Consider the following 54,878-nt stretch of genomic DNA (forward strand, 5'->3'; position numbering starts at 1 on the left):
CGGCCCCTGCCCGCAGCTCACCGACGGCTGGTTCTGCGACGGCGACGTCCAGGCCACCATCACCACCACCCGCGACGAACCACCCACCATGGCCTGCCTGCGCTGCCACCACACCTGGCGCGCCGAGCAGTGGCTCCGCGCTGGCAAGCTCATCGCCAACCGCCGCGACGAGATCGGCTGGCGCCCACCCGCTCGCACCCGAGCCGGAGCCGACACGTGAGCGACTGGTGGCCCGTCGCCGACGCCGCCCAGTTCGTCGAGGTGTCCCGGCGAACCATCTCCCGGTGGGTCCACGACGGCCGCATCACCCACCGCGACCGCAACGGCGTCACCCTCGTCGACCTCGACGAGCTCGCCCAGCTCGTCGACCACCGCGGCGACGGCGGCCGTCTCCCGAGGACACCGCGAGCGAGCCGGACTTGACAACTCACCGTAGTGACCGGATCCTGCCGTCATCCGTGGTCGTGTGTCTCCGACCGGAACCCGTCGCTCATCGAGCAGGCGCAGAACTGTCCGAAGATAGTTCGAATTAGTTCGAGATAGTTCTGCGGGGTGAACTGATGCCCAGACGCGGCAAAGGCGTACCGAAGCCCGGCGGCAAGAAAGACAAGCGATTCAAGGGCCGAGGGCAGAAACCCGGCCCGAAGAAGAAGACCTGATGGTCAGCGCCCGAGGCGGGAAGTACGGGTACGTCGTACGTAGCCGCCAGAACGTGTACCGGGCCTTGCGCCGGCAGGGCAAGTCCAAGCGCATCGCAGCCATGATCGCCAACCGGGGCGACACCTTCGCCGAGCGCAGCGCCATGGCACGCAAGGCGGCACGCACCCGCAAGCGCCGCGGCCGCAAGCGCTGATGCCCCGCGCACCCAAGCGGTGCGCACGCTGCACCGTCCAGGTCGTCGGCGTCACCTACTGCCCGAGCTGCACCCAGGCACGGCAGTGGGAAGGCGCCGGGCACGGCGCACCCCGCGTCGTCACCGCCCTGCACGCCCGCGTCGTCGCCGAGGAGCCTGTGTGCGCGTGCGGGGCACCGAGCACCGAGGCCGGCCACATCGTCGCCCGCGCTCTCGGCGGCCGCGACGTCCGCGAGAACCTCCGCGGGCAGTGCACACGCTGCAACCGCGAACAGATCATCACCGACAGAATCGCGGCGCAATTCTCGGCGCCGCTCACATTCGAATGATCAATTGGGGGTGGGGACCCCCTCCCCCGGCCAACAGGAATACCGGCCGGCTCTGCGAATTTTTGTCCCTACGGTTCAGCACGTCGCGCCCGGGCGGGCCCCGCGCCGACGTGATCTCCAACTCTCGGCGCCGGGCGCGCCGGGGAGGAGCGCTCCACCATGCCGGCGCACAAGAAGGACGAGACGACCAGGCGACGCGCGAACGTCGCCGCGACGCGCACCCAGCTCGGGCACGCTGAGGCCGCGGGCCGGCCGAGGCTGCCGCAGTTCGCGCCGGGCAAGACGCGCTGGCATCCGCAGGCGCTGCGGTGGTGGGCCGAGCTGTGGGACTCGCCGATGGCGTCGCAGTACCTGCGCATGGACGTGCGCGGGCTGCTGCGCCTCGCGGTCCTCGAGCACGACTACTGGTCGGCAGTGGACTCGCGGACCAGGCTGGCGGTCGAGGCGCAGATCGAACGGGCGCAGCGCGACTACGGCCTCACGCCGTACGACCGCCGCCGTCTGGAATGGTCGGTGACGACGGCGTCGCCGGTACGCCCGATCTCGACGGCGCCGTCCCGTGCGGCCGCCGAGGCGGCGCCGGAGCCCCCGCCGCGGGCCGACCCGCGGACCGCTCTGCACGCCCTGTCCTGACCTGTGGCTGTCCTGCTGGTCCCGCCGGCGGACCCGGAGCCGTGGCCGACGCTGGGCCCGCAGGTGTGCGACCTGATCGAGGCGCGCTGCGTGTTCGGGCCGGGGTCGCTGAAGGGGCAGCCGGCGGTGCTCGCCGACGAGGTCCGGGCGCTGATCTACCGGGCCTACGAGCTGCACCCGCGCTCGTCGCCGCGAGCGGGTCGTCGCCGGTTCTCCCGGTTCGGCTACTCGGCGCGGAAGGGCTCGGCGAAGACCGAGGTGCTGGCGTGGCTGGCGTTCGCCGAGTTGCACGCCGAGGGCCCGGTTCGGTTCGCCGGGTGGGACGCCGCGGGGCAGCCGGTGGGCCGCCCTGTCACCGACCCGTACATCCCGCTGCTGGCCTACGCCCGCGAGCAGGTCGAGGAGCTCGCGTTCGGGGCGTTGTTCCTGATGGTCACCGAGGGCCCAGACGCCGACCTGTTCGACGCCGGCCTGGAGCGCATCCAGCGCCTCGACGCCCGCGGTCGGGCGGACGGGAAGGCGGTCCCGCTGTCCGGGTCGCCGAACGCCCGTGACGGCGCGCGCACCACGTTCCAGGGGTTCGACGAGCCGCACCGCCTGACGCTGCCGTCGCACCGCGACGCGCACGAGACGATGCTCGCGAACATCCCGAAGCGGCCCCTCGAGCAGCCGTGGTCGGCGTACGTGACGACGGCGGGCCAGCCTGGGCAGCACTCGATCGCCGAGGACCTGCACGGCGAGGCGCAGGCCATCGCGGGCGGCGACGTCGCCCGGCCGCGGCTGTTCTACTTCCACCGCGAGGCCGGCCTCGACAACGACCTGTCGACTCACGAGGGTCGGGTCGCCGCCGTGGCGGAGGCCTCGGCGCCGCACGTGGCCGCGTTCTCCGACCTCGACGAGATCGCCGAGCAGTGGGAGCGCCCGGGCGCGGACCTGCAGTACCTCGAGCGGGTGTGGCTGAACCGGTGGACCCAAGCCGCGGCGCAGGCGTTCAGCCCCGGCCGGTTCGCCGACCTGATCCGCCCCGGCTACCGCATCCCGCCGGGGTCGCTGGTGACCGCCGGGTTCGACGGGGCACGGTTCCGCGACGCCGCGGGCCTGGTCCTCACCGAGGTTTCCACCGGGCATCAGCAGCTGTGGTGGCGCGCTGAGGAACGCGGCCAGCTCGAGGGCTACGAGGTGGACCCGGGCGAGGCCACCGAGGCACTGGCCGCGGCGATGGAGCGCTTCACGGTGTGGCGGCTCTACGGGGACCCGCCGCACTTCGTGGAGACGATGGGCGAGTGGGCGGGCCGCTGGCCCGACCAGGTCGAGGAGTGGTGGACCAACCGTCGCCGGCCGATGGCCGAGGCGGTGCGGGCCTACCGCGAGGCGATCGAGGCGGCGCAGCTGTCCCACGACGGCGACGCCGACTTCGCCCGGCACGTCGGCAACGCCGGGAAGCGGCTGACGAACCTGCGCGACGAGGACACCGGCGAGTGGCTGTGGATCCTCGGGAAGCTGCACCCGGACCGGAAGTTCGACTTCGCGATGGCCGCGGTCCTGTCGTGGCGGGCCCGGCTCGATGCGCTGCGTCAGGGCGCGACGGTGCCCGACGAGACGTTCGTGCCGGTCCGCATCCGCTGACGAGGAGGTGACGCGCGTGCCGCTGGGCGAGGTCGACACCCCGGAGTCTGCTGCCTGGTGGATGCGCGAGCTCTCCGAGGAGCTCCTCGAGCGACGGCACCGCATCGAGCCGCTGTGGCAGCGGTACTGCGGGAACCCGCCGCTGCCCGAGCTCGGGAACCCGGGGGCGACGAAGAACCGCCGCGACGTGTGGCGGGCGTTCCAGCGCAAGGCCCGGACGAACTACGCCGAGCTGATCGTCGCCGCCCCCCTCGAGCGGCTCACCCCGCTCGGGTTCCGCACCTCGGCGGCCGGCACCGGCGAGACCGCGGACATCGACGCCCGGGCGCTGCGGTGGTGGCAGGCCAACGAGATGCCGATCCGCTCCGGCGACATCATCGAGTGGATGCTCGTCATGGGCACCGCCTACGGCATCGTCGGCCCACCCGACCCGGACGACGACCAGCATCCCGACGTGCCGGTGATGACCGCCGAGGACCCCCGATTCGTGATCACCCGCCATGACTCGGTGCGCTCCTCGCGGGTGCGGGCGGCGCTGAAGCTGTTCTACGACGACGAGGTCCGCCGCGACGTCGCGTTCCTGTACCTGCCCGGGCGGGTGCTGCGCATCGAGCGCGACGGCCGCGAGGGCACCAGCGAGCTCGGGCGCCGCCGGTTCCGGTTCGACGCCCGCTCGTGGGACGTCGTCGACGAGCAGGCCCTGCCCGACGGCATGTCGCGCACAGTGCCGGTGGTGCGATTCGAGAACCGCCGCGGACTCGGCGAGTTCGAGGCCCACCTCGACCACCTCGACCGCATCAACCACATGCTGCTGCAGCGGATCGTGATCGCGACCCTGCAGGCGTTCCGGCAGCGCGCGGTGAAGGGCGTCCCGAAGAACGACCCGAAGACCGGGGAACCGATCGACTACTCGGACGTGTTCACCAACGACCCGGCGGCGCTGTGGCTGCTGCCGGCCACGGCGGACATGTGGGAGTCCGGGCAGGTCGACCTCACCCCGATCCTCACCTCGGTCCGCGACGACGTCCGCGACCTCGCCGCGGTGACCCGCCGCCCGGTGCAGCACTTCATCCCCGACCAGGCCAACCAGTCCGCGGAGGGCGCCTCGGCGTCGCGGGAGTCCCTGGTCTACCTCGCCGAGGACCGGCAGGTCCGCGCCGGCGCCGGGTTCGCCGCGATGCAGGCCCTCGGGTTCCGCTACGTCGCCGACGCGCAGCGCTCCGACCCGCTGACCATCGAGACGCTGTGGCGCCCCCTGGAGCGGTTCTCGCTGACCGAGCGCGCCAGCGCCGCGGTGCAGGCGCAGACCGCCGGGGTGCCGTGGGAGGCCCGCATGCGGGACTTCCTGCAGTACGAGCCCGAGCAGATCGAGGTTCTCCGTGCAGAGCGCGCAGAGGACCTGTTCTACGCGGCGCCCGCCGCCACCGACCCGCAGCGCGGCGTCCCGACCGCCGCCGCCACGGCCCCCGCGGTCGAGCAGCCGCGGACCGCGAACACCGACCCGGCGACCCCACCCGCAGCCGCACAGGCCGCGCGGTGACTGCCCCCGCCCCGCAGCTCCTCGCCGCCGGCGCCGCAACCGCAACCGCGGCTGATGTCGCCGCCAGCCTGGCGGCGCGCCCGACGCTGACGCTGCTGCAGGGAGGGCTCGCCGCCTCCGCCCTCGTCGACCGGCAGGCCAGCGCCCGCGACCGCATCGCCGCCGGCACGCTGACGCTGATCTCCCGGCAGTGGGACACCGTGCTCGACCCCCGCGACCCCGAGGTCATCGACACCGTCTCGCGCGGCGTGCTCACCCTGATCCAGGGCGGCCAATCCGCCACGGCCAACGTCACCGCCGCCTACCTGCGCAGCGTCCTCACGCAGATCACCAGCCGCCACGTCGCCTACGCAGCGGCCGGCGCCGCGGCCGGTGTCGTCCTTCAGGCCACGCTCCGCGGCATCCAGAACCCCGAGCAGGCGTACTGGCGCCCGTTCGAGCAGTGGCGCTACCTGCGCTCCACCGGCGTCCCCGACGACGTCGCGAAGGAGCGGGCCCGTCGTCGGCTGCTCATCATGGCCGACACCGACCTGACGATGGCCATGCGCGAAGGCGCCCGGCAGACCCTCGAGGACGTCGAGGAGGTCACCGGCTACCGGCGAGTGATCCACCCCGAGGAGTCCCGCGGCGGGACCTGCGGGCTCTGCCTCGCCGCCTCGGACCGCGTCTACCACCGCGGTGACCTGCTCCCGATCCACGCCCGCTGCTGCTGCGAGGTCATGCCCCGCACCCGCAGCCACGACCCCGGCCACGAGCTCAACCAGGACGACCTCGCCCGGCTCTACACCGCCGCGGGCGACTCCACCGCCGGACCCGACCTGAAGAAAGTCCAGGTCCGCGACCACGGCGAGCTCGGGCCCGTGCTCACCCCCGCGGGCCAGTCGATCGCGCCGCCGCAGGCGGCCTGACCCCTCCAGCTGCTCGCCGGCCCCTCGGCGAGAGCACGACCCGCGGCCGGGCGCCGCGGTCCCTCGACGAGTCCGGGAGGCTCGCGCATGCAGCACCTGACCACCACCCGTCGCCGCGACCCGCGATCGGTCGAGATCGCCCGCCTGGCGCGCGCGGTCAACGCCACCATGACCGCCCCGGGCGCTTCGACCGGCACCGGCCAGACCGGGACCGACTCGTCGTCGGGTTCCGGCTCCTCGAGCACCGGCACCGGGCAGCAGCAGAGCGCCGGCCAGCAGCAGCCGTCGGTCGGCTCGACGAGCAGCACCGGTCAGCAGCACGCCGGCCAGGGCCAGCAGCAGGGCACCGGCGACGGCGGCCAGCACGGCGCCGCGCAGGGGCAGCAGACGTGGCGGATGGAGGACCTGCCCGAGGGCGCCCGGTCCTACATCCAGGGTCTGCGCGACGAGGCCGCGTCGCACCGCACCCGCGGGAACACCGCGGAGACCCAGTGGCAGGCCGCGCAGCAGGCGGTCGCCGAGGCGTTCGGGCTGCGCGAGCGCCCCACGCCCGAGCAGCTCGGCGAGCAGCTGCGCGCCGCGCAGGCCCAGACCCGCCAGGCGCAGGTCGAGAACGCCGTCATGCGCGCCGCGCCGAGCCACGGGGCCGACCCGGCCGCACTGCTCGACTCCCGGGCGTTCCTCGAGCGCACCGCCGCGCTCGACCCCACCGCGCAGGGCTTCGCCGACCAGGTGTCGGCCGCCGTACGCGACGAGGTCACCCGCAACCCGCGGCTGCGCGCGCAGGCCGCCGACACCGGGCAGCAGGCCCGCGGCGGCCGCGGGATGGGGCAGGGCGCCACCGGCAGCGGCGGCACCCGCAACGGCGGCATGCGCGCCGGGCGCGACCTCTACGCCGAGCGGCACGGCCGCCGCGAGCAGCACTCCAGCACCAGCACCTGATCCCCGAGGAGGGGCGCACCATGGACTACTCGCTCAAGACCGAGAGGTACGGCGTGGACGACCAGTCCTGGCTGGCCTCGCGGCACGGCGTGGGCAACGGGCAGTCGATCACGCTCGACGTCTCCGCGTTCACCAAGAGCGTGCACTACCCCGATGGGTACGTGCGCTCCGGGACGCCGCTCGGCCGCATCACCGCGACCGGCAAGTACGGCCCGTACGCCATCCCCACCAGCGAGGTCCAGACGGTGACCATCACCGGCTCGCCGACCGGTGGCACCTTCACGCTGACCTTCTCCGGGCAGACCACGGCCGCGATCGCCTACAACGCGACGGCCGCCGTTGTGCAGGCCGCGCTCGAGGCGCTGTCCAACGTCGACCCGGGCGACGTCGCCGTCGCGGGCGGCCCCGGCCCCGGCGCGCCGTGGACGGTCACGTTCGCCGGTCAGTACCGCGGCGAGAACGTCACGCAGATGACGGCGAGCTCGTCGCTGACCGGCGGCTCCTCTCCCGCGATCGCCGTTACCACCGGCACCGGCGGCGGCAGCGCCACCGGCTCCGACGGCACCGAGGCCTTCGCGGGCCTGCTGCAGTACCCGGTCAGCGTCCCCGATGACCTGACCCACGATGTCGCCGCGGTGCTGTTCTGGCACGGCCGCGTCGTCGAGTCCAAGCTCCCCGTCCCCGTCGACGACGCCGCCATCGCGTCCGTCGCCGGCCGGATCGTCTTCAGCTGAGAGGGGTGAGGTAACCCATGGAGATCTACGACGAGTACGTCACCCCGACCGAGCTCTCGGGCTACGCGAGGGCGAGGGCCGACGACCTGGCCGAGAACCAGTTCACGCTCTCGCGGTGGCTGCCCAACCAGACCATCCCCGACCTGACCTACCGGTTCAACCGGGGCCCGGTCGGGCTGCTCGACGTCGCGGACTACCGCGCCTACGGCGGCGAGCCGACGTTCGGTCGCCGCGAGGGCATCACCCGCGTCGAGGGCAGCCTGCCCCCGCTCGGGCACCAGATGCTGCTCGGCGAGTACGACCAGCTGCTCGTGCGCAACGCCGAGCCCGAGGTCCGTGACCTGCTGCTGCGGGACTCCGCCGCCGTCGCCGAGCGGATCGGCCGCCGCGTCGAGGTCGCCCGTGGCAACGCCCTGGTCAACGGCTCGGTCACCATCGCCGAGAACGGCCAGTACGCCACGGTCGACTTCAACCGCAGCCCGAACCACACGGTCGTCGCCGCCGTCGCCTGGTCGGATGCCTCCAACGGCGTGCCGCTGGACAACATGGAGGCCTGGACCGAGACCTACCTCGACACGAACGGCGTCCGCCCCGCGGTCGCGCTGATGTCGACCAAGACCGCCCGGCTCGCGCGACGCAGCAACCAGGTGCAGCGCGCCATCTACGGCGAGGACTTCGCCGACCGCCGGGTCAGCCTCGGCGACCTCAACGAGCTGCTCGCCGACGACGAGATGCCGCAGGTCGTCACCTACGACGCGACCGCCGCCGGCCGCCGGATCATTCCCGAGGGCAAGGTCATCCTGCTCCCGGCGCCCGGCGACCCGAACAGCGACATCGCCGGCTCCCTCGGCGCGTCGCTGTGGGGCACCACGCTGGAGTCCCAGATCGCCGACTACGGCATCGAGACCGGTGAGGAGCCCGGCATCGTCGTCGCCGCGTTCATCCAGAAGGAGACCCCGGTGCACGTGAACACCGTTGGATCGGCGATCGCCCTGCCGATCATGGCGAACCCGGACCTGTCGTTCGTCGCGACGGTGAGCTCCTGATGGCCCGCCGCCTCGCGGGCTACGTGCACCTGACTGACCCGGACACCGGTCAGCCGGTCGTCCTTGCCCCGGGCGACGACGTCCCCGGCTGGGCCGACGAGCTGATCACCAACCCGGCGGCGTGGGCCGACGACGACGAGCAGCCGGCGGCCCCGTCGCGCAGCCCGCAGCCGAAGGCCGCAGGCCGCTCCGAGAAGAAGAGCTGACGCGGGCCATGCCCTCGATCACCGCAGTGGACGACATCCGCGACCGGTACGAGGGCGTGATCCCGACGGCGCAGGAGACCCGGATCGGCACTCACATCGCCGACGCCGAGCGTCTCCTGCGCCGCCGGGTCCCGCGGCTCGACGAGCGCCTCGCCGCCGGCGAGGTCGACGTCGAGGACGTGAAGCGGATCGTGGCGCAGGCCGTGATCCGCTACATCCGCAACCCGGCCGGCTACACGCAGCGCTCCACCACCGAGGGCCCGTTCTCCTCCGGGGCCTCCTACTCGGCCGCAGCGCTCGCCGCGGCGGGCGAGCTGCGGTTCTCCGAGGACGAACTCGACGACCTGCGCTCCCCCGCCGACCGGCTTGCCGTCGGGGTCGCGCATCAGAGCCTGCCCGGGTGGCGGGTGCCCTGATGCTCGACCTGTCCGCCGGCATCGTCGAGGACCTCACCGTGGTCCGGGAGGTCCTCGACACCGACGGCGACCCGACTGGGCAGGCCGTCCACGTCCTCGAGGGCTGCGCGGTCGCGGACCGGTTGCCTTCCAGCGATGAGGTCAACGGCCGCGAGCGCACCACCCGCGTAGCCGACGTCCGTTGCCCGGACCGCGACGCCGACGTCCGAGCCTCCGACCGGTTCCGCCGGGTCGGGGACCCGGCAGGCCGCGCCGTGTGGGTCGTCGAGGGGCAGCCCGCGCGCTCCCCGTTCCCCGGCGGCGGTTGCGTGTTCGTCATCGCCCTCACCACCGGCTGACCGGAAGGAGCCCGACGTGGACGTCAAGCTGAACCGTCGCTTCCTCTCCGAGGTGCACAACCACCCCGACACAGAGCGCGTGCTCGTGCAGGCGGCGTTGCCGATCGCGGCGAAGGTCGCGGCGGCTACCCCGACCGACTCCGGGTTCACCGCCTCGAGCACGCACGTCGAGGGCGGGCACCGCTCCGCCGACGGCCGCTCGGTCGCCGCGTGGGTCGTGCAGTCCGGCGCCGGCGTGCAGCAGCAGTTCGGCAACAGCGTCGAGCGCACCCCGGCCCGCCAGTTCGACCGCGGCCTCGGGCTGTAGACCATGGACTTCGACGACCTCGGCGACCAGCTGCAGGGCGACCTCAACGCCCGCCTGCACGCCGCCGACGGGTCCATGCTGGTCAAGTTCGTGGCCCTGGCCGAGGTCATCAGCACCGACGGCGACCGAAGCCTGATCGCCATCTCCACCCGGGACATGCAGTCCTGGGAGTCGCTCGGGATGCTCGAGTTCGCCCGACAGCTCGAGCAGGCCTCGCTCACCCACGACGACGGCGAGGTCGAGTGAGCGCCAACGTCTTCCTCGACGCCGACGGCTGGCCGCTGGTCGATCGGCTCCTCGCCGACCTCTACCGCCACCACGTCACCGTCGCCGACACCGCGACCGTCTACTCCGGCACCCGGTTCCTCGCGGACACCGCCGCCCCCGCCATCCGCTGCTCCCGCCTGCCCGGTGGGGGTCGCGAGCAGCACCAGGACCGGCACCGCATCGAGGTCCTCACCTGGGGCCGCACCCGCGCCGAGTCCGACGCGATCCTCGCCCAGGTCCGCGGGCTGAACGCCGAGTACTCCGACGAGGGCTGGGCCGACGTCGAGCTCGACCGCATCCGCGAGGACACGGGCCCCGGCCGGGTCCCCGACCCGAACCCGTCGGTGGTGCCCGTGCCGCTGACCCTCGTGGTCACCGTCCGCCAGCAGGGCCCCGGCATCGGCTGGGCCGGCATGGACGAGGACCCGACCACCGGAGCCCCGATCACCCCGTAGTCCCACCTGCTCGCCCGGCGGCCGCCCCCACGCCGACGCGGGTCGTCACCGCAGTCCCCGACCAGCCCGGAGGGCACCACTCATGGCCGCGAACAACATCGAGGCGCTCGCCGTCAACAAGCTGACGCGCGCGGCGATCCGCAAGGGCAAGAAGATCGCCGGCTTCTACGCGCCGCCCGCGACCGTCATGCCCACGTCGATCACGACCGGCAACCCGCCGCAGCTCGCCGAGCTGACCGGCTTCCGCCCGATGGGCCTGGTCACGAAGGACGACGGCTTCACCAAGAGCCGCGACCGCGACATCTCCGACATCTTCTCGGCCGGGTTCCAGGACCCGTCCCGGTCGGACACCACCCAGGACATCCACTCGGTGCAGGTCGTCGCCCAGGAGACGAACCGGCTCAACATCGAGGCCAGCCTGAACGTCGACCTCTCCACGTTCACCCCGGACCCGGTCACCGGAGAGGTCAGCTTCCCGCAGCCCACCGAGGGGATCATCCCGCAGGGCCGCTGGGTGTTCCTCGCCCAGGACGGCATCGGCACCGGCCGCTACTGGTGGGGCTGGGGGTTCTCGGCGGGAGTCGTGAAGGAGACCGACGACCAGACCGTCGGCACCGACGACGACGGCTTCTACTGGCCGTACACGGTGTCCTCTCAGGTCGACCCGGCGCTGGGCTGGTCGGTCTACCACTACTTCGGCGGGCCGGGGTGGCGCGCGGCGCTCGCCTCGATGGGCTTCCCGGCCGTCAGCTGACCTTCCACCCGCGAGCACCCGGAGGACATCCCGTGAGCATCCCCATGACCGACCCCGACGGCCGCGTCCACCACGCCGCCACCGAGGCCGAGGCCGTCGAGCTCCAGCTCGTCGGCTACCAGCGCGGCACCACCGCGCAGCGCGCCTACGTCCCGGCCGAGCACGACGAGGTCGCCGAGCGCGCCTACGTCCCGCCGGCCGAGCAGTCCACGCAGCCCGCCGAGCAGGCGCCCGTCGAGCAGCCGACCCCCGACGTCTCCCCGACCGGTGGCGACGTCCACCCGGCCGACGCCATCGGTGGCGAGCAGCCCGCCGAGGTCGCCGAGCCCCGCCGGACCCGCCGGTCCTGACCTCGGGGCCGGCCGTCCGCGGGGGCGCGGACGCGTCCGGTCCCGGGGCCCTTCGGGGCCCGCCCTGATCAGCGCCCCCACCGCAGCAGCCTGCGAAGCCCCCACGCCCCCGAACGCAGGGAGACACCCGTGACCGACAAGAACCCCGCCCCCATCGACGACGACGTCGACATCGACCTCGACGCCGCCCCCGAGCGCGATCAGCCCGCCTCGCGGCCCGCGAAGGTCCGCCTCGGCGGCAAGATGTGGCTGGTCGCGCCGCCCGACGCCGGGCTCGTCATGGAGATCGAGGACGCCGGCACCACCTCGAGGGTGCTGCAGCTGCTCTTCGACGAGCAATGGCCCGACGTCCGGCCGCTGCTCGACCCGCTGCGCCCCGAGCAGCTCCTCGAGCTGGTCAACCAGCTCGGCGACCGGTTCGGGTTCTCGCAGCGCTCCATGATGGAGCGAGCCACCCCAAACCGGGCGCAGCGACGCCAGCGCCGCGCCCTGCCCCGCTAGCTCGGTCGGCACCATGAGCGCGCTGACCGACCCGGCGCCCTCGCTGTTTGAGCAACTCATGGCCGAGGCCGTCGACCCACTGCTCGTCGAGCTCGACGACGACAACGCGGTGCAGGTCGACGGCCCCTCGGCTGACGCGGTGTCCGACCTCGACCACCTCCTCGGCGTCGAGGACGTCACCGCGTGGGTCGAAGACGTCAGCGGCGAGCTCGCCGGGCTGCTCGCCCGCCGGCCCTGGACGGTCACCCTCGACGCCGTAGCCGGGATCCGCGGCCACTTCGCCCTGGTCGACCTCCCGCCCGGAATGTGGACCGTGCTCGTCGAGCAGGTCGACCTCTACGGCGAAGCCATCGAGACCGACCTGTTCGACCGCGGCTCCGACCTCCTCGACTGGTTCCGAGGCCGACGGCCGTGGCCGCAGCTGCTGCGCCTGATGCAGCGGCTCCCGCCCGAGTCGCACTACAAGGCGGCGCTGCTCGACGACGAGGAGCTCGCCGAGGAGCGCATCGCCGCCGAGCAGGCCGACGGGGAGCGGCGATCGTCGAAGTCCAAGCCGCCGCTGGTCGGTGAGACCCAGGAGCGAGCGCTGCTGCGCTCCATCGCCGGGGCCCTGCCCCGCATCGAGCACGCCGTCTACGCGGTGAACGCCCCGAAGGGCAAGGCCGGGCGCCCGCCCACCGGACTGCCCAGCCCGGAGACCGCCGAGGACCGCGTCCGGTCCCGGCTCGGCGACGCAGACGTCGAGGACCTCATCGCCGCCGCCACCCCCTGGGACGCGGCCGCCCGCCGCGCCCCCGCCGGCTACGCCGAGTCCGACTCCGGGCTGCTCGTCCCCGACCACTGACGCCGGAGGAGGTGCCCCTGCATGGCCGACTACCAGGCAGGCAACGCCTACCTCCAGGTGCTGCCCTCGACCCGCGGGTTCGCCCAGCGCCTGAAGTCCGAGCTCGCCGGGGTCAAGCAGGACTACACGGTGAACGTCGGCGTCGACGTCGACCAGCGCGGCCTCGCCGGGCTGCAGGCCGCGCTCCGGGCGCTGCCCGTCGTAGTCCTCGACGCCGACTCCTCGCAGGCCGACCGGGAGATCGCGGCGCTGCGCGCCAGAATCCAGGAGCTGTCCGGCAAGACGATCGGCGTCGACATCTCCGGCGAGCAGGCCCGCCGCGAGGTGTCCTCCATCAAGGCCGACCTCGACCGTCTCGGCGCCAGCTCCCCCGACGTCGCGCTCCGCGTCGATGCCGGCGCCGCGTCGGCCGCGCTGGACCGCGTCAACCGCGACATCTCTCAGGTCGACGGCCGCCGGGTCACCGCGAACGTGAACGTCGACGTCAACCGAGCGCTGCAGTCGCTCGCGACCCTCGCGCTGGCGCTGAACAGCGTCGAGGGCCGGTCGTTCAACGCGAGCGTGCTCGTCGACACCGGCCGCGCGGTGGCGGGCGTCGCGATGCTCGTCACTAAGCTGTTCGCGATCGGAGGCGCCGTCGGCGCGATCTCCTCGGTGGCCGCCGCGATCCTCGCGCTCGGTCCGGTCGCCGCGGTCGCCGGCGGCGGCATCGCCGCGCTGGTCCTCGGGTTCGGCGGGGTCGGCAAGGCACTCTCCGCGCTGTCCGCGCAGCAGGACGCCGCCGGTCAGTCCGCCGGCCAGCAGGCGAAGCAGCAGCAGTCCGCCGGGTTCGCGATCGCCAACGCGCAGGCCTCGGTGGCGCGCGCCGCGCAGCAGGCCGGCCGCGCCCGCGAGGACGGCGCCCGGTCCGTGGCGAAGGCCGAGCAGGACTCGGCCCGCTCAGTGACCTCGGCGCAGGGCCAGGTCGACTCCGCGCAGCGCAGCCTCGCCCAGGCCAGCTCCGCTGCCGGGAAGGCCCGCGCCGACGCGGCCCGCTCGGTACAGCGCGCCGAGGCCCAGGCCGCCGAGTCGATCGCGTCGGCGATGCGCGCCGCCGAGTCCGCGCACCGTCAGCTGGCGTCGGCGACCCGCGACCTCGAGCGCAACCAGCGCGACCTCACCTCGGCTTGGGAGGAGGGCCGCCGGTCGCTGGAGGACCTGCAGGATCAGGTCGACTCCAACCGGCTCGACCAGCGCCAGGCCGCGCTCGACCTCCGCGACGCGGAGAAGGAGCTCGCCGCCGCCCGCGCCTCCGGCGACACCGACCAGATCGAGCGGGCGCAGCTCGCCTACGACAAGCAGGTCGAGACCATCGACCAGCTCAACAAGCGCACCCAGCGCCTGGGCAGCGACAACGCCACCGCGCAGCGCGCCGGGGTCGCCGGGTCCGAGGCCGTCGTCGCGGCCAACGAGCGGATCGCGGCCTCGCAGCAGGCGGTCCGGGGCGCCACCCAGGCCGCGGGGCTCGCCGACCGCGACGTGTCGAAGGCCCGCGCCGACGGCGCCGCGTCGGTCGCCGATGCGCAGCGCTCCGCCGCGGAGTCCATCCAGTCCGCTGATGAGAGGGTCGCCTCCGCGCAGATCGCGCTCGCGTCCGCCCAGGACGGGCTCGCGCAGGCCCGGATGGACGGCGCCGCCCGGGTCGCCGAGGCGCAGCGCTCCTCGGCGCAGGCCATCGCCGACGCCGACCAGGGCGTCATCGACGCCCAGCGCTCCCTCGCCCAGGTGATGGCGCAGACCGCGGACTCCAGCGACTCCGCCGCGGACAAGGTCAAGCAGGCCTTCGAGAACCTCTCCCCCGCCGCGGCGGCGTTCGCGATGTACCTGTGGTCGCTCAAGCCGGCCCTCGACCAGCTCCGGGCGACCGCGGCGTCCGGACTGTTCCCGCCGCTGCAGGCCGGGCTCCAGGTCCTCATGGGCCAGTTCTCGGTGTTCCAGACCGTGATCGGCCAGTTCGCCTCGGCCGTCGGGAACGCGCTGGGCTACGTGCTCACGCAGCTCGCCTCGCCGTTCTGGGTCAGCTTCTTCTCCACCCTCGGCAACGTCGCCGGCCCGCTGCTGATGCAGCTCGCGCAGGCGCTGATGGCCGTCGTCGGGGTCATGGGCAACCTGATCCTGGCCATGCTGCCGTTCGCCCCGATGGCGATCGACATGCTGACCATGGTCGCGATGCTGATCGAGGCGTGGACCCCGTTCATCGCGATGTTCGTCGGTCAGCTGCTGCCGGTGTTCGGGATGCTGCTGCAGGCCCTGATGCCGCTCGGGCCCGTCCTCGCCGCCCTGGCCCCGATCCTCGCGGTCCTCGGGCAGGCGTTCTCGATGGTCCTCGGCGCGGTGCTGACCGCGCTCGCCCCGATCCTCGTGGCGCTGACCCCGCTGATCGAGCAGCTCGCGATGGCGTTCGCGCAGCAGCTCGTGGCCGCGATTCAGGCCGCCACCCCGTTCCTCGTCGGGCTCGCGACGTTCATGTCCCAGCACCCCGGCCTGGTGCTGGGGGTCATCTCCGTGCTCGGCGGGCTGTTCAGCGCCTGGACGCTGCTCAAGACCGCCGTCGGCGCGCTGCTCGGCCCGCTGATGCTGATGCGCCTCGCCACCCTCGCCCTCGGCATCAGCGCCGCCACCATGGGCTCGATGTTCGGCGGCGCGTTCGCCGGCGTCATCGGGATCGTCGGCCGCTTCATCGGCCAGTTCTCGTTCATGCGACTCGCGGGGACGCTGCTCGGCGGCATCGGCGGCGGCATCATGGGCATCGGCCGCGCCGTCCTCGGGGCGCTCGGCCCCGTGGGCTGGATCATCACCGCGCTCACCATCATGTACAGCTCCAGCGAGGCGTTCCGCGGGGCGATCAACAACCTGCTCGGCGTCCTCGGCGGCGTCCTGATGAGCGTCCTGCAGGCGCTCATGCCGCTCTTCGACGCCCTCGTCGGCGTGTTCAACCTGATCATGGGTGTGCTGGGGCAGCTGCTCTCGCAGATCGCCCAGGCGCTCGTGCCTGTGCTGAACATGTTCGCCGGGATCATCGGCGAACTCGCGATGGCGCTGCTGCCGCCGCTGATGAGCGTCGTGCAGTCCCTGATGCCGGTGTTCGGGCTGCTCGGCGAGGTCGTCGGCTCTCTCGGGCAGGCGCTCGCCCCGATGATGGACGCCTGGCTGGCGATGTCGACGGCGCTGCTGCCGCCGCTGATGGGGCTGCTGCAGTCCGTGGTGATCCCGGTGTTCGGGTTCCTCGCCCGGCTCCTAGCGGGCGAGCTCACCCTCGCGATCAAGTACGTGCTGATCCCGGCGTGGACGGCGATCGCCTGGGTGCTCTCGAACGTCGTTGTCCCGGTCGTGGTGTGGCTGGCCGGTGTGATGGCCGCGGCCTACCGCGGGATCGCCGCCGTGCTGACCTGGCTGTGGCAGGCGGTGTTCGTGCCGGCCTGGAACGCGATCGCTGCGGTCGTGACGTGGGCGTGGGTCAACATCCTGCAGCCGGTGATTTCGGCGATCTGGACCGTGCTGAAGTTCCTCGGCGCGATCCTGTTCACGATCATCGTCGCGCCGTTCATCATCGCCTGGAACCTGATCTCGGCGGCCGTGTCGTGGGCCTGGACCAACGTCCTGCAGCCGGTCTGGCAGGCCATCGTCTGGTTCGCGCAGAACGTCCTCGGGCCGGTCATCAGCTGGCTCTACACGAACATCGTGAAGCCGATCTGGGATGCGATCGGTGCCGCGATCAGCTTCGTGTGGAACTCGATCATCCTGCCGATCTGGAACGCGCTCGTCTGGGTCATCAACAACGTGCTCATTCCGTCGATGCAGTTCTATTACTACAACGTGATTCTGCCGATCTGGAATGCTATCGGTGCCGCGATCTCGTTTGTGTGGAACTCCATCATCCTGCCGGTGTGGAACGCACTGGTGTGGGTCATCAACAACGTCCTCATCCCGGCCACCCAGTTCCTCTACAACAACGTGATCAAGCCGATCTGGGACGCCATCGGCGCCGCGATCATGTGGGTGTGGACGAACGTCATCCAGCCGGCGTTCAACGCCGTGTGGGGCGGGCTGCAGTGGCTCGGTGACCGGTTCCGCGACGGCGTCGGATTCATCCAGCGCATCTGGGACACCATCCGCGGCATCCTCGCCCGCCCGATCAACTTCATGATCAATACGGTGTGGAACAACGGCATCCTCACCGCCTGGAACAAGGTCGCCGGACTCATCGGCATCCCCGCCATCGCCCCTCTCGCCCCCATCGCCGAGATGGCCACCGGTGGCCACGTCCGCGGCCCCGGAACCGGTACCAGCGACGACGTCCCGATCTGGGCGTCGAACGGCGAGTTCATGGTCCGCGAGAAGATCGCCAGCCAGGCCGGGCCGTTCCTCGCCGCTCTGAACGCCGGCGACGGCGAGGCGCTGCAGGCGGCGGGCGCGACCCGCGCCGGGCGCTCCGGGATGTTCCACGGCACCTCGGCGATCGGGATGGACGTCCGCGGCTACCGCAACGGCGGCCCGATCTTCGCCTCCGGGCACGGGGTATGGGGCTCCGCGGGCCGGTACGCGATGGGCGGGCCGATCGAGGAGCGGATCAACGCCGCGAAGGCGTGGCTCTCCGGACCGGCGCGAGGCATCCCCTACGTGTGGGGCGGCGGCTCGATGTCGGGCATGGACTGCTCGGGCATGCAGGCCGCGGTCACCCACATCCTGTCCGGGCGCCCGCCCACCTCCGGCCGGATCGGGACCACGGCGAGCATGCCGTGGGGTGGGTTCGTGCCCGGCATCAACGGCCAGTACGCGATCGGCAACAAGCCCTCCGACCACATGGCCGGCACCCTCGGCGGGCAGAACGTCGAGCAGCACGGCCCCTCGGGGACCCCGTTCTCGTTCCCCTCGAGGTGGGGCGCCGACGCGTCGTACTTCACCCAGCAGTTCCACCTCGGCGAGGCCGGCGGGAACTTCGTCTCCGGCGGCGGAGGCGGCGGCAGCTGGTTCAACCCGCTGCCCGGGCTGGTGCGCGCCGCCTTCAAGCTCACCGACATCCCGCTGAACATCTTCAAGTCGATCGTCGGGGACCCGCCACCGGACTGGAAGTCGGTCCCGGTCGGGCTCGCCTTCAAGATCAGGGACAGCCTCCGGGACTTCGCGATCCAGAAGGCCGAGATGGCCGGACCCTCCAGCTCCGAGGACGTCTCCGGGATCACCGGCCCGGTCGTCGAGCAGGTCCGCCAGGTCGCCGCCCGCTACGGCTGGGACCAGGGACCCGAGTGGGACGCCATCGCGCGGATCGTGCAGAAGGAGTCCAGCTGGAACCCGAACGCGGCGTCGCCGATCTCCTCGGCGCGCGGCCTGTTCCAGAAGATGACCTCGCTGAACGGGCCCGTCGAGCCGACCCCGGCCGGGCAGGCGGCGTGGGGCCTGTCCTACATCCAGCGCCGCTACGGCACCCCGACCGCGGCGTGGGCGTGGCACCAGTCGCACAACTGGTACGACGACGGCGGCATGGCCTACGGCCGCGGCCTGATGCTGAAGAACACCGACGCTCCCGAGCGGGTCCTGCCGCCGCAGGAGACGCAGGCCTATCCGACGCTGACCCGGCTCACCCAGCAGCTCGAGGCCGGTCGCGTGCCCACGGCGTCGCTGACGAACGCCGCGGCGCAGGCCCGGTCGGCGTCGCTCGGCGCGACCGACCTCGGCGGGTTCCCCGGCGAGGTGCGGCTGAGCGGCGGGCAGCTGCGGATCCTCGGCCCGGACCTGGTCGAGATCGTCGACGGCCGCCTCGAGCTCGTGGCCGACAAGCTCACCGACGGAAGGGTTGGACCCTGACATGGCCTGGGAGTTCCGGCGCCCCCTCTTCGACCTGCAGGGCGCCCTCGTCGTCGGGATCGGCGCGGGCGACACGCAGATCCGCAGCTCGCGGTTCACCAGCCTGGGGACCGACTACTCGACGGGCTCCTACCTGCCGCTGACGATCACCGACGACACCGGCTCCGAGGTTGTCTGGGTCACCAGCCACGGCACCGCTTCCGACGGCGTCACCGTGACCCGCGGCCGGGAGGGCACCACCGCCCGCCCGTTCGACTCGACCGCGATCGTGCGCTGCACCCCGACCCTTCGCGACGTCGTCTCCGCGGTCGCGAACCGGTCGGCGCTGCCCTCGGACGCCCACTACGGCTGCCGGGTCCTGATCCTCAACGAAGGCCAGGTCGTCGAGCGCACCTCCGCCGGCTGGAACGACTCCGCCCCGCTCGAGGACGACGCGACCCGCAAGCACCGGTGGAACCAGTCCGGGGCCACCGTCAACGCCCCCGGTGGGCTCATCTCCGGGCTCTCCGGCGGCCAGACCAACACCACCGGCACCCTCGCGACCATGAGCGGCGGGGCGCTGTCGCTGAACGCGCAGGGCATGTGGTCGCTCGGGCTCGCGATGTACGGGACCTCGCAGAGCGCCCGCAACGAGGGCGTCGAGATGCGCTGGCCGGGAGGTGCGTTCCCGGGCGGAATCGGCAGCCTCTTCGACGTCAGCGGCGCCCAGGGCGGCACCAGCCCCTCGGGCAACGCCCTCCACCAGATCACCTGGACCGGCTACGTCCCGTCGGGGTCGGTCGGCGACCCCATCAGCATGTACGCCTCGACCACCGTGACGCTCGTCGGCTGCGTGTTCGACGTGTTCGCCGAGTACCTGGGCCGCTGACGTGACCTACGGGCGGCAGACCTGGGGCCGGGCGGCGTTCGGCGGCGGCACCCGCCCCGCCGGCGCCCGGGCGCCCGGTGGGATCGCCGTCCCTGGGTTCGACACCGTCTTCTACTGGTCGACCACCCTCTCGACCGCCCCGTACGGCCGCGCCGCCTACGGCGGGCGCTCGTCGAGCTACTACCCGACCGCCGGCATCGCGGCCATTCCGGATCCCGCGGGCGCGGTCACGAACCTGATGCTGTGGTGGGCGTTCGCCGACGCCGTCGCGGTGACCCGGATCGAGGCCGACGGGACCCGGGTTCCGGTCCGCGACGCCGAGGCTGTCGCTCTGCCCCGGTCCCGGTCGCGGCGGAACCGCTCGAGCAACCCGAAGGCCCGCGACAGCCTCTCGGGCTATACCGCCGGGACGAACACCTCGATCAGCCGGATCACCGGCGTGTCGGTCGTGATCGACGACGACAACACGGTCACGACCGCGGTGCGCGGCACTGCGACCGCCGGCGGCGGCATCGCGATCGGGATGCCGCTCGACGCCGCCTCGCCGCTGACCGAGCAGTACCAGTGGCGGGTCCGGACCTCGGCTCTCGCGACGACACTCGGCCTGTCGATCGACTGGTACGACCGGGACTCGCAGCTCCTCGCGACCCAGACCTACCTCGTGTCCGGCGGCACCGCGACCGCCGCCGCGGCCGGGTTCACCACCGCGCAGGTCTCCGTGGCCAGCCGGCCGGGCTCCTCGGTCCTCGGCGTCGTGTCCTACATCGCCACCGGGCTGTCGGCCGGCGACACCCTCGACGTGACGGCCCGCCTGCGGGAGACCACTATCGCCGGGCCCTACTTCGACGGGGACTCCCCGTACGCCGCGTGGATGGGCGCCGCCGGCCTGTCGTTCTCCCAGCAGGGCGTCGCGGTCTACGTCCGGGACTTCGAGGCCCCGCTCGACACCCCGGTCCGCTACGAGATCACCAGCTCCGCCGCCCCCGGCTACGCCGCCACCTCAGAGGCCGTCACCCTGCTCGCGCAGCTCGGGCAGGGCGTCGGCGTCCGCGAGGTCCTCATGACCCACCCCGGGCTCGCGCACACCATCCGCGTCTGGGTCGAGAAGGAACCGTCGTCGATCTCGAAGGCGATGGAGCAGGGCGTCTTCGAGATCGAAGGCCGCCGCTTCCCGGTGGTCATCACCGGCGAGCAGCGCGGCAGCGCCCGCGGGTCCCTGACCTTCGTCGCCGAGACCTTCGACGAGCGCGACCGCCTCGAGCGGTTCCTCGACGACGGGTCGCCGCTGCTGCTGCGCTGCCCCGCCGACTGGGGGCACCCGCCGAACTGGTGGCTGTCGTTCGGCGACCTCGACATCCAGCACTGGACCCACCACGCCCGCAAGCAGGTCCGCCGCCTCGAGGTGCCGTTCATCGAGGTCGAGCGCCCCTCGGTCGCGACCCGACCGCTGGCAGCCTGATGGGCACCCGCGACTACGACGCGCCGATCGGCCCCGACGGGCGGGTACAGCTCTCCGCCCGCGCGCAGGCCCTCATCCAGGACTCGTCTGGCGCCGCGGCGCGGGCGTGGCTGCTGTCCTCCGACGGCTCGTCGCGCTCCCCGCTCCCGCTGATCCGCGGCGGGTCGGTCTCGGCGGACGCGAAGTCCATGGTGCGGCGCACCGCGACGCTGTCGGTGCACGGGGTATGGCCGGACGACCCCACCTCGCAGCTCGCGCCGTACGGGCCGCGGGTGCAGGTCCAGCGCGGCGTCCGGGTCGCCACCGACGCCATCGAGTGGGTCACGCTGATGACCGGTCCGATCTGGTCGTCCAAGCAGGACCGGTCGAAGGCCGGCGCCGGACCCCTGGCGATCCCGCTGAAGGACGAGATGGCCGTCATCGAGGCCGACGGGTTCGACGCCGCGACGTCCACCAACCCGGCCGAGAAGGTCATCACCGCGGTCACCCGGCTGATCCAGGAGACGCTCCCGCTCGCCCAGGTCGTCGACCTTTCCGGCAACCTCGGCCAGGCGCTCTGCGCGAAGATCGACCTGCAGCAGGCCCGCGCCGGTGGCATCACCAAGCTCGCCGCGTCGGTCGGATGCGAGGTCTACGCCGGCCGCGAGTTCCAGACGTTCTACTTCGCGCCCGTCCCCACCCTCGACGACTCGACGCGGTGGCTGCTCGCCTATGGCGGCGTCATCACCACGAGCTCGCGGGAGCGGACCCGGGACGACACATACAACCGGGTGCTGGTGAAGGGCACCGCGCAGGGCACCGCGTCGGGGGAGGCGCAGAAGCCGGCGCCCTACGCCGAGGCGATCCTGACCTCCGACATGGACCCACACGCCTACTACGGCGGGCCCCTCGGGCGGCGCACCTGGAAGATCGAACGCGCGGAGTACGACACCGCCGCGAAGTGCGCGGCCGCCGCCCCGATGTGGCTGGAGCGGGCCCGCGGCCGCAACGTCTCGCAGTCCGCGTCGACGCTGGTGAACCCGGCCGCTGATCCCGGCGACGTCGTCGACCTCCGCCCGACGAAGTCCTCCCCGCGCTGCGCCCGGATCGTCGACTCGTTGACCTATCCGCTCGGCGCGGCGGACGCGCAGAACTGGACGACCCGCGGCGACGAGCTGCCCGACTCGACCGAGGGCGCGGCGTGACCGCCCCTCTCGGCAGTGCCACGAGCACTGGCGCGGACAAGCTCGCGGACAAGCTCAACCAGCGGCGCGCCGAGGACCACCAGTCGACGTTCACCACCGCGCAGGTCGTCGCCGGGTCCACCGACCGGCAGGTCGCGGTCGACATGGACGGCGACACCCAGCTCTGGCCGTTCGTGGCCGGCTACACGCCGCGCAGCGGCGACGCCGTCGTCCTCGGCGGCGGCCCCGGCTGGTGGGTGTGTCTCGGGTCGATCTCCGGGGTCGGGCCCGCGCGCGCCTCCACCCAGCAGGTCTACGACCTCACCGTCGACCACGACGTCGCCGTCGGCCATGAGCTCATCGCGCAGGGCGGCATCCGCACCGAGGCAGGCATCTCCTCCGGCGGCGACGCCACCTTCTCCGGGGTCATGACCGCGCCGCTGCGAGCCCGGGGCGCGAACTGGTCGAGCAGCCTCTACAACGGCGCGATCCGCTGGGAGTCCACCGGCGCGCTCGAGGTGAAGACCTACGACGGGTCGGCGTTCCGAGGTGTGTACGCCTCGAACTTCGCGCCGCCGCCCAGCTGGCGCGAGTACAAGCTGGACCTGCGGGCGCTCGCCGATGTGCTCGGTGGAGACCCGGGCGACGTCCTCGACCGGATCGACGTCGCCACCTCGTGGATGTACCGCGAGACGGTGTCGTTCGCCGACGGCGAGGAGCGGATCGGGCCGAAGCTCGACGAGCTCCCCGACGCCTTGATCGTGCGCAGCTACGACGAGGACACCGGCGAGGACCGCTCCTCGTGGTCGGTCAACGGCATGGTCACCGTCCTGATCGCCGAGGTGCAGGCGCTCCGTCGTCGTGTCGCCGAGCTCGAGGAGAGCCGTTGACGACACCGGCCGCCGACGAGCCGATGGTGGACCCGCCACTCGACGTCGAGGTCGCCCGCGACCTGCCCCCCGAGATCGACCCGATCGACGTGGTCACGAAGGCCCGAGCGCGGATGTGGACCCGGGGCGGGGTCACGAACATCGGCCCGCTCGCGCAGGACCTCCCGCCCTTGCTGCAGCAGATGCTCGGCGACCGGGCAGACGTCATCGCCCTCTCCGGGCTGCTCTGGGGCGCAGTGTCGCAGCTGTTCAACCGGCTCGGCCCCCTGCAGCAGGTGGCCGACGAGATGCCCACGATCGTCAAGCACTCCGACGAGGTTCACACCGGTCTGCAGCGCGGCCAGGACGCCATCCAGACCGCGGTCGCCGCGGTCCAGCGCGCGGCCGACGCGATGACCCTGTCGCTCGGCACGATCGCGCAGACCGCCGCCCAGGCCCTCGCCGCGTCCGCCATCGCGAGCTCGAAGGCCACCGCGCTCGACGCCCGGCTCGCTGCCCTCGAAGCGCGCGAGGTGCGGCTCTACCGCGCCGTCGGGGACCTCCCCACCCTCGCGGTCGGCGCGACCATGACTCGGCTCTGCCCGTGGCAGGGCGACGCGCCCAGCCCGCTGCCCACCATCCGGCAGTGCACGGTCGTGCAGATCGCCGGGACCGCCGCCACTCTCACGCCGACCGCCGTCTCCGCCGCCGGGGTCACCGTCACGGTCCGCTCGGCGAACGCGCTGCTCACCGCTCCGAACGCACTGCAGGTCGTGGCCGCCACGTGGTGAGGAGGACGACCATGCGCATCCCGCAGATCGCCGCGGATGTCGAGGACGTGTGGTCCCGGTCCTGGATCACGCCGTGGGTGTGGCCGGTGATCGTCGTCTACAACACCGCGCTCGGAGCGGTGCTGCTCGCGGGCGGCCCGGCCCGCATCAACGGCCCGTCGTTCGCGACGATTCGGCTCGTCGGGCACGTCGGCGCCGGTACCGTGTTCGTCGTCGTCGGCCTGGCCGTGGGCGCCGCGGCGTTCGTGTCGCGCCGCGCCCTCCGCATCGCGGGGTACCTCGCGATGGTCGCCCACCTCGCCCTCGCCGCCGGGTTCGTGACCGCGGTCCTCGGCGAGCCGGCCCCGCTTCCCGTGCTGCCCGGAGCGCCCACGCCCGTGCGGGCCGCGCTGACCGGGGTCCCGTCCTACCTGTTCATCGCCGCCATCCACTTCGCGAACGCCGCCATCTACGGCCGCCGCGGCCCGGCCCCGACCCCGCAAGCAACCCCGACCGTCAGCGACGACGACGACCCCACCACGGGGCCCGACGCTGGAGAGGCAGGAGTACGTGCTTGACCGCGTCACGCTGGTCCCGCTTGTTGTCACGGCTCACCCCGGGCGGTGTCCGGAACCTGGTGCTGTTCGTGGGCGGCGCGGCGGGGATGGTGTACGAGGCCGGGTTCGTGCAGGAGCCGCGGGTGATCCTGGTGATGGCCTACCTCGGGTTCCTCGGCGTCCCGGCGTTCAACGGCTTCGACCGGCTGCTGCGCCGGCCCTCCTCCGAGGACGCGCCGGCCGAGTCTGCCGACGCGGAGCCCGCGCCGTGACGGCGTACCTGGCGACGCTGCGGTGGCTCGTGACGTCCGCCCTGGACGTCGTCGAGCGGTGGCCGACCACCACGTGGTTCCTCACGGCGTGCTGGCCGCTGACGTTCGTGCTGCTCGTCGCGACCGGGATGCGTCTCTGGTGACCGGCTACGACGACGTCGTCATCCTCGTCGCGATCATCGGCGGCACCGTCAACGTCGGCGCCTCGGCCGCGGTCGTCTGGAACTACTGGCGCTCGCTGCGGACCCTCGCCCGCGACCGCGGCTTCCGACCGAAGTACGGGCTGCTGGTGTGGCACGTCGTGTCGATCGCCTCGGCGTGGTCCGGCATGTGGGCGCTGCTGGTCCTCGGGCTGCTGGAGACCCGCGGCGTGCTGACCGTCCCTCGCCCGGTCCGGCTGTCGGGCTACGTCTTTGCCGCCGGCCTGGGGCTCGTGGCGCTGGCGCTGATCGCGTGCGAGTCCCGTCGCCGGGTTCAGCGCCCGCCGACCTCGACGACCGTCGTGGAGTCCACCGCGACCGTCGTCCACGGCGACGAGCCACCCGCCACCGCCTGACCCTCTCCGCCGTCCCAGCCCGCCAGGTCCGCCCGGTCGGGCCCGTCGTCCTGCCCGCGCACGTCCCCTCCGAGAGGAGAGCCGCCTCATGCCGCTCGATTCGTCCGTCGACAAGGTCCGCGTCCGCGGGCGCGCGCAGTTCTCGACCGGCCTCGCGAGCCCCCCGCCGAGCTTCTTCTCCACGGTCGAGCGGATCCTCAACAAGGTCTCCCACTCGCGGATCGCGATGCAGCCGGTCCAGCCGTACGACAACCAGACGTCGAGCCCGGACCCGACGGCCCCGGCGATGTGGAACCCGACGACGGGTGACTGGTGGGCCGACCTGATCGCCGTCGACGACGCCGACCTCCTGGCGTCCGGGCAGACGCAGTGGGGGCAGTGGGGCTGCGACGACCGGGGGCAGCGGTACTTCATCGAGCCGAAGCTGGTCAGCCCCACGTTCTACGGCGCGCCGCTGACAGGGGCGCCGCTGGCCCAGGGCTCCGGCGGGATCCGCACGGTGTGGCTCGACGACCTCGCGCAGCTGTTCAGCCCGGTCCTGACGCCCGGAGTCGGCGGAAGCGGTGGCGGCCTCGACGCCGAGGGTGCTCAGGACGCCGTCGCCGCGATGTTCGCCGCCGGCACCCACTCTGGGATCGGCTTCGTCTACGACGACGCCGGCAACCGCATCTCGGCGACCGTCACCGTCACCGGCGACCTTCCTGAGTCCACCGCGGGCCTGCGGACGACGGCCGCGGGGACGCCCACGGACCTGCTCGGCGTCATCAACGAGTACACCGGCGTCGTCTCGCAGACACTGCCCCCCGCGCTGCCCGGCCGGGTGCTGGCGTTCCGGCAGCGCACCGTCGGCCTCACGCTCGCCCGAGCCGGGTCCGACGTATTCGTCCTCGGAGACGGCACCCAGGTCAACTCGGTGTCGCCCGCGGTAACCGGCGAGCTCGTCCAGTACCACTGCTCGGTCGCGGGGCAGTGGCGGGCGAACAGCGACTTCAAGCCGACTTCGGCGCTCGTCGCGATGTTCGGCGCGATCCTCAACACCCACCTGCTGGCGTGGACCTACGCCCAGGCGTTCAGGCTCGTCTCGGCCACCCGCGACGCGAACTCGGCGATCACCACCGCGAGCGTGGTCTGGCCCGACGGCTCCACCGGCACCTTCACCACCACGACCGCCTCGAGCGCGTTCCCGGGCGCGATCGACGCCTACACGGTGACCTACGTGCCCGCGTCCGGGGCGTCGAAGACGGTCACGCAGCCCGCCGTCACCCGCGACAGCGCGGGTGCCGTGACCGCCCAGCCCGCCCTGACCGTCGCGTGAGGAGCTTCGTGATGCACCCGATAACCGCTACTAGGCCACATGCGCCGGGCGCCATGGGCGGCGTCGTCAAGCCCTCTGACCAGCATCTTCACCGAGAGGAGGGCGACCGGTCGTGAGCATCCTCGAGCCACCCCCCGGGCACAGCCCGAACGTCCAAATCTTCTACACCAGCGGCACGTGGACCAAGCCCGTCTGGGCCAAGTCCGTCCGCGTCTACATGATCGGCGGAGGCGGAGGCGGAGGCGGCGGTCGTCGCGACGCCGCTGGCACCGTGCGCTGCGGCGGGGGTGGCGGCGCCGGTGGGGCCTTCGCGTTCGCCGAGTTCCCCGCCGCGTCCCTGAACGCCACCGAGGACATCAGCGTCGGGACCGCCGGCTCCGCCGGAGCAGCCGCGACCACCGACACCGCGAACGGCGGCAACGGCGGCAACGGCGGGTCTTCCTTCTTTCGCAGCGCCGCCTCGATCCTCGCAGCAGGTGGCGGGACGGGTGGTGGCGGCGGAACGAACTCGTCCGGCACCGCCGGGTCCGGCGGCAACGCCGGCAGCTTCAGCGGCACTGCCGGAGGCGCAGCGTCGGGCACCGGAGGGGCCGGGGCGTTCGCTTCGTACCTCGTCACCCAGGGCGGCCCAGGGGGTGCGTCCGGAGGTGGTCTCACGACCGCCGACGCCACGTCCGCGGGTGGTACCGGTCGCGGCAGTGTGCCCACCAACCGGCCCGCCGGGACGGCCGGAACTGCCGGTGGTGGGACGGGCGGTGACGGCGGATCGATGCCCACCGGCGCCCCGATGGTCGGCGGCTCCGGCGGCGGCGGCGGCTCCAGCACCACCGGCGCGGGCGGCAACGGCGGCGCGGGCGGCCTCTACGGCGCCGGTGGCGGCGGCGGCGGCGCCTCGGTCAACGGCAACAACAGCGGCGCGGGCGGTGCCGGTGCTCCGGGCATCGTGGTGGTGATCAGCGAATGAGCCTCCTGGACCCGCCCGCGCCGCGCCTGCTCGCGCGCCCGCTCGGGATCGCCTTCGTGGGCGACTCCCTCACCAACTTCTGGTACCCGTACGCCGAGATGTGGCACAACTCGCTGTGCATGCTCTCCAACGGCTACATCCGCCACCGAGGCAAGTTCGCCCTCGGCGGTCAGACTCTCGAGCAGATCGAGAGCACCTACCTGCCGGCGGCGCTCGCGCTCAACCCGTTGCCGGGTGCGGTCGTGCTGGCCGGCGGCACCAACAACCACTCCCAGGCCGGGTACACGCTCGCAAGCTCGGCGGCCACGCTGCAGCGGATGATCAATCGTTGTCGCGGGCTCGGCGTGCTCCCGATCCTGTGGCTCGTCCCCCCGCGCCAGGACAACGCCACCTACAACTCTCGGGCGGGGCTGTGGAACGCCTACGTCCGGGCGCTCGCCCAGTCTCAGGGCCTGCCGTTCATCGACGCGCACACCCCCGTCGTCGACCCCGCCACCGGGCTCACCGCCACCGCGTATCAGGGCGACACCGTCCACCCGAACTACGCCGGCCATCAGGCCATCGCCGCCTACAACCTCGCGCGCCCGGAGCTGCTGTCGCAGCTCATCGACGGCACCCCGCACCTGACCCACGACGTCCTCGACCCCGCCAACCTCATCGGGTCCGGCTACGGCCTGTTCCCGTCGCTGTCCGGCGGCTACCCGCTGGGCTTCACAGGGTTCGGCTCCATCACCTGCTCCTTGATCGCCGACCCCGCCGTGTTCGGCAACTGGCTGCGGCTCGGGCGAGCACTCGGGGCGTCCGGCAGCGCCGCGGTCAACCCGTCCGCGCCGCCCACGGTCGCTGCGGGCGACAAGGTCGCGCTGGCCTGCCGGCTGCGACACAACCTGCCCATGGCCACCAACACCGCGCAGGGTGGTGTGCAGGTCACGCTCATCGCGCTCGACTCGGCCAACGCGGCACTGGCCACGACCTACGCCTACGGGCCGCTGTTCGGCTCGGCGTCGGGCGTGCTGTACGCCGAGGCCGTCATGCCGGCGGGCACGGTCAAGGTCCGCCCGGAGGTGCGGATCACGGGCACGGCCGCGGCCGACGGGTTCGCCGACATCGCCCAGCTCACGGTCACCAACTTGACCACGCTGGGCACGGCCGGGATGAGCACCGCCGACAACCTCTAGGCCCGCCGATCCGGTAACTGCTCTTAGGCCGGGTCGCCGCTCATCCACGCGGCGACCTGTCAACCCGTCTGACCCGCGGAAAGACGAGGTGCATCGTGCAATTCTCTGACGTCAACCAGTGGCACCGAGTCACCGACCGCTACGTCTACGAGGCCAGCGGCGCCCCGATGATCGAGATCAGGGTGTGCTCGGCGTCCTCCGGGCAGATGGTCGAGGACACCGAGTGGCGCCGCCACCGAGCCCGGTTCGACGGGTTCCCGCGGCTGTACTACCAGTACGTGTGGGGTCGCCAGTCGCCCGAGGAGCAGGCCGACCTCCTGGCCGGCCTGCTCGGCGGGCTGGCCCCGCAGGACATGCTCATGCTCGACATCGAGGTCGGATCGAAGATCGCCGACCCGCCCGGGTTCACCCGCCGCTGGGTCGCCCGCGCCGAGGCCCGGCTCGGCACCCGGCCGTGGGTGTACGTGCCGAAGGCGCTCGCCTCCGACGAGCTCTACGACGCGATCGGCACGCGCGTGGTGAAGGCACCCCGGTACTCCGGGGGCCTGCACCGCGGCACCCCGCCCAACTGGCCGCACCACGTCCACCAGTTCACCGACCGCGGCCCCATGCCCGGCTCCCCCGACGGCCCCGGCGACTGCAACTACACCGAGCTCGAGGTCGCCGACCTCCTCGCCCGGTGCCGCCTCGACGACCCGGCCCCGGCCAGGACGTCCAAGGGCGACGACGCCGACCGGCGCCGCCGTGCCCAGCTACTCCTGGAGGGCTGATGGAACCCGAGCCCGACCCCGACCAGATCGCCTGGTGCGACGACCGCGCCCGCGACGACGACGGCCGCCTCCTCGAGGACCGGCCCGGCGACGACGAGGAGGTCACCTCGTGGCCTGGCTGACGTGGATGGCCGACGCGCTGCGCGCCGGCGGCCTGGACGTCATCGAGCAGTCCGGGTGGAAGACCCGCGGGCACGGCGCCATGGGCCAGGTCCTGGGCGTCCTCGCGCACCACACTGCCGGCGGCGGGTCCAACGACTGGCGCATCGTGCAGGACGGCCGCCCCGACCTCGCCGGGCCGCTCGCGCACATGACCCTGGAGCGCGACGGGACGTTCCGGCTCCTCGCGGCCGGGCAGTGCTGGCACGCCGGCGCCGGCGGGCCGCTGCTCGGCGTCGGCAAGAACAACGGCAACGAGCACCTCATCGGCATCGAGGGCGTCTCCAACGGGACGACCTGGACCGACGCCCAGCGCGATGCCTACCCGCGCGGCGTGGCCGCCCTGCTGCGCTACCTCGAGCTGCCCGCCGCGCAGGTCGCGGGGCACAAGGAGTGGGCGCCCGGCCGGAAGGTCGACCCGGGCAACTGGTCGATGGCCGACTTCCGCGCCGCCGTCGCCCGCCACATCACCGGCTCCGCGCCGAGCCCCACGTCCGACAGCGCCCGCCGCCGGCGGACGCTCGCCCTCGACTGACCAGGAGGTCCGTCCATGTCCGTCGTCCCCCTCGAGCTCGACAGCTCGACCGGCAAGTTCCGGGCCACCGTCCCGGTCGAGGCTGGTAAGTCCTCGACCGTGATCAGCCAGTCGTGGCTGACCTTCGGCTGCGGCTGGACCGGCGCCGAGTTCCACGTCGTGATGATCGACGACGCCGGGAAGAACACCCTCGACCAGACCCGCAAGGTCGCGGCGTGGCGCCGCGGCTACCTCGAGGTCCCGTCGGGGTCGACGTTCTGCGCGATCGAGGGCACCCTCGTCGCACCCGCGAGCGGGCAGCCGACGGGCGTCCCGTCGGCCCGACTCGTGAACCTGGCCGCGTGATGGGCCGCTACTCGAAGACCCTCGTTGCCGCGCTGGCCACCGTCGCCGCCGCGATCCTCGCCGCGTTCATGCCCGACTCGGTCGTCTCGACGGTGGAGTGGGTCAACGTCGCGATTATCGCGGTCGGCCTGGTGCCGACCTTCTACGTCGCGAACTCGCCGGCCGCGCCGGTCGCGAAGGCCATCGTCGGGGCGGCCACCGCCGCGCTCACGCTGCTGACGACGCTGATCGCGGGCGGGCTGACGGTCACCGAGTGGTCGCAGGTCGCCGCCGCGTTCGTCGGGGCGATCCTCGTCTGGGCGGTGCCGAACACCCCGGCCGGTGACCCGGCGTGGGGTGGCCCGGCGGCGGTCGCCTGATGGGCGTCGAGGAGCAGCTGCTCGACGCGCTGATGGGCAAGGCCGACGGCTCGATCGTCGACCAGCTCGACGCCGCGCTCGCCGCGGCGTGGGCGGTCAGCACCGGGATGGACCTCGTCGTCGCGCCGACCGGCGGGACCCCGGGCCCGTTCCATCCGGGAGGCGGCACGCTGGATCTCGCGCTCGACCAGGTCGCCGCCCGCTGGGGCGCGGCACCGAAGGCGCGGACGATGGTCGAGAAGGCCGCGCTGCTCGAGCAGCTGGTCCGCGGGATCGCCGGGAAGCGGACGCCGGCGAACCGGCCGTCGGGAACGCCGGCCGCCGGCGGCACGAGCTCGCCGTCGGTCCCGTCGTCGGGATGGCGGGCGCTGTCGGTGCTCACCGCGAAGGCTGCGACTGGCGAGCGCTCGTCATTCCAGTCCGCGGTCCCGTCGTGGGGCGAGGCCGGCATGACGGTGTCGCTGCTCGCGAAGGGCGACCGGCCCGGCACCCCGAACCGAACGTCGGGCGGCGACACCCAGCGCTGCGAGATCCTGCTCGCCGGGTGGGAGTCGCTGACCGGGACGCAGTTCCTGCGCTACGACTTCACCCTCGCCGACGGGTTCCCGGTCGACACCACCGACTGGCAGGTCATCGCGCAGCTCAAGAACAGCTCGACAGGCTCGCCGCCGCTCGAGGTCATGGTGGGTCGCGGCCAGGTGTACCTGCAGTGGCACGACGCGGGCGGCCGCGAGACCGGCCGCGAGGTCCTCGGGAAGGCGACGACCGGGGTCCGGCACTCCGTCGTGCTGCAGGTGCCGTTCACGACGGGGAAGGCCACGGTCCGCGGCTGGTTCGACGGCGCCGAGTCGTTCCAGGCCGAGCACGGCCCGACGCAGTACCCGGGCCAGGGCAGCTACGGCAAGCTCGGCCTGTACCGCTCGAACCGCATCGGGAAGGCCGCGACCGTCGTCCACCACGGCGTGGCCCGCGGGAGTTCCCTGGCGGCCGTCACCAGCTGATCATCGACGCTCCCCCAACAGAGCCCCCGGCCGCACCTCGCGGCCGGGGGCTCTTCGTCGTTCATCGGGTGATCTCGACGGTGTACGCGACCCGGCCCTGCCGCTCGGCGTCGTAGTCCAGATCGAGGACGATGCCCTCGACCTCGATCACCTTCTCGCGCACCCAGGCGCCCATCCGCTGGCGCTCCTTGGGGTCGCCGCGGTCGCTCCGGCCGGCCACCGGGTCGACGGCGTACACGGCCCACCGCTCTCCGGGCCGGCGCACGGCGACGCGCCACCGGTCCCCGACCAGGGCGACCCGCCACTGCGCGGCGCACTGCTCGGCCAGGTGCGCCTGGTAGGCCGCGGCGGCCTGGGCCTTCGCCGCGATCCGCGCGGCCCCCGAGCGCTCGTCCGTGCCTGCCACGTCCGGCAGCAGACCACGCTGGTCCGACGTCGACACGGCGAGGCGACCCCGAACACACGAGAACCCCGGCGTCGTCGCGAGCGACGCCGGGGCTCCATCGAGTGTCTGTGTGGTGGTCAGAGCAGGTGGATCCGCTCCAACTGGCCTGTCTCCCTGTCTCGGACCAGCAGCTCGTTCCCCTGCGCAAGCTCCTGGCTGATGAAGGCGTACAAGGTGATCGCTCGGTTGATGATCTCGGCCTTGCTGAAGCCGGTCAGCGTGAGCAGCTCGGAGAGGTCGGACACGACCTTCGGGATCAACCCGACGGTCATGCGTTCGGCCACTACCTGCTTCTCGGCTGCCTGCTGCTCCTTCGCAGTGCCTGCCATGTCGCCCTCCTCTCCAACATCGTGTTCATGCCTGCCTCCTGGTGTGCGGGTCTGCACGTACTGAACCATACCCGCACCGAGTTCGCACCGGAACGGCACCATCCTGTACGGTGATCGAACCTACCTGGAAGGAGAGGGCTCGTGACCTGCCGAGGACCACCAGCTCCGGTCTCGACCCCGTCCGCGCTGCTACCGCGGGCACCTATCAATGCACGACCCCTACTTGAAGGAGCCAGCACTGATGTGGATCAGAGGCGCATCACGGCGACCCGGAAGGCCCGGGTCCCCACCTGCCCCAGGAGGTAGCACACCATGGGTGACATCACCCAGCCCCAGCCCGAAGCTGAGCACGAGCACCTGCGCGGTGTCGCGAAGCTGACGGTCAGCAAGACCCCCGACTCGGCGACCGTGTCGGCGATCCTCCCCGAGAAGCAGGCCTCGGACCTGCTGCCGATGTTCGCCATGTCGGCGATCACGGTGGCGCCGTGGACCACCTTCTGGCTCGCCGGCACGACGGACACCCCGTGGTGGGTGTCAGCTCCCGTCGGACTCGTCCAACTGGTCGCGGTGACCTTCGTCTACCTCCGCGCCCGGCCCTCGACACGCTGACGATCTCGACCTGGGGGCCCTGACCACGGCTGATGGCCAGGGCCCCCAGGTTGTCCCAACGACGCGAACGGCGTCGGGATGCAACAGGGAACCCGATCGATGGGCCGATGTCCACACCCTTGTGAGGACAGCCTTACTCGCGCTCCGGGTCCATGAGCCACCCGTTCGCCGCCATCCGCTCGAGCACCTCGTCGCCCGTCGGCGCATCCTCCCGGCCGCGGGCGGCGAGGTCCCGGAGCTCGGCACGGACCTGGTCCTCGACGTGCACCGGAAGGTGCAGGTCGGTCACGCCGACCATCCGCGCGCGACCCGGACCAGCGACCGGCCCCGCGCGGCCACCCACCACTCGTGCAGCGTGTCCAGCAGCATGGCGGGGACGCTACGCCGCCCGTCCCGACGACGGGGCCGCTTCGCCGGGGTCCGCCCGGAGTGCCACCTCGACGGCGCCACGGAGCTCCTCGAGGTCCCGCCCGTGCTGGCGGACACCGAGCGCGCCGGCCAGACCGCGTACGACTTCGCGCGGCAGGTCGTGCACCCGCAGCCGGGCGGGCTGCTCGACGGCGGCCGTCGCCTCAGCCAGACCGCCGCCGAAGCACCGGCCGCGGTGCTCGTCGAGGTCGGCCAGCTGCGCCTCGTGCAGCGCGACCAGGCGGTCGAGGTGCTCGCTCACCGGCCGCCGCCCGTCCGCCGCAGCGGGACGACGGGCGCCGTGGACCCGCCGTCCCCGTCGTCGAGGTCCGCGAGCTCCCGGTAGGCGATGGCCACCGCGCTCCACGGCGTCCGCGGACCCGCGTCGATCTCGACCGCGACGTCGAGCGCGATGACCAGCCGCTCCAGCGCCGAGCGCTGGTCGGGGCTGAGCCGGTCGGCCTGGACGGCGCGCACGAGCGCGAAGAGCCGGCTCACGGCGTACCGCCCATCGCCTCGTCGAGACGGGTCCACTCCTCGCGCAGCACGGACAGCGCCGCGTCCTGACCGGAGAAGTCGTCGGGCTCCTTCCCGACGAGGATGTCCACGGCGAGGAGCACGTCGGCGACGAGGACACGCTGGCGCGGCGTCAGCTCGCCGGACTGCAGCGCGGTCTGCGCCCGAACTCGGGCGTCGGTCGAAGCCTGGATCACGACGACGCCTCCGGCCCGAACACCCGGCCGGCCAGGACGGCCATCGCCTGGTGCCAGAGGGCGTGCTGCCCCTGGCCCTTCGTCGGGACCATCGCGCCGCACGTCGAGCAGCGGACGTGGCCGGCCAGCGCGACGATCGCGTCGGGCTCCTCGGTGAGCAGGTCGCGGGCCGCGCGCACGCGGGCCGGGCCGATAGGTTCCACAGCGGATCAGCTCCTCGTAGCTGGTCAAGTCCCCGGGCCGGCGGTGAGGTCGCCGCGTCCGGGGGCGCTTCGGGGTGTGTGCGTGGTCTGTCCGGGTGACTTCCGGTAGCGGACCGCGTGATCGGGTCGATGCTCCCGACATGAAGATCTCGGGGGGCGTGGCCGCGGTGTTGACCGCCGCCGCGATCGTGATGGCGGCGTCAGGGTGCTCGAGCGGCACCACCGACGGGCGGGCGCTGTGCTCGGCGCTCGACGGCGGGATGGTGCCGGGGGTCGCGCTCGGTGCGCTGCCTCAGGCGCAGACCGACCCGGTCGCCGCGATGAGCCGGGCGCGGGACCTGATCCGGTCCGAGTGCCCGCAGCACGAGCCGGCCGCGGTCGCCTACGACACTTACCTCGCGCCGCCGGCCCCGGTCGTCGCGCCGCCCGCGGCGCCCGCCGCCGTCGCGCCGACGACGACGACCAGGCCGACGAGCACCTCGAAGCCGCGGGCCACCACGACCGCCCCGGTCCGGCCGAAGACCCGCGACGCCGCCGACGCCGAGTCCGACCGGCTCAAGTCCTGCATGGTCAAGACCGGGCAGACCGAGGCGCAGTGCCGCGGCGGCCGCGGCGAGTCGAAGGCGGTCACGGACTCCCGCGCCGTCGGCGGAGGCCTGGCCGCGTGCATCGACCAGACCGGCATGACCGAGGCGCAGTGCCGGGCGGCGTCCGCCCGCGGCGAGGGCGGGTAGCTCCCGCTGTAGGACTGTGCGGGATCGCACGTGATCGCGCGGCATCACGCGGAACGACCGCGAACGCGCATGATCATGCCTACGGTCCGGCCACGTGCCCGACGAGCTGCTCCCGACCACCCAGGCCGCGAAGGTCGTCGGCGTGAACCGCCGCACGTTGCAGGACTGGGTGAAGGCGGGGCTCGTCACGCCGACCCAGCGGACCGCGGGCGGGCACGCGAGGTGGGACCCGGAGGACCTGCGCCGCCAGGTCGAGGAGGTCGCGGCGCGGCGCGACACCTGGTGACGGGCGCTCATGCCGCGTCCTGCAGGTCGACCCCCGGGGGGCGTGCGGGCGGCCGGGAGCGCGCCGACTTCCGCGCGGGCCGCGGCTTGAGCTCCTCGGCGAGCCGGTTGGTCCACTTCGAGCCGGCCTTCACGTCGACCGCGAGGTAGACCTGCGTGGTCGCCAGCGACTCGTGGCCGAGCAGCTCCTTGACGTACATGACGTCCTTGGACAGCTCGAACATCCTCGTCGCGTACCGGTGGCGCAGCTTGTGCAGGCTGGCGCCGGCGCCGCAGTCGCGCAGGTGCCGGCAGCACATCAGGGAGACGTCCTTCGGGGTGAGGGCGCGGCGGGCGTGCCGCCGCCAGATCGCCCCGGGGCCCTCGACGTGGGCGACGAGCAGCGATCGGACATCGGCCGGCAGCGGCACGGTCCGGACCTTGCCGCCCTTCCCGTCGACGGTGAGGACCTCGTCGCCGATGGCGTCGCGGGTGAGCCGCGCGATCTCGCCGGCGCGCAGCCCGAGGTAGGCGGCGAGCACGAGCCAGGTCCGCAGCGGCCGGTCTGCGGTGTCCGGTGCGCACGCGATCGCGATCCGCAGCCGGTCCTCCGGAATCGGCGCAGCCCGGCCCTTCGGGACGCGCGGGGTGACGAGCTCGATGCTCGGGTCGGTGTCGATGTGGCCCTCGCGGACGGCCCAGCGCAGGAACTGCTTGACGTGGCTGGTGTAGGCGCGCACCGAGGCGATGGCGAGGCGGGCGCGGAGCTCGTCCTGCCACAGCCACAGCTCCTCGTCGGTGGCGTCCGCGAGCCCGTTCGGCAGGTCGCGGTCGGCGCGGCGCAGGTTGACTTCCCGGCAGCGCACCGTCTCGGCGCGTGCGTCCGTTCGGCGCAGGTGCAGTAGGTGCTGTCGGATCAACCGTTCACTGCTGCTCACTGATCTCCCCCTCTTGCACGTCCTCCGAATGCCTGCGACACGGAGGGACGAACATCGTGCAATCGGACCACGCCTTGACGCACGGTGGTCACGCATGAACCATCCGTGAGCACCAGTGACACAGTTGTCATTCGGCTATGTGTCGTGTCGATCACGCAGAGATCCGTTCCCGGACGGCCGTCGTTGCGCTCGCAACCACCTCGGACGGTGAGCGTCGGAAAACGGCACGTAGCGGGACGACGTCTGCGTAACCGGTCGAGAACCGGTGGGTACACCCATCCGGCGAGTGCGTCACGGAGACGGGCGGGTCGAGGGAGCGCTCACGCACCGGGGAGGGCCGCCCGGAGCCGGGCCGCCGTGGCGTCCAGCGCGGACCGCTCGACCGGACGCGCGGCGTCGAGGCGCAGCACGCTGCCGGGCATCCGGGGCAGGACGTGCAGGTGGACGTGGAGGACCTCCTGGCCCGACGTCACCCCGTCGGCGAGGAAGAGGTTGACCCCCTCGGCGAGCCCGGCACCCCGGGCGGCCGCGGCGACCCGGCGCCCGAGCTCCCACATCGCCGCGCCCTCCTCGGGGGTGAGCCCCGCGAGGTCGACCACGTGCCGGCGCGGGACGACCAGCGTGTGGCCCTCGACCGCCGGGGCGAGGTCGAGGAACGCGACCGGCCCCTTCCCGTCGTCGAGAACCGTGCTGCTCTCCGCGCGCCCGGCGAGGATCGCGCAGAAGACGCACTCCCCGCCCACCTCGGGCGGCAGCACCTGCCGCCTCGGGGTGCGGCGGATGGGCGGGAGGCGCATCAGGTGGGCCTCGTCATGATCATCGAGCACCCTCGGTGGTCCGCGGCGGCCGCGTGCGGTCGGGAGTACTCGATGATCATGGTCAGAAGAGCCGGAACTCGTCGGACTCGATGCCGCGCAGGGCGTCGTAGTCGAGCGTCACGCAGCGGATGCCGCGGTCGGTGGCGAGCACGCGGGCCTGCGGCTTGATCTGCTGGGCCGCGAAGATGCCCTGCACCGGCGCGAGGAGCGGGTCGCGGTTCAGCAGCTCGAGGTAGCGGGTCAGCTGCTCGACGCCGTCGATCTCGCCGCGGCGCTTGATCTCGACCGCCACCGACCCGCCGTCGTGGTCGCGGCAGAGGAGGTCGACCGGGCCGATGGCCGTCGGGAACTCGCGGCGGACCAGCGTCCACCCGTCACCGAGGGTGTGGACGTGCTCGGCGAGGAGCTCCTGCAGGTGGGCCTCGACGCCGTCCTTGACCAGGCCGGGATCGACACCGAGCTCGTGCGAGGAGTCGTGCTGGATCTCCTCGAGGGTGATCGTCAGCGTCTCGTCGGCCTTGTTGCGCACGGTCCAGATCGCGGCGGCGTCGTCGGCGCCGGGCTCCTCGGTGAGCCAGCAGGGCGGGCTCATCCAGTTCAGCGGCTTGTAGGCGCGGTCGTCGGCGTGGACGCTCACCGACCCGTCCGCCTTGACCAGCAGGAGCCGCAACGCACTGGGCAGGTGGGCGGTGAGGCGACCCGCGTAGTCGACCGTGCAGCGGGCGATGACGAGACGCACGGCCCCGAGCGTTCCAGACCCGCCGTCGTGGATCATCGGGGGGCGTGGAGACCACCGGCTCGCGCGAGATCTACGCCAACCCCTGGATGACGATCCGGGAGGACACGTTCGTCCGTCCCGACGGCGGGGCGGGCATCTACGGCGTCGTCGACAAGCCGCACTACGCGCTGGTCATCGCCCTCGACGGGCAGCGGATGATGCTGGTCGAGCAGTTCCGGTACCCCCTCGGGATGCGGCGCTGGGAGTTCCCGCAGGGCACCGCGCCCGACCGGGCCGAGATGGAACCCGCCGAGCTCGCGGCGCGGGAGCTGCGCGAGGAGACGGGTCTGACCGCCCGGACCTGGCACCCGCTGGGCCTGCTCGACGTCGCGCCGGGGCTGTCCTCGCAGCGCGGACGGGTCTTCCTCGCGACCGACCTCGACGCGGGCGAGCCCGACCGGGAGGACACCGAGGCCGACATGCGCGCGGCCTGGGTGACCCGCGCCGAGTTCGAGGACCGGGTCCGGACCGGGGAGATCACGGACGCGCAGTCGATCGCCGCCTACGGGCTCCTGCTGTTGTCGGGCCGCTGAGCATCCTCCCCCTCATGGCAGGAAAGCGTCGTTGCTGTCGTCCAGCGGCAGGAAAGCCGCATCGTCGATGATCGGAATCGGTACCGCGGGTCCCTGATCGGACGGGGAACACTAGGGGCATGCCGCTCGTGCGTCTCGGTCCGCTGGCCGTGCCCACCCCGTCCGAGGCGCTCTCCTTCACCGCGGAGGTCGCCGCCGTGGGGGCGCGGTTGCCCGAGCAGGTCGGGGAGCTGCTCACCGAGGTGACCCGCCTCGTCGGGCGGCTGGACGGGATCGCCACGCGCGTCGACGGCCTCCTCGACCGCGCCGAGGGGATCGTCGGCGAGATCGAGGGCGTGATCGGCGAGGCGCGGACCATCACCTCCGGCGCGAACGAGGTCGTCGACTCCGCCCGGCAGATCACGACGGGTGCGAGCGAGGTGGTCGACTCGGCGCGATCCATCACCTCCGGCGCCGAGGAGGTCGTCGGCTCGGCCCGCGAGATCACCTCCGGCGCGAACGAGGTCGTCGACCAGGCCCGCACCATCACGACCGGCGCGAGCGAGGTGGTCGACTCCGCCCGCAGCATCACCTCCGGCGCCGAGGAGGTCGTCGGCTCGGCCCGCGAGATCACCTCCGGCGCCAACGACGTCGTCGACCAGGCCCGCACCATCACGACCGGCGCGAGCGAGGTGATGAGCTCGGCCGGGACCACCAGTCGCCACGCGCAGGAACTGCTCGACCTCTACCGCCCGATGCTGGAGAAGGCCGCGCCGTTGTCGCAGCGCTTCGTCGACGACCTGGCGCCCGAGGAGATCGACGCGGCGATCCAGCTGGTCGACGAGCTCCCCGCGCTCGCCCACCACATGTCCACCGACATCCTGCCGATCCTCGAGACGCTCGACCGCGTCGGGCCGGACCTCAACGAGCTGCTCGAGGTGACGAAGGACCTCCGCAACGCCATCGACGGCATCCCCGGGTTCTCCTTCCTCAAGCGGCGCGGGGAGAACAAGGACGACGACGAGTAGCCCCGGGCGCAGCGGCTGACCCGTCGTCGAGACGTCACTCGTCGGGCCGTCAGGCACCCCACTGGCCCGACACGTGACGTCTCGGCCCCCGACCGGCTGTCATCCCGATAGCGAGCGGACCCTCAGCGGGCTCCGGGCACTCCGTCCGTCCCGCTGAGGGTCCGCTCGCGCGGAAGATCCGCCGACGGAAGCTGCCCCGCGGAGTCGGCCGGCGGGAGGCCACAGGCCATGCCGTCGGGAACGAGTTCTGCGGAACGGCCACCACGACGACGGGTCGCCGGTCACGATCACGGCATGCGCCGCCTGCTGCTCGTGCTCGCCGTCGCCCTCGTCGCCGCCGGCTGTTCCGGGGCCGCCCCGGCGCCGCCTCCGTTCCCGGCCGCGACGGCCGACCCCACCGACACGCGGGTGCTCACCCCCGGCCGCGGGCTCTTCACCGTCGAGGTCCCCGCCCGGTTCGTCGACGTGCCCGCCACCGCGCCGGAGGCCGCCGCCGTCCCGGCGCTCGCCGAGGCGCTGCAGCGGGGCGTCGGCGTCCTCGCGATCGACCGCCGCGAGGGCTACTCCCCCACCGCCGGCGGCTACTGCACGCTCGTGCAGGCGCAGGACCTCACCCAGCTCGCCGCCGAGGCACGCGAGGCGCTCCAGGGCACCGGGACGCCGGTCGGCGACGTCCAGTTCGGGGTGCTGCCCGCGGGTGGGCCGGCGAGTCCCCGGGTCACCGGGACCTACCGGACCGTCTCGTCCGGGCGCACCCTCACCGTCCAGCAGGTGTCCGGGCTCGCCGGGCCGGGCCGCGCGTGCATCGTCACGGCCTCGACCGACGACCCGCTCCGCGACGCCGCCTTCCTGACGACGGCCCGGGACACCTTCCGCATGGCCGGCTAGGCCTGGGCCGCCTCCCGGTCCAACCCGTGCACCTCACGGATGACGTCCACGAACTCGCCCATGATCCCGGTCAGCGAGTACGTCTTCGGGGTCACCACGCGGTGCACCCCGAGGCGCTGCAGCTGCTCGGCGTCCTTCGGCGGGATGATGCCGCCGGCAACCACCGGGATGTCGGCCGCGTCCGCGCGGGCCAGCCCGTCGAGCACCGCCGGGATCACCTCGAGGTGGGAGCCGGAGAGGATCGACAGCCCGACCACGTGCACGTCCTCCTGCACCGCCGCCGCCACGATCTCGGCCGGGGTGAGGCGGATGCCCTGGTAGATCACCTCGAAGCCGGCGTCCCGCGCGCGCACCGCGATCTGCTCGGCGCCGTTCGAGTGCCCGTCCAGGCCGGGCTTGCCCACGAGCATCCGCAGCGCGGCCACGCCGAGGTCGGCCGCCGTCTGCCGGACGCGCTCGCGCACCTGCTCGAGCTCGGTCGGCTCCCCGTCGGCGGTCTCCGAACCCGGCGCGCTCGATCCCGACGACGAGGCCGCGGTCACCCCGGTCGGGGCGCGGTAGGAGCCGTAGACCGAGCGCAGCGCCCCGGCCCACTCCCCCGTCGTCACGCCGACCTTCGCGCAGGCGAGCGTGGCGTCCATGAGGTTGTCGGTGCCGCCCGCGGCCGTGGTGAGATCGGCCAGCGCGGCCTGCACCGCCTCCTCGTCCCGGTCGGCGCGCCAGGCGGCGACGGCCTCGCGGGCCTGTGCCTCGACCTCCTTGTCGACGACGAAGATCGCGTCGGCGCCCTCGGCCTGCAGCGGGCTGGGCTCGGTGGAGGTGAACTTGTTGACCCCGACGACGGTGTCCTCGCCCGACTCCAGGCGCATCCGACGGGCCGCGAGCGAGCTGACGAGCTGGGACTTCATGTAGCCGGAGTCGACGGCCGCGACGGCGCCGCCCATCTCGGCGACCTTGGCGATCTCGGCGCGCGCACCCTCGATGATCGACGCCGTCTTCGTCTCGATCACGTGGGAGCCGGCGAAGATGTCGTCGTAGTCGAGCAGGTCGGTCTCGTAGGCGAGCACCTGCTGCATGCGCAGCGCCCACTGCTGGTCCCACGGACGCGGCAGGCCGAGGGCCTCGTTCCACGCAGGGAGCTGCACGGCGCGGGCGCGGGCGTCCTTCGACAGCGTCACGGCGAGCATCTCGAGGACGATGCGCTGGACGTTGTTCTCCGGCTGGGCCTCGGTGAGCCCGAGCGAGTTGACCTGCACGCCGTAGCGGAAGCGGCGCATCTTCTCGTCGGTGACGCCGTAGCGCTCCCGGCACAGCTCGTCCCACAGCTGCGCGAACGCCCGGAGCTTGCAGATCTCCTCGATGACGTGGAGACCCGCGTTGACGAAGAACGAGATGCGGCCGACGACCTTGCCGAAGTCCGCCTCGGGCACCTGACCCGAGTCGCGCACCGCGTCGAGCACCGCGATCGCGGTGGAGATCGTGTAGGCGACCTCCTGCGTCGGCGTCGCCCCGGCCTCCTGCAGGTGGTAGCTGCAGATGTTGATCGGGTTCCACTTCGGGACGTTCGACACCGTCCACGCGATCATGTCGGTGATCAGCCGGACGCTCGGCGCGGGCGGGAACGCGTAGGTCCCGCGCGAGAGGTACTCCTTGACGATGTCGTTCTGGGTGGTGCCGGCGAGCTTCGCGCGCTCGGCCTCCGGGTCCCGACCGTCCGCGACCGCCTGCTCGTCGGCCACCGAGACGTAGAGCGCGAGCAGCCACATCGCCGTCGCGTTGATCGTCATCGAGGTGTTCGCCTCGTGCAGCGGGATGCGGTCGAACAGCGCCCGCATGTCCCCGATGTGCGACACGGGGACGCCGACCTTGCCGACCTCGCCGCGCGCGAGCTCGTCGTCGGGGTCGTACCCGGTCTGCGTCGGCAGGTCGAAGGCGACCGACAGCCCCGTCTGCCCCTTGGACAGGTTCCGGCGGTACAGCTCGTTCGAGGCCTTCGCGGACGAGTGCCCGGCGTAGGTCCGCATGACCCACGGGCGGTCACGCGAGTCGTCGGTCGGGTACGGCATCAGTGAACCTCCGAGCAGGGACCGGACCCACGGAGGTTACCGGCGGGTCGTGTCGACGCTGCACATGCTGCTTTTCACAGGATCGGTCACGATGGACGTGTGGTCGGTTCCATCGGCGAGATCCTGACGGCCTTCGCCGCCGTCATCCTGCTGGCGGGCTTCCTGCGCTACACCTTCGGCTCGGGACCGAAGGGCGCCCTGCCCAGCGAGGGTGGCGACGTCGGGCTGCTCGAGACGGTCGCCACCGTCCCGACCCGTGAGGCCGCCGAGGTGCTCGCCGCCCGCCTCGCCCGCGAGAAGGTCCGCGCGACGATCGCGCACGGCTCCCGGGGCTGGGACCTGCTGGTCTTCCCCGGCGACGCCGACGACGCCCGGGTGGTGCTGCGCATGTGAGCAGAAGAGGTCGTCATAGCGACTTTTTCTGCTCACCAGCGCGTCAGCGCACAGGCGGCGCGTTCACCCGCTCCACGTCGCCGCCGAGGGCCCGGAGGTTCTCGACGAACAGCGGATAGCCGCGGTCGATGTGCGAGACGTCCCAGACCTCGGTCTCGCCGTCGGCGAGCAGCCCCGCGAGGACGAGGCCCGCTCCCGCCCGGATGTCGGAGGCCCACACCGGGGCGCTGGAGAGCCGCGCCACGCCGCGGACCACCGCGTGGTGGCCGTCGGTCCGTGCGTCCGCGCCGAGCCGCACCATCTCCTCGACGAAGCGGAACCGCCCCTCGAAGATGTTCTCGGTGATCATCGAGGTGCCCTCGGACACCGCGGACAGGGCGATCGCCATCGGCTGCAGGTCGGTCGCGAACCCCGGATAGGGCAGCGTCACCCAGTCCACCGACCGGGGACGGCCGTGGCCCGTGATCCGGAAGCCCTCCGGCACGAGCTCCGTCGTGGCGCCCGCCTGGGACAGCTTGTCCAGCACGAGGTCGAGGTGGTGCGGGTCGACGCCGCGCACGGTCACGTCGCCGCCGGTCATCACGGCCGCGAACGCCCACGTCGCGCCGACGATGCGGTCGCCGATGACGCGGTGGGTGGTGGGGGTGAGCTCGGCGCCGCCCTGCACGGTCAGCGTCGAGGTCCCGCCGCCGGAGATCTTCGCGCCCATCTCCTGCAGCATCCGGACCAGGTCGACGATCTCCGGCTCGCGCGCGGCGTTGTCGATCACGGTGGTGCCCTCGGCGAAGACGGCCGCCATGAGGATGTTCTCGGTCGCCCCCACCGACGGGAAGTCGAGCCAGATCTGCGCCCCGCGCAGCCCCTCGCCGCCGGACTCCGCGATCACGCAGCCGTGCGAGATCTCCGACCGGGCGCCGAGCAGCCGCAGGCCCGCCTGGTGCATGTCCAGCGGCCGGGAGCCGATCGCGTCGCCCCCGGGGAGCGGGACCACGGCGCGGCGGCAGCGGGCCACGAGCGGGCCCAGCACGCACACCGAGGCCCGCAGGCGGGACACCGACCGGTAGTCGGCCTCGGAGGTGAGCTCGGCGGGCACGTCGATCACCACGACGTCCCCGTCGACCGCGACCTCGCAGCCGAGGCTGCGCAGCACGTCGCCCATCAGCGGGACGTCGAGGATCTGCGGACAGTTCGTGATCGTCGTCCGGCCCTCGGCGAGCAACGCCGCGGCCATCAGCTTGAGCACGCTGTTCTTGGCGCCGACGACGTCCACCGTTCCCGAGAGGGAGTCGGCCGGTCGCACGACGAAGTGCTCGTTCACGTCCGGCGACGCTACCGGCCGCCCCGATCCGCAGCCGATACGCCCCTAGACTGCCGGGCATGGCCGTCCACCTGACCCGCATCTACACCCGGACCGGCGACGACGGGACGACCGGCCTGTCGGACTTCTCCCGCGTCCCCAAGACGCACCCCCGCCTGGGCGCGTACGCCGATTCCGAGGAGACCAACGCCGCCATCGGCGTGGCGCTCGCCGTCGGGAACCTGCCCGAGCGGCTCGTCGGGCCGCTGCGGCAGATCCAGAACGACCTGTTCGACGTCGGGGCCGACCTCGCCACCCCCGTCGTCGAGAACCCGGAGTACCCGCCGCTGCGCGTCACCGAGGCGCAGGTGGAGCGCCTCGAGGGCTGGTGCGACGAGTTCAACGAGGAGCTGGGGAAGCTCGACTCGTTCATCCTGCCGGGCGGCACGCCGGGGGCGGCGTACCTGCACGTCGCGCGGGTGGTGTGCCGGCGCGCCGAGCGCAGCACCTGGGCGGTGCTCGAGGCCGACCCGGACCGCACCGGCCCCCTGCCGGCCCGCTACCTCAACCGGCTCTCCGACCTGCTGTTCATCCTCGGCCGCGTGGCCAACCCCGACGGCGACGTCCTGTGGGTGCCGGGCGGGCCGGAGGCCCAGCAGGACGCCGCCGACTAGACCGGACGGCGGCACCCCCGGAACGAGCGAACGGCACCCTCGCAGCGTCAATGTGCGCGAGAGTGCCGTTCGTTCGAGAAGGGGGTTACGACGCCTGGCGGTACCCGGTCGACCGTCCGGGTGGCGTCGACTCCAGCCAGGACGAGAACCCGGTGACGACGTCGGCGCCCATCGCGAGTTCGAAGGTGCCGTCCCCGGTGCGGCACCGCAGCACCGTCGACCCGGGGGCGTGCAGTTCGGTCGGACGTGGCTCGCGCCGGTCCACGATCTCGACGTCGAACCGGTCGAGCACCACGTTCGGACCGGACCGGAGCCCGCTCACGCGGTACCAGCGGAACTGGTCCCCGCGGTAGCGGGCGATCCCGGAGTGCCAGCCGCGCTGGTCGTCGGCCGCGGACACCGCGTCGGACGCCGGGGCGCGACGCAGGGCCACGTCGACCCCGCCGCGGCGCAGCGACTGCAGGCGACGGAGCACCACGACCGCGAGCAGGAGCAGGACCGCCGCGACGACGACGAGCGCGATCTCGACCGTGATGCCCGTGGTCGTCATGCGGCGTCGTCCTGCGTGCGGTCCTGCACCCCTCGTGCGCTCCTACTGCTCGACCGACTCGCCCGCGGCCTGGAGGCGGGCACGGGCCCGGTCGCGCGCGACGCGCCACTCCTGGTCGTCGGACTCACCGATGTAGTGCTCCGCCTCGCGGAGATCGTCCTTGGCCTGGGCCACGTCGATCTCGGAGGCCAGTTCCGCGAGCTCCGCGAGGACGGTGACCGACTCCGCGGTCACCGACAGGAAGCCGCCGAAGGCGGCCACGTGGAAGGACTCGCCGTCGGTCGGGTCCACCCGGACCACGCCCGCCTCGCGCAGCTGCGCGATGAGCGGCTCGTGCCCGGGGAGGATCCCGATCGACCCCTCGACCGTGCGGGCGGAGACGAAGCTGGCCTCACCGGACCAGATCTTCTTCTCCACGCCGACGACGTCGACCTGCATCTCGGCCACGACTACTCCGAGTACTTCTTGATGTTCGCCTCGACGTCGTCGAGGCCACCGCACATCTGGAAGGCCTGCTCCGGGGCGTTGTCGTACTCGCCCTTCGCGATCTTGTCGAAGGCCTCGACGGTGTCCTTGACGTCCACGTTCGAGCCGGGCTCGCCGGTGAACTGCTCCGCGGCGTACATGTTCTGACCGAGGAAGCGCTCGATGCGACGGGCGCGACCGACGGTGAGCCGGTCCTCCTCGGAGAGCTCGTCGATGCCGAGGATGGCGATGATGTCCTGGAGGTCGTTGTACCGCTGCAGGATGCGGATGACCTCGCGGGCCACGCGGTAGTGCTCCTCGCCGATGTACTGCGCGTCGAGGATGGTCGACGTCGACGTCAGCGGGTCCACCGCGGGGAAGATGCCCTTGGCGAACACGCCACGGGAGAGCTCCGTGGTGGCGTCGAGGTGGGCGAACGTGGTGGCCGGCGCCGGGTCGGTGTAGTCGTCGGCGGGCACGTAGATCGCCTGCATCGAGGTGATCGAGCGGCCGCGGGTCGAGGTGATCCGCTCCTGCAGCTCGCCCATCTCGTCGGCCAGGGTCGGCTGGTAGCCCACCGCCGAGGGCATGCGGCCCAGCAGCGTCGAGACCTCCTGGCCGGCCTGCGTGAACCGGAAGATGTTGTCGATGAACAGCAGGACGTCCTGCTCCTGCACGTCGCGGAAGTACTCCGCCATCGTCAGGGCCGACAGGGCGACGCGCATGCGCGTGCCCGGCGGCTCGTCCATCTGCCCGAAGACGAGCGCGGTGTCCTTGAGGACGTCGGCCTCGTCGAGCTCGACCCAGAGGTCGTTGCCCTCACGGGTCCGCTCGCCCACGCCGGCGAACACCGAGGTGCCACCGAAGTTCCGGGCGATGCGCTGGATCATCTCCTGGATGAGCACCGTCTTGCCGACGCCGGCGCCGCCGAACAGGCCGATCTTGCCGCCCTCGACGTAGGGGGTCAGCAGGTCGACGACCTTCAGACCCGTCCAGAGCACCGAGGTGCGACCCTCGAGCTGCTCGAAGGGAGGCGGCGGCCGGTGGATGCCCCAGTGCTCGGCGTCCTCGCCGTACCCGGGCTGGTCCATGCAGTCGCCGAGGGCGTTGAACAGATGACCCTTGACGGCGTCACCGACCGGCACCGAGATCGGCTTGCCGGTGTCCTGCACCTCGGAGCCGCGCACGACGCCGTCGGTGGGCTGCATGGAGATCGTGCGCACCTGGTTGTCACCCAGGTGCTGGGCGACCTCCAGGGTGAGGGTCTTCTGCTCGCCGTTCAGTTCGAGCGGGAGCTTGAGGGCGTTGAACAGCTCCGGGACCTCGCCGCGCGGGAACTCCACGTCGACGACGGGGCCGAGGATGCGGGTGATCCGGCCGGTGGCCCCGGACTGCTGCTCGTCACTGCCGGACTCGGCCGTGGCGGTGGACTGGGTCATGGTCACTCCCGTGGAATCTGCTCGCTCATTGGGCGAGCGCGTCGGAGCCACCGACGATCTCGCTGATTTCCTGCGTGATCTGCGCCTGCCGGGCCTGGTTCGACTCGCGGACCAGGTTGTCGACCAGATCGTTGGCGTTGTCGGTCGCGGCCTTCATGGCCCGCTGGCGTGCCGCCGACTCCGAGGCCGCCGCGTCGAGCATCGCGGCGAACACGCGGGCCCGCACGTACTTGGGCAGGAGGCTGTCGAACAGCACCTCGGGCTCGGGCTCGAACGCGTACTCGGCGTCGCGCCCGGACCCGTCGGAGTCGTCCGAGCCGCCGGAGCCGCCCGACGACGAGGAGTCGTCGGACCCGGAGGTCTCCGACTCGTCGTCCTCGGACTCCAGGTCCAGCGGAGCGACCTGCAGGGCCACCGCGGTCTGGGTCAGCATCGAGCGGAACTGGGTGAAGACGACGTGGATCTCGTCGACCCCCGGCTTGCCCTCGGCGTCCTGCGGCGCCCGGAACATGACCTTGCGGTCGGCCCCCGAGTCCGCGTGCTCGTCCTCGTCCCAGTCGACCGACACCTCGTTCTCCCCGCCGGCGAGGAACGCCGCGGTGAGGTGGTCGGCGGCGTGGGCCGCGTTGGAGTAGTCCGGGACCTCGGAGAAGCCGGTGAACTGCCCCGACATCTCGCGGTTGCGGAACCGGAAGTACGCCGTGCCCTTGCCGCCGATGACGTAGAGCGTCGACTCCTTGCCCTCGTCGTCGAGCCGTCGGATCAGCCGCTCGGTCTCGCGCAGGACGTTCGCGTTGTAGCCGCCGCACAGGCCACGGTCACTGGTGACCACGACGATGGCGGCACGCTTCGGCTCCTCGCGGGGCGTCAGCAGCGGGTGGTCGCTCGCGCCGGCCTTCGCCGCCGTCCGCAGGACGTGCGTGAACTCCTCGGAGTAGGGCCGCGCCGCCTCGACGCGGGCCTGCGCCTTGGAGATCCGCGACGCCGCGACCATCTCCATCGCCTTGGTGATCTGGGCGATGTTCTTGGTCGACTTGATGCGTCGTCTCAGGACGCGGAGGTTGGCTGCCATGCGGTCGTCCTACTTCTCCGAGTCGGACGAGCCGTCGGACGAGTCGCTCGAGTCGTCGGAGTCGGACGAGTCGTCCGAGGACTCCTCGGCCTTCTGACCCGCGGGCTCGTCCGAGCCGCCGTCGTCGGTCGGGCTCTCGCCGTCCTTGGTCTCGAACTGGTCCTTGAACTCGGAGACGGACTTGTTCAGCCGCTCCTCGTTCTCGTCCGAGAGCTGGCCGGTGTCGCGGATCTCCGCGAGCACGCCGCCGTCGCGCTTGACGAACTCGAGGAACTCGGACTCGAAGCGGGCCACGTCCTCGACCGGCACCGAATCGAGGTGACCACGGGTGCCGAGGAAGATGCCGACGACCTCCTCCTCGACCGGGTACGGCTCGCCCTGGCCCTGCTTGAGCAGCTCCATGAGGCGGGCACCGCGGTCGAGCTGGGCCTGCGAGGTGGCGTCGAGGTCCGAGCCGAACGCCGCGAACGACTCGAGCTCGCGGTACTGGGCGAGCTCGACGCGCAGGCGGCCGGCGACGGAGCGCATGGCCTTGATCTGCGCCGAACCACCGACGCGCGACACCGAGTTGCCGACGTTCAGCGCGGGCCGCTGGCCCTGGTTGAACAGGTCGGACTCGAGGAAGCACTGGCCGTCGGTGATCGAGATGACGTTCGTGGGGATGTAGGCCGCGATGTCGTTGCCCTTGGTCTCCACGATCGGCAGCCCGGTCAGCGAACCGCCGCCGAGGTCGTCGTTGAGCTTCGCGCAGCGCTCGAGCAGCCGCGAGTGCAGGTAGAACACGTCGCCCGGGTAGGCCTCGCGGCCCGGCGGGCGGCGCAGCAGCAGCGAGATCGCGCGGTAGGCCTCGGCCTGCTTCGACAGGTCGTCGAAGACGATCAGGCAGTGCTTGCCCTGGTACATCCAGTGCTGGGCGATGGCCGAGCCGGCGTACGGGGCGATGTACTTGAAGCCCGCGGGGTCGGAGGCCGGGGCGGCGACGATCGTCGTGTACTCGAGGGCGCCGGCCTCCTCGAGGGCCTGCCGCACACCCGCGATCGTGGTGCCCTTCTGACCGATCGCGACGTAGACGCAGCGGACCTGCTGCTCCGGGTCGCCGGTCTCCCAGGCCTCACGCTGGTTGATGATCGTGTCCGTGCAGACCGCGGTCTTGCCGGTCTTGCGGTCGCCGATGATCAGCTGGCGCTGGCCGCGGCCGATCGGCGTCATGGCGTCGATCGCCTTGATGCCGGTCTGCAGCGGCTGCTTGACCTCCTTGCGCTGCACGACCGTGGCGGCCTGCAGCTCCATCACGCGCTCCTCCTCGGCCTCGATGTCGCCGAGGCCGTCGAGCGCCTGGCCGAGCGGGTTCACCACACGGCCGAGGAAGGCGTCACCGACCGGCACCGAGAGGACGCGGCCGGTCCGCGTGACCTGCTGCCCCTCCTCGATCGTCTCGTACTCGCCCAGGATCACGACGCCGATCTCGCGCTCCTCGAGGTTCTGGGCCAGGCCCAGCACTCCCCCGGGGAACTCGAGCAGCTCGTTGGTCATCGTCGAGGGCAGGCCCTCGACGTACGCGATGCCGTCACCCGTCGAGGTGACGATGCCGACCTCCTGCCGGGAGGCGTCCGCGGAGTAGGAGGACACGTAGTCCTCGATCGCACTGCGGACCTCGTCGGAGGAGATGGTCAACTCGGCCATGGTTCCCGCTCTCGCTTGATGTCCTAGAAGTAAGTGGTTCGGTTCCGGCTACCCGAGCCGGCGGTCCAGGTCGTCGAGGTGTCCCGCCGCGCTGCCGTCGATGACCTCGTCACCGACCTGGATCACCAGGCCGCCGAGGAGGTGCGGGTCGACCTCGAGGTGCACGGTGATCTCGCGCCCGTAGATGCGCGCGAGGACCCCGGCGAGGCGCTCCTGCTGCTCGGCGGACAGCTCGACCGCGGACCGCACCGTGGCGACGGACCGCTGGCGCCGGTCGGCGGCCAGCTCGGCCAACCGCTCCAGCCCCGTGGAGACGTGGTGGGTGAGGGGGTGGGCGACGAGCTGCGCGGCGAGGCGGCGCGTGATCGGCTCCGCCTTGTTCTCCAGCAGGTCGTCGAGCACCTTCTGCTTGCCCTCGGCGTCGGCGGTCGGGCTGCCGAGCAGCCGCTCGAGGTCCGGCTGGCCGCCGATGATGCGACCGAGGCGGAAGAGCTCGTCCTCGACCGCGTCCAGGCGCCCGTCGGCCTCGGCGGCCGCGAGCAGGGCCTCCCGGCCGACGACCCGGAGGGCCTGCACCAGGTCCGCGGGCTTCGACCAGGACGCCTTCGCGGCGGCCTTGAGCACGTCCGCGACGGGGCGACCGACCTGGTTGTCGAACACCCGCCCCACGAGGCCCTCGCGGGCCTGCGGCTCGGTGGAGGCGTCGGCCAGCGTGCGACGCAGTACGGCCTCGCGGTCGAGCAGGTCGGCCACGGCGTCGAGCTGGTCACCGGTGGTCACCAGGTCGCCGGAGGAGGCGTCCCGGCTGACCTCGTCGAGGCGCCGACGGACACCCTGCAGCGACTCCCGGCTGGTGGCACGGAAGTCGGCCACGAGGCCGGCCGTCCCGGTCGCCGCGGTCATGCGCCCACTCCGTTCCCCGTGGTCGAGGCCGATCCGTTGGACCGGCCCGACATGGACTCCAGGTTGTCGAGGAAGGAGTCGACGGACCGGGACTTCGCGGTGTCGTCGGAGAGCGACGCCGCCACGATGCGCCGGGCGAGCTCCACGGAGCCCGATCCGACCTCGGTCCGCAGCTCGGAGACCGTGCGCGCCCGGGAGGCGTCCACGCTCTGCCGACCCTGGGCCCTGATGCGTTCGGCCTCGTCGGACGCGTTGTCCGCGAGGTCGGACTTGATGCGCTCGGCGTCGGCCCGGGCGTCGTCCCGAATCCGCGCGGCCTCGTTGTCGACCTCGGCCAGCCGGGCGCGCGAGCGCTCCAGCTGGGCCTGGGCGTCGTCGTACTCAGACTGCGCCCGCTCCATCCCGTCGCGCAACCGGGTCACGTCCTGGTCGTGCGACCGGACGAGCGTCGGCCACAGGTACTTGCCGACGATGAAGACGAGCACGGCGAACGCGATGAAGCCGACGACGATCTCGGCCAGGTGCGGCAGCGCGGCGCCCGGTTCCCCGGACTCCTGCGCCACCACCTCGATGACGTTCATGTGCTTCCTCCGCCTGTCAGGGAGTCAGCCCGCGGTGCGCGGGGGTCGGCTCACTGGAGGGCGAAGGCGAGGACCAGGCCCAGGATGGCGAGGGCCTCGGAGAGGGCGAAGCCGATGAAGGCGATCGACTGCAGCTGGCCACGGGCCTCGGGCTGGCGGGCGACACCGTTGATGAAGGCGGCGAAGACGATGCCGACGCCGATACCCGGGCCGATGGCCGAGAGACCGTAACCGACGACGTTGAGGTTTCCGGAGAGCATTCCAGCGTCCTTTCGCGGGGTGGAAGGAGGTCGGTGGTGTGACCGGGCGAGCTAGTGCTCGTCGGCCAGGGAGGCGCCGATGTAGGACGCCGTGAGGATCGTGAAGATGTACGCCTGCACGAGCTGGATGAACGCCTCGAACCCGGTGAAGATCAACGCCATGGCGAACGAGCCCACGGAGAGCACGTTCAGCAGCACCGAATCGGCGATGAGCAGCATGTACTCGGCACCGAAGACGAACAGCAGCAGCACGAGATGGCCCGCGAACATGTTCCCGAACAACCGGAACGCGAGCGTCACCGGCCGCAGGAGGATGTTCGAGAGGAATTCGATCGGGGTGAGGATGATGCGGACCCAGCCCGGCACGCCGGGGGGCCAGGTCATGAGGCGGATGTAGCCGCCGAATCCCTGCTTGCGGATGCCGACGATGTTGTAGATCAGCCACGTCAGGATCGCGAGCGCGTAGGCCATGCCCGGGTGGGAGAACGTGGGGAACTGGATCAACGGGATGATCCCGAAGAGGTTGTTCACCAACAGGAACGCGAAGAGCGCCACCAGGTAGGGCACGTACTTGCGGAACTCGGGCCCGATGTTGTCGCGGGCGATCGAGTCGCGCACCAACACGTGGAACTTCTCGGCGAGCCACTGCGTCCGTCCCGGCAACAACTGCGCGGAACGGGTGGCGATCGTGAAGAAGGCCAGGATCAGGACGACGCTGAAGATCAGCTGGATGACGGGCTTGTCGACGTACTCGAGGACCGGCACCCCCTCGAACATCGGGGGGATGTTGAAGTCCTCGCCGCTCGGGGCCTTGAAGCCGGGGGCCGGCGGCTCAGGGGCCTGCGACAGCCACGTCGGCAACGACGAGATCACCCGGGCTCCTTCCGGTCCTGCTGCCCGGTCGTTTCACCGGAACGCGGGGAGGATTGGGCCGGACGGGTGTCCGGCGGGAGGTAAAGGTAGCGGATGTAGATCAGCGCGAAGGACGCAGCCCCGCCGAGCAACAGCCCGACGAGGAGCACCCAGCGTGTACCCAACAGCAGGTCGATCCCCCACCCGATACCGCCGAGGAGGAGGAAACCGGCCAGGAGGTGCGACAGGACGGTCCATCCCTCGGCCACCGGTGGGTGTGCGGGGGCACCCCGAGGGGTGCGACCCGCATCACCGCGGAGGCTGTCCTGCGCCATCGCGCGCACCATATCAGGGCGATCACGACGATCCACTACGGACTGTCGGAGGTCACATGCGTCACGATCGGGTGAGCAACCGGACGATCGGGACGAGCGGGTCACGTGGCCAGGGTCGGGATCTTGGCGCGGGCGAAGGCCACGGTCTCGCCGATGACGAACACCAGCGCGACCGGGCCGAGCGCGAGCGCGAAGACGCGCGTGTCGACCAGCTCCAGCCGGTCCAGCACGATCAGCAGCACCGCGAGCACGGCCAACTTGGTGACGAGGCTGATCATCGCGATGCCCATGACGACGACGGGCGCGGAGCTCGCCGTCCAGCGCATGGTCAGCGGCCCGAGGGCGCAGACGACCAGGGCGACGGCGGCCCCGAACACCGCGGTGCCGACGGCCGACCCGCCGGCGAGGACACCGGCCAGGACCACCACGACGACGGCGACGACGGCCGCCGGGATCAGGCCGCCGCGCAGCATCGCGCCGCTGACCTCCTTGACCTGGACGCCGACGGCCTCGTTGAGGCGCTCCTCCGACGTCGGGTCGGCTGCGGGTTCGTTCATACGGGACTCCGGGGATCAGGAACGGGCGGTCCGGCGCAGGCGCGGCACCGCCGAGGCGAGCACGGCCACCAGCAGCCCGAGGGCGACCAGCCAGACCACGAGGAAGACGTCGGTGATGAGCGCGAGGGCGACCGCGCCGAACGCGAACACCCCGGCCCACAGGTAGATGAGCAGGACGGCCCGCCGCTGCGAGTGACCGAACTCGAGCAGGCGGTGGTGCAGGTGCATCTTGTCCGGTGCGAACGGGCTCCGTCCGGCCCGCGTGCGCCGGACCACCGCCAGCAGCAGGTCGACCAGGGGCACCAGGACCACGGCCGCGACGACGACGATCGGCGCGAGCAGGGCGACCGCGTTGCGCGGCGCCGAGTCGGAGTAGGTGATCCGTCCCGACGCCGTGGTGGTGGCCGCGGCGAGCATGAGGCCGATCAGCATCGAGCCGGAGTCGCCCATGAAGATGCGGGCGGGCTGGAAGTTGTGGGGCAGGAAGCCCGCGCACGCCCCCGCCAGGACCGCGGCGATCAGTGCCGGCGGGTACGCGGTCACGTCCCCGTCGCGCTGGTCGAGCAGCCCGAGCGAGTACGCGAGCACGGCCAGGGCCGCGATCAGGCCGATCCCGGCGGCGAGCCCGTCGAGCCCGTCGACGAAGTTGATCGCGTTCACCAGCACCACGGTGAGGAAGACCGTGAGGATGACGCCCTGGTCGGGACCGAGGATGAGCAACGTGCCCGACCCGCCGTCGGGAACGGGCAGGATGAGCCACTGCACGCCGAGCAGGACCATGACGCCGGCCGAGGTCGCCTGCCCCGCCAACTTCGTGAGCGCGTCCACGCCGAAGCGGTCGTCCAGCGCACCGACCAGGCAGATCAGTCCCCCGGCCACGATGACCGCCCGGGTCTCCGAGGAGTAGTCGAACGCGCGCCGCAGCACGGGGAGCTGCGAGGCCACGAACACCCCGGCGAGGACGCCGATGTACATGGCGACCCCGCCGAGGCGCGGGACGGGCACGGTGTGGACGTCGCGGCCGCGCGGGACCGCGATCGCCCCGCCGCGG

General features: G+C 72.3%; 72 protein-coding genes (2 of these 72 cut by a window edge). 48 read left to right on the forward strand and 24 right to left on the reverse strand.

What is annotated here, in order from left to right; all coding sequences use genetic code 11:
- The 40 genes from BJ983_RS14525 to BJ983_RS14710 form a co-directional block, all read left to right on the forward strand.
- Positions 1-220 carry the final stretch of a hypothetical protein gene (locus BJ983_RS14525; protein ID WP_179794430.1) on the forward strand. Its footprint begins 461 nt before the window's first position, so 220 of the gene's 681 nt are visible here — the last part of the coding sequence; its start codon lies off the left edge, out of view; its stop codon occupies positions 218-220.
- Complete coding sequence (locus BJ983_RS14530; RefSeq protein ID WP_179794431.1) at positions 217-423, forward strand: helix-turn-helix domain-containing protein; 207 nt, start codon at positions 217-219, stop codon at positions 421-423. Before BJ983_RS14525 ends, BJ983_RS14530 begins: the two co-directional genes overlap by 4 nt.
- A 235-nt stretch (positions 424-658) precedes the next feature.
- Complete coding sequence (locus tag BJ983_RS14535) at positions 659-853, forward strand: hypothetical protein (protein WP_179794432.1); 195 nt, start codon at positions 659-661, stop codon at positions 851-853.
- Positions 853-1,182: an HNH endonuclease gene (locus tag BJ983_RS30205; protein WP_218890282.1), complete on the forward strand. Its 330-nt coding sequence runs from the start codon at positions 853-855 to the stop codon at positions 1,180-1,182. The genes BJ983_RS14535 and BJ983_RS30205 overlap by 1 nt, the downstream gene beginning before the upstream one ends.
- Before the next feature lie 159 nt (positions 1,183-1,341).
- Positions 1,342-1,815, forward strand: coding sequence for a phage terminase small subunit (locus BJ983_RS14540; protein ID WP_179794433.1), 474 nt, complete (start codon positions 1,342-1,344; stop codon positions 1,813-1,815).
- Positions 1,816-1,818: 3 nt separating this feature from the next.
- The gene (locus tag BJ983_RS14545; protein WP_179794434.1) at positions 1,819-3,441 is read left to right on the forward strand and encodes a terminase; all 1,623 of its coding nucleotides are present in this window, start codon (positions 1,819-1,821) and stop codon (positions 3,439-3,441) included.
- A 16-nt stretch (positions 3,442-3,457) separates the two neighbouring features.
- On the forward strand, positions 3,458-4,981 hold the full coding sequence (locus BJ983_RS14550; protein ID WP_179794435.1) for a phage portal protein: 1,524 nt from the start codon (positions 3,458-3,460) through the stop codon (positions 4,979-4,981).
- The gene (locus BJ983_RS14555) at positions 4,978-5,889 is read left to right on the forward strand and encodes a hypothetical protein (RefSeq protein WP_179794436.1); all 912 of its coding nucleotides are present in this window, start codon (positions 4,978-4,980) and stop codon (positions 5,887-5,889) included. The genes BJ983_RS14550 and BJ983_RS14555 overlap by 4 nt, the downstream gene beginning before the upstream one ends.
- An 87-nt stretch (positions 5,890-5,976) precedes the next feature.
- On the forward strand, positions 5,977-6,831 hold the full coding sequence (locus tag BJ983_RS14560; RefSeq protein WP_179794437.1) for a hypothetical protein: 855 nt from the start codon (positions 5,977-5,979) through the stop codon (positions 6,829-6,831).
- 20 nt (positions 6,832-6,851) lie between these two features.
- Positions 6,852-7,565, forward strand: coding sequence for a hypothetical protein (locus BJ983_RS14565; RefSeq protein WP_179794438.1), 714 nt, complete (start codon positions 6,852-6,854; stop codon positions 7,563-7,565).
- 17 nt (positions 7,566-7,582) lie between these two features.
- Entirely contained in the window at positions 7,583-8,611 is a 1,029-nt protein-coding gene (locus tag BJ983_RS14570; RefSeq protein WP_179794439.1) for a major capsid protein, read from the forward strand.
- Positions 8,611-8,817 (forward strand): hypothetical protein, encoded by a 207-nt coding sequence (locus tag BJ983_RS14575; protein WP_179794440.1) that lies wholly within the window; start codon positions 8,611-8,613, stop codon positions 8,815-8,817. Before BJ983_RS14570 ends, BJ983_RS14575 begins: the two co-directional genes overlap by 1 nt.
- Before the next feature lie 8 nt (positions 8,818-8,825).
- Positions 8,826-9,233 (forward strand): Gp19/Gp15/Gp42 family protein, encoded by a 408-nt coding sequence (locus tag BJ983_RS14580; protein ID WP_179794441.1) that lies wholly within the window; start codon positions 8,826-8,828, stop codon positions 9,231-9,233.
- Positions 9,218-9,571: a hypothetical protein gene (locus BJ983_RS14585; RefSeq protein ID WP_179794442.1), complete on the forward strand. Its 354-nt coding sequence runs from the start codon at positions 9,218-9,220 to the stop codon at positions 9,569-9,571. The genes BJ983_RS14580 and BJ983_RS14585 overlap by 16 nt, the downstream gene beginning before the upstream one ends.
- 16 nt (positions 9,572-9,587) lie before the next feature.
- Positions 9,588-9,878, forward strand: coding sequence for a hypothetical protein (locus BJ983_RS14590; RefSeq protein ID WP_179794443.1), 291 nt, complete (start codon positions 9,588-9,590; stop codon positions 9,876-9,878).
- 3 nt (positions 9,879-9,881) lie between these two features.
- Positions 9,882-10,124: a hypothetical protein gene (locus BJ983_RS14595; protein WP_179794444.1), complete on the forward strand. Its 243-nt coding sequence runs from the start codon at positions 9,882-9,884 to the stop codon at positions 10,122-10,124.
- Positions 10,121-10,600 carry a hypothetical protein gene (locus tag BJ983_RS14600; protein WP_179794445.1) on the forward strand — a complete coding sequence of 160 codons (480 nt, stop codon included), beginning with the start codon at positions 10,121-10,123 and terminating at the stop codon, positions 10,598-10,600. Before BJ983_RS14595 ends, BJ983_RS14600 begins: the two co-directional genes overlap by 4 nt.
- A gap of 82 nt (positions 10,601-10,682) precedes the next feature.
- On the forward strand, positions 10,683-11,354 hold the full coding sequence (locus tag BJ983_RS14605; protein ID WP_179794446.1) for a hypothetical protein: 672 nt from the start codon (positions 10,683-10,685) through the stop codon (positions 11,352-11,354).
- Positions 11,355-11,386: 32 nt separating this feature from the next.
- Positions 11,387-11,704, forward strand: a complete 318-nt coding sequence (locus BJ983_RS14610) for a hypothetical protein (RefSeq protein ID WP_179794447.1) — start codon at positions 11,387-11,389, stop codon at positions 11,702-11,704.
- A 129-nt stretch (positions 11,705-11,833) separates the two neighbouring features.
- A complete protein-coding gene (locus BJ983_RS14615; RefSeq protein ID WP_179794448.1) occupies positions 11,834-12,205 on the forward strand; it encodes a hypothetical protein in 372 nt (123 codons plus the stop codon).
- Between the two features lie 13 nt (positions 12,206-12,218).
- Positions 12,219-13,049, forward strand: coding sequence for a hypothetical protein (locus BJ983_RS14620; protein WP_179794449.1), 831 nt, complete (start codon positions 12,219-12,221; stop codon positions 13,047-13,049).
- Between the two features lie 21 nt (positions 13,050-13,070).
- Entirely contained in the window at positions 13,071-18,893 is a 5,823-nt protein-coding gene (locus BJ983_RS14625) for an aggregation-promoting factor C-terminal-like domain-containing protein (RefSeq protein ID WP_179794450.1), read from the forward strand.
- Between the two features lies 1 nt (position 18,894).
- Entirely contained in the window at positions 18,895-19,761 is an 867-nt protein-coding gene (locus tag BJ983_RS14630; RefSeq protein WP_179794451.1) for a hypothetical protein, read from the forward strand.
- 1 nt (position 19,762) lies between these two features.
- Positions 19,763-21,220: a hypothetical protein gene (locus tag BJ983_RS14635; RefSeq protein WP_179794452.1), complete on the forward strand. Its 1,458-nt coding sequence runs from the start codon at positions 19,763-19,765 to the stop codon at positions 21,218-21,220.
- A complete protein-coding gene (locus BJ983_RS14640; RefSeq protein ID WP_179794453.1) occupies positions 21,220-22,404 on the forward strand; it encodes a DUF5047 domain-containing protein in 1,185 nt (394 codons plus the stop codon). The genes BJ983_RS14635 and BJ983_RS14640 overlap by 1 nt, the downstream gene beginning before the upstream one ends.
- Complete coding sequence (locus BJ983_RS14645; RefSeq protein ID WP_179794454.1) at positions 22,401-23,273, forward strand: hypothetical protein; 873 nt, start codon at positions 22,401-22,403, stop codon at positions 23,271-23,273. The genes BJ983_RS14640 and BJ983_RS14645 overlap by 4 nt, the downstream gene beginning before the upstream one ends.
- Positions 23,270-24,043 carry a hypothetical protein gene (locus BJ983_RS14650; RefSeq protein ID WP_179794455.1) on the forward strand — a complete coding sequence of 258 codons (774 nt, stop codon included), beginning with the start codon at positions 23,270-23,272 and terminating at the stop codon, positions 24,041-24,043. Before BJ983_RS14645 ends, BJ983_RS14650 begins: the two co-directional genes overlap by 4 nt.
- Positions 24,044-24,054: 11 nt before the next feature.
- Positions 24,055-24,600, forward strand: coding sequence for a hypothetical protein (locus BJ983_RS14655; protein ID WP_179794456.1), 546 nt, complete (start codon positions 24,055-24,057; stop codon positions 24,598-24,600).
- Between the two features lie 20 nt (positions 24,601-24,620).
- A complete protein-coding gene (locus BJ983_RS14660; RefSeq protein WP_179794457.1) occupies positions 24,621-24,851 on the forward strand; it encodes a hypothetical protein in 231 nt (76 codons plus the stop codon).
- On the forward strand, positions 24,848-24,994 hold the full coding sequence (locus tag BJ983_RS14665; RefSeq protein WP_179794458.1) for a hypothetical protein: 147 nt from the start codon (positions 24,848-24,850) through the stop codon (positions 24,992-24,994). Before BJ983_RS14660 ends, BJ983_RS14665 begins: the two co-directional genes overlap by 4 nt.
- Complete coding sequence (locus tag BJ983_RS14670) at positions 24,991-25,407, forward strand: hypothetical protein (protein WP_179794459.1); 417 nt, start codon at positions 24,991-24,993, stop codon at positions 25,405-25,407. Before BJ983_RS14665 ends, BJ983_RS14670 begins: the two co-directional genes overlap by 4 nt.
- Before the next feature lie 88 nt (positions 25,408-25,495).
- Positions 25,496-26,722 carry a hypothetical protein gene (locus BJ983_RS14675; RefSeq protein ID WP_179794460.1) on the forward strand — a complete coding sequence of 409 codons (1,227 nt, stop codon included), beginning with the start codon at positions 25,496-25,498 and terminating at the stop codon, positions 26,720-26,722.
- Positions 26,723-26,834: 112 nt separating this feature from the next.
- Positions 26,835-27,686, forward strand: a complete 852-nt coding sequence (locus tag BJ983_RS14680) for a glycine-rich domain-containing protein (RefSeq protein WP_179794461.1) — start codon at positions 26,835-26,837, stop codon at positions 27,684-27,686.
- Positions 27,683-28,864, forward strand: coding sequence for an SGNH/GDSL hydrolase family protein (locus BJ983_RS14685; RefSeq protein WP_179794462.1), 1,182 nt, complete (start codon positions 27,683-27,685; stop codon positions 28,862-28,864). Before BJ983_RS14680 ends, BJ983_RS14685 begins: the two co-directional genes overlap by 4 nt.
- Before the next feature lie 95 nt (positions 28,865-28,959).
- On the forward strand, positions 28,960-29,634 hold the full coding sequence (locus tag BJ983_RS14690) for a glycoside hydrolase family 25 domain-containing protein (protein WP_179794463.1): 675 nt from the start codon (positions 28,960-28,962) through the stop codon (positions 29,632-29,634).
- A complete protein-coding gene (locus tag BJ983_RS31675) occupies positions 29,634-29,756 on the forward strand; it encodes a hypothetical protein (RefSeq protein WP_281376279.1) in 123 nt (40 codons plus the stop codon). The genes BJ983_RS14690 and BJ983_RS31675 overlap by 1 nt, the downstream gene beginning before the upstream one ends.
- Positions 29,744-30,328, forward strand: a complete 585-nt coding sequence (locus tag BJ983_RS14695) for an N-acetylmuramoyl-L-alanine amidase (protein WP_179794464.1) — start codon at positions 29,744-29,746, stop codon at positions 30,326-30,328. Before BJ983_RS31675 ends, BJ983_RS14695 begins: the two co-directional genes overlap by 13 nt.
- A 15-nt stretch (positions 30,329-30,343) precedes the next feature.
- Positions 30,344-30,673: a hypothetical protein gene (locus tag BJ983_RS14700; RefSeq protein WP_179794465.1), complete on the forward strand. Its 330-nt coding sequence runs from the start codon at positions 30,344-30,346 to the stop codon at positions 30,671-30,673.
- Positions 30,670-31,032: a hypothetical protein gene (locus BJ983_RS14705; RefSeq protein WP_179794466.1), complete on the forward strand. Its 363-nt coding sequence runs from the start codon at positions 30,670-30,672 to the stop codon at positions 31,030-31,032. Before BJ983_RS14700 ends, BJ983_RS14705 begins: the two co-directional genes overlap by 4 nt.
- Positions 31,032-32,033, forward strand: a complete 1,002-nt coding sequence (locus BJ983_RS14710; RefSeq protein WP_179794467.1) for a heparin lyase I family protein — start codon at positions 31,032-31,034, stop codon at positions 32,031-32,033. Before BJ983_RS14705 ends, BJ983_RS14710 begins: the two co-directional genes overlap by 1 nt.
- A gap of 61 nt (positions 32,034-32,094) precedes the next feature.
- On the opposite strand, the gene BJ983_RS14715 is transcribed toward BJ983_RS14710, so the two are convergent.
- A complete protein-coding gene (locus BJ983_RS14715; protein WP_179794468.1) occupies positions 32,095-32,439 on the reverse strand; it encodes a hypothetical protein in 345 nt (114 codons plus the stop codon).
- Positions 32,440-32,555: 116 nt separating this feature from the next.
- Positions 32,556-32,807: a hypothetical protein gene (locus BJ983_RS14720; protein WP_179794469.1), complete on the reverse strand. Its 252-nt coding sequence runs from the start codon at positions 32,805-32,807 to the stop codon at positions 32,556-32,558.
- Between the two features lie 312 nt (positions 32,808-33,119).
- Here BJ983_RS14720 and BJ983_RS14725 point away from each other — a divergent pair, with 312 nt between their 5' ends.
- A complete protein-coding gene (locus BJ983_RS14725) occupies positions 33,120-33,416 on the forward strand; it encodes a hypothetical protein (protein ID WP_179794470.1) in 297 nt (98 codons plus the stop codon).
- Positions 33,417-33,549: 133 nt separating this feature from the next.
- Here BJ983_RS14725 and BJ983_RS14730 read toward each other — a convergent pair whose 3' ends face one another.
- From BJ983_RS14730 to BJ983_RS14750, 5 genes are all read right to left on the reverse strand, one after another.
- Entirely contained in the window at positions 33,550-33,705 is a 156-nt protein-coding gene (locus BJ983_RS14730) for a hypothetical protein (RefSeq protein WP_179794471.1), read from the reverse strand.
- Positions 33,706-33,795: 90 nt separating this feature from the next.
- Positions 33,796-34,086 (reverse strand): hypothetical protein, encoded by a 291-nt coding sequence (locus tag BJ983_RS14735; protein WP_179794472.1) that lies wholly within the window; start codon positions 34,084-34,086, stop codon positions 33,796-33,798.
- Positions 34,083-34,322 carry a hypothetical protein gene (locus tag BJ983_RS14740; protein WP_179794473.1) on the reverse strand — a complete coding sequence of 80 codons (240 nt, stop codon included), beginning with the start codon at positions 34,320-34,322 and terminating at the stop codon, positions 34,083-34,085. The genes BJ983_RS14735 and BJ983_RS14740 overlap by 4 nt, the downstream gene beginning before the upstream one ends.
- Positions 34,319-34,537, reverse strand: a complete 219-nt coding sequence (locus BJ983_RS14745; protein ID WP_179794474.1) for a hypothetical protein — start codon at positions 34,535-34,537, stop codon at positions 34,319-34,321. Before BJ983_RS14745 ends, BJ983_RS14740 begins: the two co-directional genes overlap by 4 nt.
- Positions 34,534-34,740 carry a hypothetical protein gene (locus BJ983_RS14750; RefSeq protein WP_179794475.1) on the reverse strand — a complete coding sequence of 69 codons (207 nt, stop codon included), beginning with the start codon at positions 34,738-34,740 and terminating at the stop codon, positions 34,534-34,536. The genes BJ983_RS14745 and BJ983_RS14750 overlap by 4 nt, the downstream gene beginning before the upstream one ends.
- A 140-nt stretch (positions 34,741-34,880) precedes the next feature.
- Here BJ983_RS14750 and BJ983_RS14755 point away from each other — a divergent pair, with 140 nt between their 5' ends.
- Together BJ983_RS14755 and BJ983_RS14760 are read left to right on the forward strand one after the other, a co-directional pair.
- Positions 34,881-35,474 (forward strand): hypothetical protein, encoded by a 594-nt coding sequence (locus BJ983_RS14755; protein WP_179794476.1) that lies wholly within the window; start codon positions 34,881-34,883, stop codon positions 35,472-35,474.
- 94 nt (positions 35,475-35,568) lie between these two features.
- On the forward strand, positions 35,569-35,760 hold the full coding sequence (locus BJ983_RS14760) for a MerR family transcriptional regulator (protein ID WP_179794477.1): 192 nt from the start codon (positions 35,569-35,571) through the stop codon (positions 35,758-35,760).
- Between the two features lie 7 nt (positions 35,761-35,767).
- On the opposite strand, the gene BJ983_RS14765 is transcribed toward BJ983_RS14760, so the two are convergent.
- From BJ983_RS14765 to nucS, 3 genes are all read right to left on the reverse strand, one after another.
- On the reverse strand, positions 35,768-36,604 hold the full coding sequence (locus BJ983_RS14765) for a tyrosine-type recombinase/integrase (RefSeq protein ID WP_179794478.1): 837 nt from the start codon (positions 36,602-36,604) through the stop codon (positions 35,768-35,770).
- A gap of 392 nt (positions 36,605-36,996) precedes the next feature.
- Complete coding sequence (locus BJ983_RS14770; protein WP_179794479.1) at positions 36,997-37,473, reverse strand: HIT family protein; 477 nt, start codon at positions 37,471-37,473, stop codon at positions 36,997-36,999.
- 82 nt (positions 37,474-37,555) lie between these two features.
- Positions 37,556-38,233, reverse strand: coding sequence for an endonuclease NucS (gene nucS / locus BJ983_RS14775; RefSeq protein ID WP_179794480.1), 678 nt, complete (start codon positions 38,231-38,233; stop codon positions 37,556-37,558).
- A gap of 44 nt (positions 38,234-38,277) precedes the next feature.
- Here nucS and BJ983_RS14780 point away from each other — a divergent pair, with 44 nt between their 5' ends.
- The 3 genes from BJ983_RS14780 to BJ983_RS14790 all read left to right on the forward strand — a co-directional run bounded on the left by BJ983_RS14780 (position 38,278) and on the right by BJ983_RS14790 (position 40,700).
- Positions 38,278-38,805, forward strand: a complete 528-nt coding sequence (locus BJ983_RS14780) for an NUDIX domain-containing protein (RefSeq protein WP_343054170.1) — start codon at positions 38,278-38,280, stop codon at positions 38,803-38,805.
- A gap of 119 nt (positions 38,806-38,924) precedes the next feature.
- Positions 38,925-39,812 carry a methyl-accepting chemotaxis protein gene (locus tag BJ983_RS14785; protein ID WP_179794481.1) on the forward strand — a complete coding sequence of 296 codons (888 nt, stop codon included), beginning with the start codon at positions 38,925-38,927 and terminating at the stop codon, positions 39,810-39,812.
- 294 nt (positions 39,813-40,106) lie between these two features.
- On the forward strand, positions 40,107-40,700 hold the full coding sequence (locus BJ983_RS14790; protein WP_179794482.1) for a hypothetical protein: 594 nt from the start codon (positions 40,107-40,109) through the stop codon (positions 40,698-40,700).
- On the opposite strand, the gene BJ983_RS14795 is transcribed toward BJ983_RS14790, so the two are convergent.
- Positions 40,697-42,766: a protein meaA gene (locus BJ983_RS14795; RefSeq protein ID WP_179794483.1), complete on the reverse strand. Its 2,070-nt coding sequence runs from the start codon at positions 42,764-42,766 to the stop codon at positions 40,697-40,699. The genes BJ983_RS14790 and BJ983_RS14795 overlap by 4 nt on opposite strands.
- 99 nt (positions 42,767-42,865) lie before the next feature.
- Here BJ983_RS14795 and BJ983_RS14800 point away from each other — a divergent pair, with 99 nt between their 5' ends.
- A complete protein-coding gene (locus BJ983_RS14800; RefSeq protein WP_179794484.1) occupies positions 42,866-43,159 on the forward strand; it encodes a hypothetical protein in 294 nt (97 codons plus the stop codon).
- A gap of 43 nt (positions 43,160-43,202) precedes the next feature.
- On the opposite strand, the gene murA is transcribed toward BJ983_RS14800, so the two are convergent.
- Positions 43,203-44,477, reverse strand: coding sequence for a UDP-N-acetylglucosamine 1-carboxyvinyltransferase (murA, locus tag BJ983_RS14805; RefSeq protein WP_179794485.1), 1,275 nt, complete (start codon positions 44,475-44,477; stop codon positions 43,203-43,205).
- A 59-nt stretch (positions 44,478-44,536) separates the two neighbouring features.
- On the opposite strand from murA, the gene BJ983_RS14810 reads away from it, so the two are divergent.
- Positions 44,537-45,130, forward strand: coding sequence for a cob(I)yrinic acid a,c-diamide adenosyltransferase (locus BJ983_RS14810; protein WP_179794486.1), 594 nt, complete (start codon positions 44,537-44,539; stop codon positions 45,128-45,130).
- 85 nt (positions 45,131-45,215) lie between these two features.
- On the opposite strand, the gene BJ983_RS14815 is transcribed toward BJ983_RS14810, so the two are convergent.
- From BJ983_RS14815 to BJ983_RS14870, 12 genes are all read right to left on the reverse strand, one after another.
- Positions 45,216-45,680: a DUF2550 domain-containing protein gene (locus BJ983_RS14815; protein WP_179794487.1), complete on the reverse strand. Its 465-nt coding sequence runs from the start codon at positions 45,678-45,680 to the stop codon at positions 45,216-45,218.
- A 42-nt stretch (positions 45,681-45,722) separates the two neighbouring features.
- A complete protein-coding gene (locus BJ983_RS14820) occupies positions 45,723-46,127 on the reverse strand; it encodes a F0F1 ATP synthase subunit epsilon (protein WP_179794488.1) in 405 nt (134 codons plus the stop codon).
- Positions 46,128-46,129: 2 nt separating this feature from the next.
- Positions 46,130-47,590, reverse strand: a complete 1,461-nt coding sequence (gene atpD / locus BJ983_RS14825; RefSeq protein WP_425484762.1) for a F0F1 ATP synthase subunit beta — start codon at positions 47,588-47,590, stop codon at positions 46,130-46,132.
- Between the two features lie 19 nt (positions 47,591-47,609).
- Positions 47,610-48,656, reverse strand: coding sequence for a F0F1 ATP synthase subunit gamma (locus tag BJ983_RS14830; RefSeq protein WP_179794490.1), 1,047 nt, complete (start codon positions 48,654-48,656; stop codon positions 47,610-47,612).
- A gap of 9 nt (positions 48,657-48,665) precedes the next feature.
- Positions 48,666-50,339, reverse strand: coding sequence for a F0F1 ATP synthase subunit alpha (gene atpA / locus BJ983_RS14835; protein WP_179794491.1), 1,674 nt, complete (start codon positions 50,337-50,339; stop codon positions 48,666-48,668).
- Between the two features lie 48 nt (positions 50,340-50,387).
- Positions 50,388-51,242: a F0F1 ATP synthase subunit delta gene (locus BJ983_RS14840; RefSeq protein WP_179794492.1), complete on the reverse strand. Its 855-nt coding sequence runs from the start codon at positions 51,240-51,242 to the stop codon at positions 50,388-50,390.
- Complete coding sequence (gene atpF, locus BJ983_RS14845) at positions 51,239-51,823, reverse strand: F0F1 ATP synthase subunit B (RefSeq protein ID WP_179794493.1); 585 nt, start codon at positions 51,821-51,823, stop codon at positions 51,239-51,241. The genes BJ983_RS14840 and atpF overlap by 4 nt, the downstream gene beginning before the upstream one ends.
- A gap of 50 nt (positions 51,824-51,873) precedes the next feature.
- Positions 51,874-52,083, reverse strand: coding sequence for an ATP synthase F0 subunit C (atpE, locus tag BJ983_RS14850; RefSeq protein WP_018335035.1), 210 nt, complete (start codon positions 52,081-52,083; stop codon positions 51,874-51,876).
- 51 nt (positions 52,084-52,134) lie between these two features.
- Positions 52,135-52,956 (reverse strand): F0F1 ATP synthase subunit A, encoded by an 822-nt coding sequence (gene atpB, locus BJ983_RS14855; RefSeq protein WP_179794494.1) that lies wholly within the window; start codon positions 52,954-52,956, stop codon positions 52,135-52,137.
- Positions 52,953-53,204 (reverse strand): AtpZ/AtpI family protein, encoded by a 252-nt coding sequence (locus tag BJ983_RS14860; RefSeq protein ID WP_179794495.1) that lies wholly within the window; start codon positions 53,202-53,204, stop codon positions 52,953-52,955. The genes atpB and BJ983_RS14860 overlap by 4 nt, the downstream gene beginning before the upstream one ends.
- Positions 53,205-53,371: 167 nt before the next feature.
- Entirely contained in the window at positions 53,372-53,827 is a 456-nt protein-coding gene (locus BJ983_RS14865) for a Cg1360 family ATP-synthase-associated protein (RefSeq protein WP_179794496.1), read from the reverse strand.
- A 15-nt stretch (positions 53,828-53,842) separates the two neighbouring features.
- Positions 53,843-54,878, reverse strand: the 3' portion of a protein-coding gene (locus tag BJ983_RS14870) for an MraY family glycosyltransferase (RefSeq protein WP_179794497.1). Its footprint extends 119 nt past the window's final position; the window shows 1,036 of its 1,155 coding nt (coding positions 120-1,155); the start codon falls outside the window, past its right edge; the stop codon is at positions 53,843-53,845.

The organism is Actinomycetospora corticicola (assembly GCF_013409505.1).
Taxonomy (GTDB): Bacteria; Actinomycetota; Actinomycetes; order Mycobacteriales; family Pseudonocardiaceae; genus Actinomycetospora; species Actinomycetospora corticicola.

Coding starts and splice junctions, on each gene's coding strand:
- BJ983_RS14700 (WP_179794465.1), top strand. CDS start 30,344: ATGTCCGTCGTCCCCCTCGAGCTCGACAGCTCGACCGGCAAGTTCCGG.
- atpE (WP_018335035.1), bottom strand. CDS start 52,083: ATGCTCTCCGGAAACCTCAACGTCGTCGGTTACGGTCTCTCGGCCATC.
- BJ983_RS14640 (WP_179794453.1), top strand. CDS start 21,220: ATGGGCACCCGCGACTACGACGCGCCGATCGGCCCCGACGGGCGGGTA.
- BJ983_RS14790 (WP_179794482.1), top strand. CDS start 40,107: ATGCGCCGCCTGCTGCTCGTGCTCGCCGTCGCCCTCGTCGCCGCCGGC.
- BJ983_RS14755 (WP_179794476.1), top strand. CDS start 34,881: ATGAAGATCTCGGGGGGCGTGGCCGCGGTGTTGACCGCCGCCGCGATC.
- BJ983_RS31675 (WP_281376279.1), top strand. CDS start 29,634: ATGGAACCCGAGCCCGACCCCGACCAGATCGCCTGGTGCGACGACCGC.
- BJ983_RS14630 (WP_179794451.1), top strand. CDS start 18,895: ATGGCCTGGGAGTTCCGGCGCCCCCTCTTCGACCTGCAGGGCGCCCTC.
- BJ983_RS14575 (WP_179794440.1), top strand. CDS start 8,611: ATGGCCCGCCGCCTCGCGGGCTACGTGCACCTGACTGACCCGGACACC.
- BJ983_RS14625 (WP_179794450.1), top strand. CDS start 13,071: ATGGCCGACTACCAGGCAGGCAACGCCTACCTCCAGGTGCTGCCCTCG.
- BJ983_RS14725 (WP_179794470.1), top strand. CDS start 33,120: ATGGGTGACATCACCCAGCCCCAGCCCGAAGCTGAGCACGAGCACCTG.
- BJ983_RS14865 (WP_179794496.1), bottom strand. CDS start 53,827: ATGAACGAACCCGCAGCCGACCCGACGTCGGAGGAGCGCCTCAACGAG.
- BJ983_RS14655 (WP_179794456.1), top strand. CDS start 24,055: ATGCGCATCCCGCAGATCGCCGCGGATGTCGAGGACGTGTGGTCCCGG.
- atpA (WP_179794491.1), bottom strand. CDS start 50,339: ATGGCCGAGTTGACCATCTCCTCCGACGAGGTCCGCAGTGCGATCGAG.
- BJ983_RS14685 (WP_179794462.1), top strand. CDS start 27,683: ATGAGCCTCCTGGACCCGCCCGCGCCGCGCCTGCTCGCGCGCCCGCTC.
- BJ983_RS14720 (WP_179794469.1), bottom strand. CDS start 32,807: ATGGCAGGCACTGCGAAGGAGCAGCAGGCAGCCGAGAAGCAGGTAGTG.
- atpF (WP_179794493.1), bottom strand. CDS start 51,823: ATGAACGTCATCGAGGTGGTGGCGCAGGAGTCCGGGGAACCGGGCGCC.
- BJ983_RS14795 (WP_179794483.1), bottom strand. CDS start 42,766: ATGCCGTACCCGACCGACGACTCGCGTGACCGCCCGTGGGTCATGCGG.
- BJ983_RS14830 (WP_179794490.1), bottom strand. CDS start 48,656: ATGGCAGCCAACCTCCGCGTCCTGAGACGACGCATCAAGTCGACCAAG.
- BJ983_RS14785 (WP_179794481.1), top strand. CDS start 38,925: ATGCCGCTCGTGCGTCTCGGTCCGCTGGCCGTGCCCACCCCGTCCGAG.
- BJ983_RS14710 (WP_179794467.1), top strand. CDS start 31,032: ATGGGCGTCGAGGAGCAGCTGCTCGACGCGCTGATGGGCAAGGCCGAC.
- BJ983_RS14840 (WP_179794492.1), bottom strand. CDS start 51,242: ATGACCGCGGCGACCGGGACGGCCGGCCTCGTGGCCGACTTCCGTGCC.
- BJ983_RS14620 (WP_179794449.1), top strand. CDS start 12,219: ATGAGCGCGCTGACCGACCCGGCGCCCTCGCTGTTTGAGCAACTCATG.
- BJ983_RS14560 (WP_179794437.1), top strand. CDS start 5,977: ATGCAGCACCTGACCACCACCCGTCGCCGCGACCCGCGATCGGTCGAG.
- BJ983_RS14580 (WP_179794441.1), top strand. CDS start 8,826: ATGCCCTCGATCACCGCAGTGGACGACATCCGCGACCGGTACGAGGGC.
- BJ983_RS14570 (WP_179794439.1), top strand. CDS start 7,583: ATGGAGATCTACGACGAGTACGTCACCCCGACCGAGCTCTCGGGCTAC.
- BJ983_RS14540 (WP_179794433.1), top strand. CDS start 1,342: ATGCCGGCGCACAAGAAGGACGAGACGACCAGGCGACGCGCGAACGTC.
- BJ983_RS30205 (WP_218890282.1), top strand. CDS start 853: ATGCCCCGCGCACCCAAGCGGTGCGCACGCTGCACCGTCCAGGTCGTC.
- BJ983_RS14770 (WP_179794479.1), bottom strand. CDS start 37,473: ATGCGCCTCCCGCCCATCCGCCGCACCCCGAGGCGGCAGGTGCTGCCG.
- BJ983_RS14605 (WP_179794446.1), top strand. CDS start 10,683: ATGGCCGCGAACAACATCGAGGCGCTCGCCGTCAACAAGCTGACGCGC.
- BJ983_RS14595 (WP_179794444.1), top strand. CDS start 9,882: ATGGACTTCGACGACCTCGGCGACCAGCTGCAGGGCGACCTCAACGCC.
- BJ983_RS14675 (WP_179794460.1), top strand. CDS start 25,496: ATGCCGCTCGATTCGTCCGTCGACAAGGTCCGCGTCCGCGGGCGCGCG.
- BJ983_RS14565 (WP_179794438.1), top strand. CDS start 6,852: ATGGACTACTCGCTCAAGACCGAGAGGTACGGCGTGGACGACCAGTCC.
- BJ983_RS14815 (WP_179794487.1), bottom strand. CDS start 45,680: ATGACGACCACGGGCATCACGGTCGAGATCGCGCTCGTCGTCGTCGCG.
- BJ983_RS14535 (WP_179794432.1), top strand. CDS start 659: ATGGTCAGCGCCCGAGGCGGGAAGTACGGGTACGTCGTACGTAGCCGC.
- BJ983_RS14810 (WP_179794486.1), top strand. CDS start 44,537: ATGGCCGTCCACCTGACCCGCATCTACACCCGGACCGGCGACGACGGG.